The following is a 57,671-nucleotide window of genomic DNA, read 5'->3' as shown; positions in this document are numbered from 1 at the left end:
TCCTGAACCTATCGTCGGTGGCCTGATTGTCGCCGCGATCATCACAATTCTGCACTTTAACAATGTTGCATTGGAATTTACTCTGTCGATGCAAAACACCCTGATGCTGATGTTTTTCAGTACGGTTGGTTTAGCGGCAAGTTATAAGTTATTGCTCAAGGGAGGCAGTAAGGTCTTTATCTTCTTAGGTATCGCTTCTCTCTATATCGTGATCCAAAATGCCGTGGGTGTCAGTTTAGCTACGACGCTGGGATTAGAACCTCTGATGGGGTTAATTGCCGGTTCTATCACCCTGTCTGGTGGTCATGGAACGGGGGCTGCGTGGGCACAAACCTTTTCAGACACCTACGGCATCAACACCCTCGAGTTCGCCATGGCTGCGGCTACATTTGGCCTGGTCATGGGCGGGATAATCGGTGGTCCGGTAGCACAGAGGTTGATCAATAAAAATGATCTGCTCTCTTCATATGGCGTAGGCGGTAATCACCATAAAGATCACCCAGATCTTCTCACCTACGATCAGTTAGAAGAGGACAGGGTGACGGCTAAGAGTATCCTCGAGGTACTCTTCCTGCTGCTTCTGTGTGTAGCGGGTGCTAAATGGATCGGTTCGCTGGTTTCTACTATGGATATTGGCTGGCTGAAAATGCCAGACTTTGTCTATGCACTGTTTTTAGGTGTGGTGATCACCAATATCACTGAGTTATCCCGTGGTTATAAGATAAACAGTGAGAGTGTCGACGTTCTGGGTACGGTATCTTTATCTCTGTTTTTGGCTATGGCACTGATGAACCTGAAACTTTGGGAAATATTCGATCTTGCCGTGCCTTTATTGATAATCCTGTTGGTGCAAACCATCACCTTAGCGTTCTTTGCTTATTTTGTGACGTTCCGACTGATGGGAAGTAACTATGATGCCGCCGTGATGGCTGGTGGTCATTGCGGCTTTGGTATGGGGGCAACACCTACGGCCGTAATGAATATGGGTGCACTCGTTTCGAGAACGGGGCCGTCGCCGCAGGCCTTCATGGTCGTACCAATCGTCGGGGCTTTCTTCATCGATATTGTGAATGCGATTATCCTGCAGGGCTACTTAAGTTTTATCGGATAAGCTTGAACTAAACCAATAGCGCGAGCTCTCCCAAATAAAAGCACTTCTTTTTGAAGTGCTTTTTTGTATCTGTTCTCAATTCCTTGCTCCCCAACTCATTCCCTCTAAGAAGCTGACAAGTCAGACCGCAGGAACAATAACTAACAAATAATTTACAATCGGTGCAATCAAACAGGGTCTAGTATTCGTTATAGATATGAACACTTCATTTTCTATAAGGACAGAACGATATGAACTCTACTAACAAAGCTCTCGGATTAACTGTGGCAGGTATTTTGGCTGCGGGAATATCCATGGGGGCTAACGCGGTTCCAGAACAGCCCACGCAGTGGGAAAAATGTGCAGGTATTGCCAAGGCTGGGGCAAATGATTGTGGTGCACTCGATGGCAGTCATGGCTGCGCCGGACAAGCTAAGTCTGACAACTTACCCAATGAGTGGGTCTATGTGCCTGCCGGAACGTGTGAAAAGATCACTGGCGGCGTCATTAAAGCCGTGAAACCGGCTAAATCCTGATGAAACGGGGGAGTCTGAACGGTGCGGGAATTGGCCTGCGCATCCCCCATGTGCAGCAGATCTTAGCTGCCGATGAATCCGATATTCCATGGTTTGAGGTGTTGGCGGATAACTGGTTAGTTGAAGGAGGGCTGAATAAGCAGATGCTCGAGGCCATTGCCGAACGTTATCCTCTGGTGCTCCACAGCGTAGGCCTTTCCTTAGGTGGTTTGCCTGCCATAGACCTGGACTATCTGGCACAAATCAGAGCGTTAAAGGAATCAACGGGCGCCCTCTGGTATTCGGAGCATGCGAGCTTCTCTGGTAATGCCGGACGTAAGGTCCCCGATCTCTTGCCCTTACCCTACACCGAAGAGGCGGTGAAACACCTGAGCCGACGTATTATTCAGGTGCAGGAGTTTATGGGTGAAAGAATTCTGCTTGAAAACGTGTCTACCTATGTAAGCTGTCAATTTAATGAGCTGACCGAAGGAGAGTTTCTTGCTGCTGTGGCGAAAGAAGCCGATTGCTATCTGCTGTTAGATATCAATAACGCCTATGTCACGGCTAAGAATCTCAATCAGGATATGCAGGCGTTTATGGAAGCTATTCCGGTGGAGCGGGTGAAGCAGATCCACCTCGCGGGTTTCCATGACAAGGGAGACTTTCTGCTCGATGCCCATAACCATCCGGTAGACAAAGATGTATGGCAGGAATTCGAGCATTTTATTGCCAAAAATGGAGCCATACCCAGCATGATCGAGTGGGATAACGACTTACCACCACTGGAGAGGTTGCTCGCCGAACGAAATATCGCAGCGGCGATATTACAGGCCGCCGATGAAAATCGGCACCCGAATGGTAGTCGAACCGATTCTCGCGGGAAAGCTGAGGGAGACAGAGGGGTAGGACAATGCGCTTAGCTCAATGGCAGAACTCATTTATGGAGGCGCTCAGTCCGGAAGGCTGTGATGAAGAGTTCCTTTCACTGGTAAACCCCCGTGAGTCAGCCCGGTTAGAGATATATCGTAATAACACCCTACAGGCCTTAAAGGCGACTTTGATTAAGGCATTTCCTATCTGTGAGCAGATTGTCGGCGAGGGGTGTTTCTCTAAGATGGCTCAGGATTACCTTAACGTTAATCCTATGCAGGAGAGTAATCTTAACCATTATGGTGAAGGTTTTCCCCGGTTTATTGAGGAGATACTTGAAACTAACTTAGCATTTAATGGACTCGAATATCTCCCCGAGCTCGCTCAACTCGAGTGGTTGCTGCTTAAGAGTTATTATGCCGCGGACGGTAGACCCTGCCTCGAATTGGCTGAAATAGCTGGACTTAGCGAACGACAGCAAGAGAATGTCGTTATGATATTGCGTCCCGATATTTTTATACGAAGTTCAGGTTTTCCTCTATATGAGATCTGGCTGAATCATCAAGAGCGCAATGCTCAAGAGCACAGTGACCATGTTGAGATTGATATGCCTCAGGAGCATTATCACTTCTGTATCTATCGTGATCCCTTTAAACCCAGAGTGGAGCGCATATCCCGCCTCGGGTATGAGCTGTTAATGGCGTTCGATGCCGAAGTGACCTTAGGAGTGATGACGGAGGCGTCTTTTGATATGACGGACCTGGCGGAATTCATCGCTAAGGGCTGGATATGTGGATTTCGCCTGCGAGAGCCAAGATAAATGTTGTCTCGCGAGCAGCTTCACGGCCTGTATCGTTACTGTTTCTGTTTAACGACCGAACGCGGAAGTGCGGAAGATCTACTGCAAACGTCGCTGGAGAAGTGGATTCGACGGGGTAAAGAGGTTGAGTATTCCCATGCCTACATAAGGAAGATCATTCGTAATCAATTTGTCGATGATTGCCGTCGCAAACAGAAGGTGGCATTCGAGTCTATCGAAGAGCATGCGCCGATTTTACTCGATGAAACGTCTTTAGAGACATTGCAGATACAGCATCACCTCATTGAACAAGTGCTTAATTTATTGAACTCTGCCGAACGAGAGGTGCTCTACCTGTGGGCCATCGATGGCTTTAGCGCATCAGAAATCAGCGAAGATCTTAATCAGCCCCGAGGGACGATTCTGTCCCGTTTACACCGAATAAAGCAAAAGGTTGCCGATGCGAGCGAAGAGCAGAAGAGGCGTTTGTTCGGGGCTTCATCATGAACAAAAAAACAGATAAGATGGATACCTCATTTAAACAGTCGGCAAAGCAGTTTATCGAGCAGCAGCGTCTCGATGATGAAAAACTGACGAAATTCGAACACTTGCTTGCGGGTCATATGGCAGAGGAGTCACCGGTAGAGTCATCATTCGATAATAGTAAAGGGCAAGTCGAAGATGTCAGCAGCTCGAAGATGCGCCTGAGATCTTATATGGCTCTGGCAGCCAGCCTTATTTTAATTTTGACCTTGAGCCTCAATTTTTACCCAGGGGAACCCGCTATGAGTTGGAAGATTGCCGATGAAGTGGCGATGAACCATATTAATATGAAGCCCCTCGAAATCGATTCTCAGAGAATCGAGCCAATACGTGAGTATTTTACCGAATTGGATTTTTCAGTTGTGAAGTCTAGCCTATTTTCGAAGCAAAATAACCAGTTGCTCGGCGCCAGATACTGCTCAATTCAAGGTGTTAGCGCGGCTCAGATCCGTTATCAATCAGATACCGGAAATAAAGTGACGCTTTATGAGGTGGGTTATGATGCAGAGCTTTACGGGAAATTACCGAATGTAGAGTCCGGAGAGCAGGCTCTGGAGATCTACGTCAAAGGGATAAGGGTATTACTTTGGGTAGAAAAGGGGCTATTGATGGCCGAGGCTCAAAGTATCGATTGAGCCTGGCATATCAGGCTGATGTAGAGCGGACTCCTCATAGCGGGAAAAATTTTGATTCCAGGGCTTGCCAACGGGTTTCATCGGCGCAATGGGGAACATGATGGAGCAGATAATTGAGATCGCCTGTGTGTCTTAACTGGCTCAATACCATCATATGTTGTTGCAAGCCGTTATTCCGCTCTTCCCGGTAACCATAGCCGTCAAGAAAGGCATTAAATATTCCGGGCTCTCCCTGTGCAAACAGTAGGGCAGGAGAGGCAAACTCAAACAGTGGATCGGGGCAGACGAGGGCGTCACCAAAATCAAAAATTCCTACGAGTCGGTAATGGCCCCCTCGGGCCGCTACCAGCAGGTTACCCGGATGTAGATCGGTATGGATCAGGTGCATCTCCTCGCTCTTCAAAAAAGTATCTAGCCTGGAGATATGCTGTTCCAGATAGGAGGTTAAACGCTCAAGCAAGGCGGTGGGAACTTGTTGTTTCTTGCGTTTCGCATAGCAATGCTTTCTCTGTAACCGAACAAATTCCGGCCAATCCAGTTTTATCTCTGGGATCCCGGCTACATCGAGTCGGTGTAGTCGGGCACTGAACTGACCGAGAGCATGGGCTATCTCCAGTTTATTCTCTAAGGCTAGTGTGGCCATTACCGATGACAGCATTACTCCTTCGAGTTTCTCAATGATTAAGTAGTACCAGTTATCGACCTCTCCCGAGTAGAGCAATTTAGGTACGGCGATTCCTAAATCTTGACCATTGAGTAATTTGAGGCTGTGATATTCGCTCTGAAACTGGCTGTGCCAGTTTGGCGCGAGAACCTTAACGATATAAGCTTGCTCTTCACTTTGCTCAGAGTTCAATGTCAGCTCAAACACAGGATTAGTGCCTTCGAAGTTCTGAGACACTTGGGAGACAGTTATGTTGTGCCGGTCGATGATGATATCGAGCAGAGGTTGCCAATCATTGAGTTGCCAGTGATCGCAAATATCACAAGCCTCATCATAACTAGGGTTGAGGGGTAATCTTGTCAATGGCATCGGGCGTATTCCCTTCTCTTCATTTGTCTATGTTGGTTTAGTGTTTGTGAATAAGTCACGATTTAGAGGTCACAATATGTAAATCTAATTGTAACATTTGGTGAGGGGTTTGTGATTTTGTTGGTTTTATGCGAGGTAGTGAATTCATCACAGATAAGAATGGGTTAGTATGCGGCGATAATTTTACTTAATGTGATATGGCTTAATATGAGTTCAATGTTAAAGATATCGTTGGCTGCTGCAGTCTTGTTGACCGTCTCGGGTTGTGCAACTCAGAATGATTGGGGAGCGGTGGGTGGTTCAAAAAGTGATGCCGTTGTGCGGCTAAGCTATGAGCTGGGGGCATTGGATAAGCATACTCCAGACGAGAGCGATGGGCTTAAGTTAGCGAAGCTGCGCTGCGGCTACTGGGGATTTTCCGGGGCTAAGCCGTTCGATGTGGAAACCAAGACCTGTGCCGATGAGCAATGCCGTTCTTACACGATCACCAAAGAGTATCAGTGCGTTGACTAAGAATTTAAGCCGTTGAGATTGAGTGGCGATTAGATAGTGGCTTATCTAATCGCACTGTCTCAAGATTGGTGTCCTATGAGCTTGCGGACTGCTACTTCTCTGCTTCCTGTTTAGCACAAACTGAACAATTAGCCTGTTTCGCTATCTTCATCTCGCGAAACTCCATCGTCATGGCATCGATCATTAAGATGCGACCTATGAGTGGTTTGCCCATATTCGAGATGACCTTAATGGCCTCGGTGGCTTGTAAGCAACCTATCATGCCGACGACCGGTGCCAATATCCCTGACTCGACGCAGGTGAGCATTTGTTCACCAAATAACTTGCTGAAGCAGTGGTAGCAAGGGTGTTCACCTTGATAGTCAAATACTGTGACCGTCCCTTCCATGCGGATGGCGGCGGCGGACACCAGAGGTATCTTATGAGTAAAGCAGCTTTTATTGAGTTGCTCGCGTACAGCCACATTATCTGTGCAGTCCAGCACCAGAGTATGTTTAGCGACTAGCTCATCCAATTCAGGATCGTCGAGCACCGCGTTGATGGTGTCGATCTGAATATGAGGGTTGAGCTGGCTTAGTGTCTCTCTTGCCGATTCGACTTTTGGCTGGCCGACATTCCTGTCCTGATGTAATACCTGACGCTGAAGATTAGAGATCTCAACGGTATCGAAGTCGACGATTGTCATCTGCCCAACACCCGCAACGGCAAGGTATTGAGTGGCTGCACAGCCAAGACCGCCGGCGCCTATAACCAGGACTCTGGCGAGTTTTAACCTCTCCTGTCCGTCGAAATCCATCGCCTTGATGGAGATCTGTCGACTGTATCTGAGCATCTCACTATCGGACAAAATCTCATCGGTATCTTGGGTCGAGCTCATATTGCTTTATTCCTGAACGAATAATGAAAATCGTTGTGTCTGTATCTATTTGCTAAGCACTTATTTTAGCTAAGCACTTATTCTAGCAAAGTACTGAATTAAAAGGTTCAACCGTGACCATGGTGCCATCGGCGGTATCACCCTGTTCCTGACTTAAGATAACGAAACAGTTGGCCAGACTCATAGAGGTGAGCATGCCGGAACCTTGGCTACCGGTAATGCTGACTTCGGCTTCATCGTTCTCGTTCGTACTCAGGATGCCACGCTGATATTCGACGCGACCCGGGAATTTACGCAAATTGCCTTTAAGCTTGGCCTTTAACTGTAATGGTTTCACTTGAGGCAGGCCCTGCATCTTATTTAACAGTGGCCAAACGAGCTTATAGAAGGTCACCATAGAGGAGACCGGATTGCCGGGAAGACCGCAGAAGATAGCCTTGCCCAGGTGGCCGAAGGCGAAAGGCTTTCCTGGTTTGATGGCCAGTTTCCAGAAGGTGACCTCTCCCTCTTCGTCGAGGATTTGTTTAGTGTAGTCGGCATCACCGACAGATACGCCGCCTGAGGTCAGTACCATGTCGGCATTGGCCGAGGCGTTGCGAAAGGCATGACGTATCGCTTCAGGATCGTCTTCAATCACGCCCATGTCGATCCATTCAACATTAGCACGACTCAACAGGCCCTGAATGCTGTAACGATTGGAGTCGTAAATCTGTCCCGGTGCGAGTTCGGTGCCGATGGGGCGTAATTCATCTCCGGTGGAGAAGAAGGCGACCTTTATCTGGCGGGTGACTCGGAGCTGGCTTGCACCAATCGTCGCGAGTACGCCCATCTCGGCTGCGCCTATCTGAGTCCCGGAGACGAGTACCTTACCGCCGGGTTTCACCTCTTCGCCACGGTAGCGTACATTGGCGCCCTTAGCTTTAGGTGCTTCAATGAAGATTGAATTCTCTTTAGCTTCGACCTTCTCCTGCATCTGCACCGTGTCGTATCCATCCGGAACGGGAGCTCCGGTCATGATGCGAATACAGGTGTTGGCCTTCGGTACCCCTTCAAACGGGTGTCCGGCAAAGGATTGCCCTATCAACGTCAGACTTTCATTACCGGCAAGATCGTCGAAACGGAAGGCGTAACCATCCATAGCTGAATTATTAAAAGGAGGAAGATCGATGCTGGAGGCTAAATCTTCAGCCAGAACGCGGCCTAAGGCGTGGGAGAGCTGCACAACTTCAGAATCATCTACAGTGTTTACCTGCTTGAGGAGTAGGGCGATCGCTTCATCTGGATGCATAAGACTTGGTCGAGAACATGGATCTGCTTTACTGGGCATCGGGCTACCTTAAGATACGTGAATACAGGCGAATAGAGTCAAAAGTTGTCGCTCATTATGCCACGGTGAATCAAGAAGGCCATGATCTCAACTGCAGTTTTTAATCGGTATGAATAAGAATTGTATGAAATTGTTTTTTGAGAGGAATACGACTGCATCCATGCCGTCGTATATCAAAAGCATTCAACGCAGCGTAATAGGGCAAAGCCCTTTGCCTTAAACATCCGCCGCACTACGTGAGCTCCTCAGAATTTCCACTTCTGCTTTGCGTTGTCTTAAAAGGGAGCTGCCATCTCTTCATCAATGCGCCTTGAATTGAAAAATCTAAGGGGCTCTGAATTGATGACATATTTAATGCTGTTGGTATTAGCTTAGCCTGCGGTCGAGACCGCCGATCCCGGGAGGGGCTGAAGCTTAACTTGCTGGCCATCGAGTAAGGTTTCGGCACCACGAATAACGACGGTGTCACTCTCGGTCAGGTCGCCATTGACGGCAATCCAGTCCCCCTCACCATCGCCGAGTTCGACCGGGATCTTCACCGCCTTATTGTCAGTGTCTATCTTAAACAAATAGGCTCCCGCCGAACGAAGTACGATAGCATCCCTTGGCACTAAGGTGGTGAGCTGTTTAGGTGCGATAGGCAGAGCCAGAGAGACGAGCTCGCCAACACTGAATGCATCTTGCATTTCAATTGGGAGATCGATGCGAGCCTCGAAGGTTTGTGAGCGAATATCCGATACCGGGATCAGGCTGCGTATATTGGCGTGAAACTCGCCTTCTGTATGATAGATATGGAGCTCATCTCCCACCTTTACCCGTCGACTGTGCTTCAGAGGAGCATGTAGACGTATCTCTAAGTTGTCGGGATCTGTCATCGCAATGATTGCAATCGAGCGGCTAATATCTTCTCCTGCCTGATGTTTGCGTTCGGTGATGATCCCCGAGAAGGGGGCTTTAACTTCGGTGCGGCTAAGATCATCCATGATCATCTTCAGCTTTATCTGTGCCAGTTTAAGGTTAGCTGCTGCCAAATCTCTGTCTGAACGTGACTTGTCCAATTCAGTTTCGGAAGCGCTTTTGCTGGCGATCAATTTTTGCAGGCGTCGGTATTCGCGCTCAAGCCGAGTCAGGCCGACCTGCTCATACTCTATCTGGGCTTCCTGTTGCTCTTTTAGTAGTGATAGTCGAGTCTTTTCCAGTGTCGCGACCACCTCTCCCGCCTTGACTCGGGTCCCCGCCTCCTGAACCCACTCCAGTTTACCCTCTATGCCTGCTGTTAACTCTGAGCTACTACGGGAGTGCACCGAACCTATCACCATAATTTTAGGTGATAGCGCCCGATTCTCTACCGAAACGACACTGACTAAGCTGGGGGGCGTTTCCTCCTTTTTATCACCTTCGGCAGCGATGACTGCGTGGGGGGAGAGCAGTGACAGAGTCAGTGATAATGTGACAATCGTTGGGATAAAAGTAAGCAGTTTCATCACTTGGCTCCGGAGTCGGTTGCAGTAGAGTGAGTTAAAGGGTTGTGAGTGGTTTGAGTGTTGCGTGCAGATAGGTGGGTTAACCTCAATAGACTCGGTATTAATATCAGGGTAAACAGCGCGCTGAATGTCATGCCGCCAACAATGACTGCCGCGAGTCCCCGGTAGATTTCGCTACCGACGCCAGGCACCAGCATGAGTGGCAACATGCCAAAGATAGAGGTGAGTGTACTCATATAGACAGGGCGTGCCCGCGTGGCAACAGCTTGATAGATAGCGTCGTCGATATTGAGTCCATCCCTGGTTCCCTGGCGCGTCTGATCGACTAACAGGATGGCGTTGTTGACTACTAAGCCCAACAAGATGATGAAGCCGATCATCGTCAGTAGATCTAAGCTTTGAAAACTAAACAAGTTTAGTAGTCTAAGGCTAAGTACGCCACCACAGATGGCCAATGGCATAGAGAGCAGTACCAGCAGGCTGTCTTTAGCCGATTTAAACATGGCTGACATCAGCAGGAACAGAATGACGACTGCCAGAAGGAAGTTAGCCCCCATATCTTTTATTGTTTGGTCCAGTTTGTCGGCACTGCCACGGAACTTGAGCGAGCTGTTCGTCGGCAGGCTGGCCTTTAGGCTGGGAACCGCCTTTTCATTGATGATCTCCAATGCTTCATCCAGTGACATATCGGCTGGTGGAAATATCAATAAGCTGACGCTGCGTTTGCCATTAACTCTCTGCAGCTGAGTCGGACCCACTGTACGTTTGATTTTTGCCAGTTCACCTATTGTCTGAATGCCTGCGGCTTGGGTATAGACAGGTGTTGCGGATAGTTGCTCCGGGACTTGCCATTTGGGGCCTTTTAACAGGATATCCATGCGTTCGTTACCATCGAAGTATTCTCCGACAAACAGGCCGGAGGTATAGGCTCGAATGGCATTGGCAATCTGGGTTCGATCCACTCCGGCCTGAGCGAGTCGTCGCTCGTTTGGAATAAGCTGAAGCTCGGGCTGCGCCATGGATAATCCCGGCAGTGGTCGAACGACGGCGCCGGGAAGCGCATCGGTGATAAGCTTCATGCCTTTACCGGCAGACGTCATCAAGGCTTCCATATCGGGTCCTTGCAGATCGATATTGATAGCCCGGCCGCCGTTAAAGCCAAACTGCAGCAGCGAACCTCGGTTGGTAAAAGCTTGGGTATCGGGCAGGCCGATTAATATCTCATCGTTTAGAAGTTTGATCATCTCATCGGCTTGTGAGGGATCTTCAGGATAGATAAATAGCACGTTAAATGCCGAATACATGGAGAAGTTATAGCCCTTGATATAGGGAGACTTCTCCTTATCGTAGTAGGGCTTGAGTCGCTCAATAATCACATCGCCCACCTCTTTCTCTAAGGTTTGTACGTTGGATCCGGGAGGTAGTGAGAAGAAGGCAAATATGCCATCTGAGCGCGCTTGAGGCAGAAAGTCCGGACGTGGCATCAGTGCAAAGGTCATGATGCCACTGCCGATGATCAGTAGGGCACACCAGATTGTGGCCCGCTTCTTATCACCGGTGAGCGTACGAATAAGCCGAGTCAGTTTGGACCATAAGTTCGGTCTGTTCATCTGTGGGGCCGCTTTCCCGGGGAGTTTTAGCCACAATAGACTAAAGACCGGAATTAAGGTGATCGCACTGATAAAGGATGAGACTACGGCAACAGAGAGTGTGAGGGCCAGGTCGGAGAAGAGTTGCCCCTCCACTCCGGGCATAAAGAGTATAGGAACAAAAATGGCGACCGTGGTGGCTGTCGACGCCATGAGTGCACCCTTTACCTGTCCGGTGCCCTCCTCAATTGCCTGTCTGAGCCTGCTGCCTTGCTGCAGAAGTCGTACTATGTTTTCCTGAACGATAATGGCGGCGTCGAGCACCAGGCCGACGGCAAAGGCAAGGCCAGCCAGAGAGATCACATTCAAGGTGCGTCCCATGGCCTCGAGAGAGAAGAAGGCGATGAGTAGTGCGACAGGAATAGTCGAGGCGATCATTAAGGTCGCGCGGAAGCTGCGCAGGAAGGCAAACAGGATCACTAAGGCTAATAGTACCCCTATCGCCAAGTTGCCTTTAACCAATAAGATGGCGCGTTTGATATGTATGGAGGCATCGAAAGAGAGGTCCATGACCAGGCCTGCCTCTTTCAAGGCTCCGGCATTCAGTTCGTCGATAGCGTCGTTCACACCGTTGAGTACGGTAACGGTATTGGCATCGAAGGTACCTTCGATAGTCATATAATAGGCCGGATAGCCATTACGCTTAGTAAAGCCCTGAACCTCGGCGCTTGAAACTGCGACGTCGGCGAGCTCGTTGATGTACACCGGACGCCCATCGTTATAGGTGACGATTAGGTTACCTAAATTCTCCGGCGTGTATTGGCCGATAAACCTCACCATGTATTGGCGACGACCTACGTTTGCCGTACCGCCTGAGATGTCGGCGGCACGTGATAAGGTATTCCGCAGCTGCTCCAGTGTGATACCCAGTGCGGCCGCGCGATAAGGATCAAACAGAATGTGCAGCTCTTTAGGGCGTCGGCTCTGCAGTTGTACGCTCCCGACACCGGTTATCTGCCTGAGTCTGGGCTCTACAATATCGTCGATCAGTTTTTGGTACTTTGCGAAATCGGTATCCGGGTTATCGGGTGCCATACGAATGAGTAATGAGGCCAGATTAGGTGTGCCTCTGCCGCCACCGACATTAATAAAGGGCTCATTGGCATCCAGCGGGCGAGGCGGGGTTTGATTGAGGGCGTTGATCACATTGATCATCGCCTCTTGCATATTGCTTCCCACCTCAAAAGTTAATGAGACCCGACCAAATCCTTGAGAGATATTAGATGTCATCTCTACCACACCGGGAACCTGTCTAAGGACATTCTCCTGAGGTTCTATGATGTTAGATTCCATCTCCTGCGGCGCCGCTGAGCGCCAGTTGTTGAAAACTGAAATTTGTGGACGCTGAATATCGGGCAGTAACTGAATAGGTAACTTGGCGATGGCCAGGGCACCAAAAATGGCGATCAGCAATAAGGTGACTAAGGTGCCTGCGGGATTATGGGTACTTATTCGAGTCAAATTCATTGTCTTTCCTGACACTTAGAGAGTCTGTGGGAATGGCTCTCTTTCTTTGAAGGTCATTTTTCTAATGACAGATAGTAGAAGGTAAGTGTTAACAGGTCTGCATCATTTGGTTAGCAAATGTTACTAAGGTGGTGTTGGGCTAAGTTTTACAATCTTTAATGATAATTATTAGTATTTAAGAAACAGTGGTTTAAGTAAATTTCATTGCATTTTCACTCCAGCTTGATGACAATGACTTAGCCCAAATAGTGATAGGAATTAAAATGCTGGCACAAACAATGATTGATCAATTAAACGCTCAAATTAATGTTGAGTTTTTCTCTTCAAACCTTTACCTGCAGATGAGCGCATGGTGTGAAGACAAAGGTTTCGAAGGTGCGGCTAAGTTTATGCGCGCCCATGCAGACGAAGAGATGCAGCATATGCATCGTCTGTTTACTTATGTTAGTGAAACTGGCGGTATGCCATTGCTTGGTGCAATCGAAGCACCACAGTCAGAGTTTGCTTCTTTGTTGGCGTTATTTGAATACACCTATGAACATGAGCAGATGATCACCAGTAAGATTAATGCACTCGCTCATGCGGCTTTCACTAATCAAGATTACTCTACGTTTAACTTCCTTCAGTGGTATGTCTCTGAGCAGCATGAAGAGGAGAAGTTGTTTAAGTCAATTGTCGATAAGATCCGTTTAGTCGGTGAAGATGGCAAAGCCCTGTTCTTCGTCGATAAAGATCTGGCGCAGATGGCTATCGAAGAGTCTGCCAGTGTTATGACTTCTGCGGGTGAATAATCTCTTGGTTGGCTAGTGTTGCTGGTTTTTTGCCAGTAGTTTTGCCTGATTCAGAGCCGTTCGCATAGTGACTAAGGAGCAGATTTTCTGCTCCTTTTTGATCCCTTAACGCCATTGATATCTCTAGAGCGCCGAGCACCTTTGCAGCTCAACTTCTTGCCCCGATTTCAGGTTATCAGCCAATAACTCGGTCAGCTCATCGATGGGGCGTGGTCTGGAGATCAGGTAACCCTGTCCAAAATTACAACCTAAGTTTTGCAAGAATTCCCACTGCTCCTCGGTTTCTATGCCTTCGGCAACGAGTTTCAACTCTAAGCTCTGCCCCATCATCACAATCGCCTTGATCAGGTTGGCATCCGATTGTCGCTCCAGCATATTATCGACAAAGCTCTTATCGATCTTAATTACCGAGATAGGAAAACGTTTGAGGTAACTCAGTGAGGAGTATCCGGTACCGAAGTCGTCAATATAGATATCGATACCGAGATCACGAATAGCCTCCAGTTTTTGCTGACACTGCTCGGTATCATCCATCAGCATGGACTCGGTGATCTCAATGTGCAGGTATCGAGGTGCTATCTTGTGCTTTTGCAGCATACTGTCCAGCAGAGAATCAAACGAGACCTGATTGGAGTTGATAAGCTGTCTGCCTGAGACATTAATCGCCATGTTGATCATAAAGCCATTAGCATGCCAGTGGCTTAGATCTGTGAGGGCTTGCTGCAATACCCATTCGCCTATGGGTTCGATGAGCCCGGTTTCTTCTGCAACTGGAATAAACTTATCCGGTGAAATGAGTCCATACTTAGGGTCGCGCCAGCGAATAAGTGCCTCGACGCCTATGACAGTTCGACCGTCCATATTGACTATGGGCTGATAGAACAGACAGAACTCTTCCTGTAGTACGGCGCGTCTGAGGCGTTGTTCCAGTTGCACTCGCTCCAACATATTACTGTTCATGTTTGCAGAGAAGTAGCGGTAACTGTTACGGCCATCGCCTTTTGCCTGATACATCGCCGTTTCGGCATTGCGAGTCAGCAGTTCGCCGTCAGCTCCATTTTCAGGAAATAGGCTTACACCTATGCTGGCAGAGATCATCAACTCATTATTACTGAGTCCAAACGGTGAAGATAGGTGGTCAATGACATTTTCGACAAACTGACGTACCTCATTCCTGCGTTTCACATTGGAGAGAATAATGACAAATTCATCACCACTGAGGCGAGCGACAAAATCATGTTTACCTAAGAGCGACTCTAATCTGGCGGCGACCAGACATAGGAGTTCATTGCCAACCGCATGGCCATAGATGTCATTGGTATACTTAAAGCGATCGAGATCAATAAAAAGAATAGCAAGTTGTTGAGACTGCTGTTTTGCAACGGACATCTCTTGTTGTATCTTCAACGAGTATTGGTGGCGGTTGGCCAGATTCGTGAGTGGATCATAGTTTGTCTTATACCAGATATCTTGTTCATATTTTTTACGATTACTGATATCGAGGAAAAGACCGATATGATGGGTGATCTCTCCCGCTTCATCTCTGACGACTGTGATGGCCAGATATTCCGGGTAGACTTGACCATCTTTACGTTTATTCCAGATCTCACCTTCCCATTTATCCAACTCTTTCAGCGACTTCCACATGGAGTCATAGAAATGATGTGGTTGTTGGTTGGAGTTTAATACGGATGGGTTTCTGCCTTTTACATCTTCCAGACTGTAACCGGTTATCTGAGTAAATGCGGGATTAATCAGCTCGATATGGTTATCTTGGTCGGTAACCATGATCCCTTCGGCAGAGTAATCGAATACGGCTGCAGCCAGGCTGAGCTGACGGTTAGCCTTGAGGCGCTCCTTAAGCATAAGGTTAAGTGCCAGAGACATCCGGGCAATTTCATCATTACCTATGACCGGCACAGTAAGCTCCAGATGAGGGTCGTGTGCCATCTTCTGCATATCGTTGGCGATACTTGCAATACTACCGACCAGGTTTCTCACCATGCTACGCCCCAGAAGGAAAAGCAGTAGAATGGTGAGCAGAGCGGTCAGGATCCCTGTCACGAGATAGATGATAGATTGATTTTTTTGTTGGGAACTGAGTTTGGCTACCTCGTCTGTGATCACCGAGCTGACCCGGTGCAGATGATTGATTCGCTCGCTGGCAATTTCCCACCAAACCTCGCTGTCGACGCTGGGGGCTTGATACTGAAGGAGTGATAATGCGTTGAGCATAGGTTCGTCGTCTATACGTATCCGGTTATCTTGCTCCTCTATCGTGAGCTTTTGCTGTTTGAGTATCCGCAGCTGGTCGATATGGATGTCGTAGTTATTAATGGTCTCTGCAATCTGCTTTATCGCACTAAGCTGTTTATCGCTAAGATCTGAGTGCTGTCTGAACCTGGCTAGCTGAAGGTTTATCTGCTTTAGATTATTATTGAAGCTATCGAGATACTCTTGGTCTCCTCTGAGGAGATAGTTCTTGAAGTCATGAATCAATCCACCATAACCCATAGATACACTCATCTCTTGTGCCTGTTCGACAAGCTCTATCTGAGTCTTGACATGCTGGCGCATAAGAAGATAGTCGAGATTAGATTTACTCGTTAATAGGTCCTTGATTAAATTTTTGTTTTCATCGGTGGCTGTCGATAATAGCTGAGAGACTGCGTGATCTAATTCGTGCTCTATCGTATTTATGCCGATATAGGCGCCGGCTTCCATAAGATTTGCCGATAGCAGCCGATTCATGAGCCCACGCTCTTTTCCCGCCAACTCCTGGATCATGAGGACATTGATCAGATCGTTATAGGCTCTTGCCTGCGGGACATCTTCGGTCTGTTGCTGTAATTGGGAGATAAAGATTAATAGCTGATGATTGAACTCTGAGTAGAAGTGAAACGATTCCTTTTCCAGCTTCCTAGTGACATCTTCACGGACTAAGATAATCTCATGACTCATGGTTTTTATTTGATTCAAGCTGTCCCGTAGGGGGGCAATCTGGTTTTGATTGCCTTTTAGCGCCCGGTATAGCTGCTGAATAGCTTGACCTGTCAGCAGTTGAGACAGGTGCTTATCGGTATCGACCCTTTGGGTTGTAAGTCTTTTCCGGTATTTATCACCAGCACTACCTATATAGCCTGCGGAGAGACCGCGCTCTTTTTGTAGTTCGAAAATCAGGTTTTCAACTTCTTGAGTTATCTCAATAGCCAGAGAGTTTTTTTGAGCGGATTGATAGCTGTCTGAAAGGTGCAGCATTCCCATAGAGCCAAATAGTGTGAGTAACAGCATTGGAATTGAAGCAAACAAAATTAACTTTTGTTTCAAGCTAAGCCAATTCATTACTGATGACATTTAAGTGCTCCGTGCCAGTGTTGTTCTACGGCGTTTTCAGGTGTCTATCGCGACCGTAAAATATTGGGTCACGGATAAATATCATAGCTTTATAGATGTGTCACAGTTATTTCATGGAAGTCTAATCTAGGTCACGGTTTATTTTCCTGGCGTCAAAGATTCGACTAAAGCATTATTTTTGTTATATTTATCAATGATAATATATGTGATTGTTTTATAAACAGGACAGTGGGGTGTCAATAACCATAATTTTCATATGGTTATTGACGCTAAACAAAAAGCAGGGGGTTCTGCTTTTTGTTTAGTGACTATTACAGTTTCTGATTAGAGCTAACTGGCTTCGGCCATCAGAGACTTACGGTATTCGACTATATCCTCGATGGTCAGAACGGGAAGATCATGTTTCGCTCCGAAACTGATGATCTCAGCCAGTCTGGCCATGGTGCCATCAGGGTTGGTAATTTCACAAAGTACGCCGGCTGGCTTCAACCCTGCGAGTATCATCAAGTCGATAGTCCCTTCCGTGTGACCTCTGCGAGTCATTACGCCACCGGGTTGAGCACGAAGTGGGTAGACATGTCCGGGACGAGCTAAGTCGTCGGGTTGAGCATCGTCAGCAATTGCGGTTTTGATTGTGGTCACACGATCGGCGGCAGAAACGCCTGTAGTGACTCCCTCTTTTGCCTCAATGCTAACCGTAAAGGCGGTGCCATACTGGCTAGAGTTATTTTCAACCATTGGAGGAAGGGCTAAATGTTTAACCCTTTCATCGGGAAGGCAGAGGCATACTATGCCGCTACCTTCACGAATAAGCAGTGCCATCTGTTCATTGGTTAGTGTTTCGGCTGAATAGATGAGATCGCCTTCATTTTCTCTGTCTTCATCATCGACAACGAGAACGCCGCGACCTTGCTTGAGAGAGATTAGCGCTGTTTCGACACGTTCGATAGCGGTGCCGAAGGGGGAGAGTAATGACTGATTCATGGTTTAAAATCCTTAAAAAACTACATTGGGTTTTCCAGAATCAGGGCGTGCAGAAAATGACACCGACATTGTAGATACAATGAGGGTGTGAAATAAGAGGTGGACACGGTATACACACCGAACGAGAGGCTGAGGTGACCCTTCGAGTCTCTGTCAGATTCAGTGCACTGCCATTCCATCTTACATTCTCTTTCATCCGGACTCAGACTTGCTACTAAAAAAAGTCTTTAAGTAGAAAGCTCATTACCGTCGGCTCTGGAATTACTCGGTTTCCAACGACTACAAAGTCTGATTGAAAACCAAAATCACCAGATCTGCTGACCCCAAACTGACAATCTTCGAAGATAGTTCTTCGAGGATAGTTAAGTCGGTTTGGGCGCTCGCGGGCTTAAGTTTCAGGCTGACCTGAAAGCTATCACCGCCGGTGGGGAGTTTCACCCCGCCCTGAGAATTTACTCGTATATCAGACAAAAGTCCGGATAACGAGCGCAAGCATGGTGCGCCTCTTTTATACAAATGACAAGTGGTAACCAGTCAAGTGTGAGCCATGACCTGTGTTTGGGTAAGATCCTCAGACTCAGGGAGATTTCTTTGCTTTACCTCTGGGGTTATCAACTTTAGACTCGAATCAATGATCTATTTTCAATCCAAGTCATCGTCTAGCAAGGATGTGTAAGGTGCCTATGATTCCTAAGTTCGTTTTGAGTTTATTACTATTAACCCTATTCGTTGGATGTACGTCTATGAAGCCTGTTAACCCGGTTCAGCCCCCGATCGCTGAAAAAATTCCTAATGAGATGAAGTTGCATGGCATCGAGCGCATCGACGATTACTATTGGTTAAGAGATGACGCTCGTAAAAATCCCAAAGTGTTGGCGCACTTAGAGGCTGAAAATCGATATACAAAAGCACAGTTTTCTCCATTTGAAGGTTTTCAACAGACACTGTTCGATGAGCTCATCGGCCGTTTAGATAAAGATGAGTCGAGTGTGCCCTATCTATGGCATTCACATTGGTATTCACGCCGATATAAGCAAGGTTTTGAATACCCTCTGGTGATAAGGCAAGGTGAGCCCGATGGCGATGAAACTCTGTTACTCGATGTGAATCTGCGCGCAGAAGGTCATGAATTCTATGGCCTGGGCGGTGTGTCCGTGAGTCCCGATGAATCGATAATCGCCTTCGGAGAAGATACCTTAAGTCGCCGTATCTATAGGGTCTATTTTAAAGACATTGCCAGCGGGAAGTTGTTAGAGGATGAACTCACGGGAACCGATGGCCGGGTTGTTTGGGCTAATGATAATAAGCACCTGTTCTATATAGCCAAAGATCCTAAGACCTTGTTGGGGTTTCAGGTATTTCGTCATCAACTAGGGACATCACAATCACAGGACGTTCTGGTTTTCGAGGAGAAGGATGATAGCTTTTATATCTCGTTGGGTAAGTCTCTCGATGAGTCCAGAATAACGCTCTTCAATGAGAGTACGACAACGAGTGAGGTGTCAGTTCTCGATGCCGATATGCCATTAGGTGAGTTTAAGCCATTGTTGGCACGAGAGGAGGGGCATGAATACTCTGTCGCTAAGCTTGGTAGCAGTTACTACATTCTCACCAACTGGAAGGCGATTAACTTTCGCTTGATGAAGGTCGACGAAACAAAGTTTAGTGATAAGGCTATGTGGCAGGAGGTCATTGGCGCCAGAGCGGATAGCCGTATTGAAGATTATCTCCTGTTGGAGAAATTCTTAATCGTGCAAACCCGTGAGAAAGGGATAAGCCAACTTCGGGTCTTCCGCCTTACTCATGTTAATAATGGTGATGTTAGCCAAGGCGAGTACGTTGAGAGTGAGCCTTTTGAGATCCCGTTTAATGATCCTGCCTATATCGTGGGCCTGGATGTCAATGCCCGACAAGAGAGTGATAAGTTACGGATCTACTACTCGAGCCCGACGACTCCGGAGTCAATTTATGAGTATGACCTAACCAGTCTGCCGATACGAGTGTTACTCAAGCAAGAGAAGGTACTTGGAGGGTTCGAGAGCGAAGCCTATAAGGCCGAGCGCATATTTATTACGGCCAGAGATGGTGTTCAGGTACCTGTTACCTTAGTTTATCGAAAAGATACATTTAGCAAAGATGGTAGCAATCCACTCTATCAATATGGCTATGGTGCCTATGGCCATACGATAGATCCCGATTTTGACAGTTCGGCTATAAGCCTTCTGGACAGGGGCGTGGTATATGCTATTGCCCATGTCCGTGGAGGCGAGATGTTGGGCAGGCCCTGGTATGACGATGGTCGCATGCTAAATAAGCAACATAGCTTCGATGACTTTATTGACGTGACTAAGGCATTGACGTCTCAAGGGTACGGCGACAGGAAACGTGTTGTCGCGGCAGGTGGCAGTGCGGGTGGCTTGTTAATGGGAGGCGTTATAAATCAAGCACCGGAACTATATTTTGCCGTAGCGGCCCATGTGCCCTTTGTCGATATTGTGACGACTATGCTGGATGAGTCTATACCGTTAACGACTAATGAGTATGATGAATGGGGTAACCCCAATGAGAAGAGGTATTTCGACTATATGCTTAGCTATTCGCCCTATGATCAGATAAAGCGACAAGCTTACCCTCACATGCTCGTTACTACCGGCCTTCATGACTCGCAAGTGCAGTATTTTGAACCCGCTAAATGGGTCGCTAAACTCAGGGATTATAAGACTGACGACAATCAATTGCTCTTCCATATTGATATGGAGGCGGGTCATGGTGGTAAGAGTGGTCGCTATAGGAGATACCAGGATACGGCTCAAGAATACGCTTTTTTCCTGGGTCTACTGGGACTTAACGAGATTAAGACTAAATGAGTGAGCCTTTGTGGTTCCTGTATATGATCCAATGCGCTAACGGTCATCTCTATACCGGGGTGACGCTGAATATTGAGCGGCGGTTTAAGGAGCATCAAAGCGGCGGGCCTAAAGCCGCTAAATTCCTGCGAGGAAAGGGGCCTTTGCTCTTAGTGTATAACGAGGCGGTTGGTACTCAGTCTGAAGCACTGAAACGAGAGATTGCGATTAAGCGTTGGTCCAGAGCTAAAAAGCTTGCCTTGATAGGCTAGGATTATGAAAATCGAGGTGGCTACGGCTCCCCTGAGTGCCCTCTTTATCGGGGTTATACCAATAGGTATAAAGGTGTGGTCACTCAGCGAGAATTTAGCGCTTGTGAGGCAAGGCAACGAGTGAGGAACATAGTTATTCTACGTTTAAGCTCGTTAACGCCGTATCGCAAGTGCTAAAACTCGCCTTTAAGGAGTGTTTTTGGCGGCTTACTTCTGTGTTGAATTAGTTCAAAAGGGATCACGATTCCCTCACTCTTTCGCCTTGAATTATGCAGCCAAAAATAACTCTGAGTTGATCACTTTCTTATACCGATTGGTATTAGACCTTATTTGTTTAAGCCTTAGCTGGAACGGCTTGAATTCTTTTTATTTGATTAAATTAAGTAAGCAATCTTCGCTATATGAAGGAGATTGTTTATTTCTCTCAGTTTTAATACCTAAAAAACACTGAATAGTGTCTTCACACTTCTTTCACCTCCTTCGATGTACTCTTTCTTAACTGTAAGTCTTAACTGTTATTTGAGCTCAAATTGGAGGAATATGATGACTGCTCTGATAGAACAAACAAGAGAACCTATCTCTCATCGAACCGAGCTGCAGGGGGCGGGCTTTCAATGGTTATTGTATGGATTGCTGATCCTTCATTTTGCCACCTTATTGTTTGACCGATACGATGAGTTATCTACTAAGGTCAAGACTAAGACAAGGGCTAAGGTAAAAACAAGACTTAACCAGGACCGCTGAAGTTTATGGTGCGGGGTCTGCCGGTCTGCCACAAGGCGTCGTTATCGCAGCATTGTGTTCATGGGGTGGGCAGGGGCTAATTCGGATAACTAAATAAACACTATCCTACCTAGCCGCCTGCGCCGGGAAGTCTTTTGGTTGCCAAGACAGGGTTAGTGCATACTTACAGGGCCATCTATCTGGTCGAAACTCACATCGCCTGAGCCGGAATCGATAATGTTTAACCCCTGCGTATTGACGACATCGATGCTGCCGGAGCCGTCATCAATGGTTACTTTGCCCTGTACGTTCTTCACAGAGAGGCTACCCGAACCATCATTGATCGTGATATCGCCGTCGACATCTTTTATCTCAATGGAACCTGAGCCATCTTCGAGGTGGATCCCACCATCGACGTTTTTGAGGGTGATACCACCGGAGCCATCTTCTATCTCCAGGTTTTTGCCACCCTCTATAGCGATACTACCCGATCCATCCTGAAGTTTTATATCGGCGTCAACGCCTGAAATATCTATGCTGCCTGAGCCGTCATCGATGTCCATCTTCATCTGTGAGGGGACTTTCAGCACAAGATCTATATAGGGAGAGTTTCCAAAGCTCACATTAGAATCGAAATCGGCAATCAGGTGTGCCTTTGCTCCTTGACGCTCGAGGGAAAGTTCAGCCTCTACGCCATCTCGGGTGTAGATATCGGCCTCGAGTGTGATATGGGTTAAGCCTTTGACTCCCTCTATTTCGAGCGACCCCGCTCCTGTTTCGGCAACCAGCGCATTGAGGCCACTGGCGTCGAGTTGGATGGATTGATGTTGATGTTCAAGCGGGCTCATATCGGCGCCATTAACATTAATGATGCATCCTGAAAGAGATAAACTTAATACGCTAGCTAAGATAGTAGGGCGAATGAGCATCTTATTATTCCTTTTAAAATCAAAATATTCTTGTTTGGTACTTTTCTTCTGTACAGGTGACTAAGCATTGTTTGTGCCAATAATGTATCTTCATGTTTTGTATGTGTTTTGTGAATGTTATTTAAATTGTTGATTTTAAGTGTTAGCTTTTATGCTCAAAAGATAAGGTAGTTGACCTATTGAGTTGGTGAATTTTCTCAACTCGTTAGTAACGAGATACAGAACAATTAAGAGAAGAGAGTCGAGATGGATTACTTAGCCGTAAATAAAGCCGCTTGGGATAAGCGTACAAAAATTCATGTAGGTTCGAAGTTTTATGATATTGAAGGCTTTCTGAAAGGCAAGAGTTCGCTACAAGAGATAGAGCTGTGTGGGTTGAATGTAAAAGGTAAGAGTCTGCTTCACCTTCAATGCCATTTTGGCTTAGATACCTTATCCTGGGCACGAGAGGGCGCCGATGTTACCGGAATCGATCTCTCATCCGCCGCGATAGAGCAAGCACAGGAGCTAGCGAAACAGATTGAGGCCGAGGCTAAGTTTATCTGTACCGATCTGTACAGCACGCCAGAGAGAGTATCCCGTCAATTTGATATCGTGTTTACCTCTTACGGTGCCATCGCCTGGCTGCCAGATCTGGATCGGTGGGCAAAGGTTGTGAGTGACTGTTTAAAGGCGGGTGGACAGTTCTATATGGTAGAGTTTCATCCTTTAGAAGCACTGTTCGATGGCTACAGTTATTTTGCTAAGCAAGAGCCGGATGTAGATGAAGAGGGGACCTACACAGAGAACTGTGATGGCGAGATAAATACTGTGATGAGCTGGCCACATCCCATCTCAGAGGTGTTAAATGCTCTGATTAACGCCGGGCTGGAGCTAAAGGGTTATAACGAATTTGATTTCAGCCCCTATGATGCATTTGCCGGCCTGCAGGAGGAGAGTATCACCAATTCCGCTGGAGAGCTGAGCACAAGGTATTTTCTTGAACATAAGCAGCAGCGTGTGCCACTGACCTATTCGGTGAGTGCGATTAAACCTGGTTGATTCTGTCTGTAGGACAGGTAAATAAAAAGGCCGCGTGGAGAGTGCGGCCTGTGATGGAGATTTTCAAATATCAGCTTAACGAACAACTATTCGTTTATGTTTTTCAATTAGCTCCCTGATGACTCTTTTTGAGTTCAGGGAGCTTAGATATTGATATAACCAATATCAATTTATCGAACAACTATGCGTTTATGGGTCAGTCCCTGATGACAATCAATACAGGTTTCCCCTCTAGCTTCAATTTTTTCATGATTCAGGCGAGCTCGTTGTGGTTGCTTGGCTAAATCAAAGTTTTCACCCTGGTGACAGTGACGACAATTCGCGGAGTCATTCTTCTTGAATGCTTTCCAAACACTCTCAGCCATGGCCGGTCTGTGTTCTTCAAAGTTTTCCTTCGTAATCGTCCCTGCAATCATGTGATAAACATCCTTCAAGGCGATGGTCTTAACGATCATCTTGTCGATGAATGGATGTGGAACATGACAATCTGAGCAAGTGGCCGGAATATTTTCGCCATCACCAAAATGTGATGAGGCTTGATACTCCTGAACTATCGTATCCATTGTGAGGTGGCAACTAAAACAGAACTCATTTTGGTTGGATACCACCATCATTGCTTGAAACGATGTGCCGACCAATACCAGTAGGAACATCCCGATGGGGATCCCCAAAGCTAACGGTCTTTTTAACCAGCTCCACAGTCGTTGCCACCGAGTATTTTCCCCTTTTTTATTCACTTGAGTCTCCTCAGTTTGGGGAGAAAGGGGGCCATTATTACCCCCTTACTCGGTTGCTATTTGCTTTCACTCAGGTAGCGTGCTTTAAACTCTTTTTGCGCGGCTTTACGGGCTTTTTTCACCTCATCGGGCTCATTACCTGTAAACCATGCATGCTCAGGGCGAGATAGAATCTCTTCGAGGAGCTTACGTGCTTTTTCTGCGCCTTGAGTATTGCCACTGTGCTCGGCTTTCTCTACCACTTCCAGGTACTGAGGTACCATCTCGATGTAGAAACGCTCGGCCACTTCAAACATACCATGCCATTGTACATAGTCAGGTGCTTGCATAGCTGCGCCGTGACGTGCACGTCGACCTTCATGGTGCCAGAGGAAGAACCAGGTCCATTCGATCTCTTCATCGAAAGCCGTTTCTGTTAGCATCTTCTCTTTCTTCAACATATCCATCAGAGACTTACCTGGGCCTGCAAACTTATCGTTATACAGATTGACCAGAGAATCGAACTGTTGATAGAAATTATCTGTCACCGACTTAGTGTGACAAGACTGACAAACATCCTGCATGTCGGCACGTCTATCTTGCCAGCTCTTGACCTTGTGGCCTTGTGCGAGAGCTTTAGCATCGATCTTCTCTGAAACAGCCGGTCTTAATGTCCAGCTGATACGGTCGCCCACATCGTGAGTCACTGCTTGCTCACGTGTAGCAGACATATGACAGGTTGCACAGGTTGGCGCCGCGTCATAGTCTTCACCCGCAATCCACTTAGATGAATCGAGATTCATACGGTCGACATTGGCATAGAAGTTAATACCGTGCTTAGATTCGTCATACACCTCTTTTTGCGGATGATCCGGACCTAAGTGACACTTACCACATGCTTCGGGACGACGAGCTTGAACCATAGAGAATTCATGACGTTGGTGACAAGCTGTACATGCACCAATTGATCCGTCCGGGTTGATTCGACCGATACCTGTGTTTGGCCAAGTGGTTGGATCGAGATCGCCATTAGGCAATACTTTGACCTCAGAACCATGACACTGCCAACATCCGTTGACGGCTGCAGGTGACTTACCATTAAAAGTCATTGCACCTTCAACAACTTCAGCAAGGAAGTTATCGAGTGAGCCCATGATCTTACCGGCTTTAGCGTGGTGACTCTTAGTGAACTGCTCTACTTCCTGATTGTGACATTGAGAGCAATCTTTTGGTGAGACGATGACCGAAATCAGACGGCCTTCGTGCGTTATTGCATCTTTATCACCTTTATCCGCGGCGTGACATTCATAACAACCGACGTTAGCGCCGTAATGCTTTGATCTGCCCCATTGGCCATAGATAGAAGGGTTTTTTTCTTTGTGACAGGCGGCGCACTCTGCACTTTCATCACTTAACTGTTTGAAGGGTTTTAATATTAGCGCTTTTGCTTCAGCGTTTGCTGTTGATGTCCACGATAGGCTTATCACCGCGACGAGCGGGAGTAGTATCGATAACCAACGGCGTGTATTGCGAGCATATTCCATTTTATATACCTCTATTGCACGTCCAATTAACTCACTGGTACCATCTAGTTTTTTTGATTATTTTTCTTATGCCATTGCTAACGATTTGCCAATTAATTGAAACTTAATTGAAACTTAATTGTTAATTGCAATGTGGGGTATACGTTAAACCTGTATTGATTTTGCATGTTGATCTAAATCAATGGTTTAGCAAGAAAAGTGAGATCTTGGTCATATGGTGAAAAGTAATCATGACTCCTATCCCGGTTTTTTATTAATTGTGATTTCGGCTGGTTTTGTTGTAAAAGCGTGTCGTTTGATAGGTTTTAACGGGGTTTTGCTTCAACTAATAGGTTTGAAGTGTGGCGTGGCGCGGGAGGCTGTTGTTTGAAACGGCCGCCGCACCACAATCTGTTTACCTTTATAATCAATAACTAATGCATAGGTCTATAATTTACCTTTGTCTCAAGACTGGGTATTTCTCATAGTTATCATCGAAGTAAGGACTTCTTTGATAAAACCAGCGTAAACGCGCCTTGGGGTCGGTGGCGAATGCTTCATCTTTGAGTGCTTCATTAAATGCCTGTTGTAGCTTTGGATTCTCCTGTAGCATCTGCGCCGCTAAAGGCTCAACGGCATAGTTTTCAATGTATTCCGTTCTGGTAAATATTGGATTGAAAAATCCCCATTGCAATAGGGAGTCTGGCGATTGAGGCTCAAGCAATAAAATGGCAAGGTCGCCAAGGGGTTGTCGGGTATCTATCTTGACGGTGCCCACCGGAAGTAAGGTATCGATTGGGTTGAGCACTGCCTGGGCGCTTACACGCTGTCGGCCCTCGTAGTCCTTACCTGAAAAAACCGGCTGACTCAGGTGGTATTGATCGACACTTAATTGAGTCGCGGTTTCTAAACGGGTCATGCGTATACCGTGAATATCAAGCCTTTTGATAACGTCAGCCCATTGTGGTGGTATGTAATAGGCGCTTGGGCGGTGCACCCGAATGTCTGCGACTGAGTTACCCATGACCGGCAGATTGGGGTAGAGTTTAGGCTCACCGGTCCAACGCACGACATCATTACCACTGATAGCACTTTGCTCTAATCGGTAACTTATTCCTTTAAAATCCCAACCCTTCTCCTGTTGCTTCTCCTTCCAGGTAAGGGTGAGCTGTGGTGAGTAGCTGTACTTATCTTGCTGAATGGCAGATCTAAGCTTTGTAGATTGTTCGCTAACCGTTTTGAGCGTTGCCTCCAGCATGACGTAGGTGCCAAGAACGCGCTGCTTGAAGGGTTTCAGGCTGTGATTTTCGATTAAAATGGTCGGCAGGTGGCGGGCATCGCCATAGCCGTTTGAATATCTGGGGCTTGGATTCCACAGCGACATACCTTTGGTTATGTCGGTATTATCGAGGGCAAATATCAACTGCCCCGGAATGTGCCCCTGAGCCGAGAGTTCAGCCTCTATCGCCGGGCGATAGCTCTGCTCAAGCCAGCGGTAACTGGCCGGACTTAGCCCCTGGGGCTGGTTGTAGCCGAAGGTGACATCGTACTGGTAATCTATGCCATCGGTGACATGCACATCGATATAGAGAGCCGGTTGCCACTCATTGATGGCGTGCAGCATATGTTGCATCTCAAGGGCATCGGCCTTGGCATAGTCACGGTTCAGGTTGAGGTTCTTTGATGTGGTGCGCCACCCCATATTCACTGGTCCGCGTTGATTGACCCGGTTATATTGGGTCGAACGTTCATGGGCATCGACACTAAAAATAGGGACAAATAGAAGGTTGGCATTATCGAGTAGGGCACCTTTATCACCGATAACGATATCTCTTAACAGCATCATGCCGGCATCTTTGCCGTCGATCTCTCCGGAGTGTATTCCCGCCTGCACCAGTACGCTGGCCTTCCCATTTTTCTGTAACTCCTCTGGAGAGCCTGCACCTTCACTCGATGCGATAATCATCCAGATGTCACGTCCTTGCGGGCTCTTACCCAGGCTGACCTTTTTCAGTTTATCCGTTTGTTCAATGAGTTTATCGAGCCAGGCGAAGGTTTTATCATAGCTTGGACTCGTCTTAAGGCCGTTTTGTTCGAATGGTGTGGCCCATTCATCATCTGCATCCAGGAGCAGGGCTTCACTCTTGCCATGCCATTCGATGGCTGGTGGCAGTATGGCATCGTTGATATAAGTTGTGGCTATTTGGGGCTCAACCAACTGGGAGGTCACTTCATCGCTAGCGAGTACGCTGGAGCTTGAAAGGCTAATTAAGATGGCGGCTGATAAGTGCTTGAAGCGCATGATAGGTACTCAATATTGGTTTTATTATTAGCCAGATATCTTTCATTAAATGGGTAATGAATACAATAGGCGGTGTCACGTAATGGTTACTCTAACTTGGCCTTATTCGTTAGACTACATCTAACAACTAACGTCGTGGGGCTTCATCCTACACCCGGCTCAAGTGGGCTGAGCTGTCTCGCCTCTTGCGCATAGGTCGAATAGCATAAATCGAAGAGATGACTCTTTTCTTCACCAGCAGGTGTAGACGCGGCTGTGAGCTTCCAAAGCAGGGAAGCTTTGGCTGAGCCTACAGGGATTGTACTAGTGGCGTCTCATAGAAGTGGCTGCACATCAGCTTGCGGCAGGCAATTGATAACAATTCGGCTATGGTCTAATAATTCATTCCAAATGATATTTTAGCCAAATGTTAGTCTACTAAGGGAGCCAAACTTGATGGCTCTGAATCCACCTCCACCTCATCATCGAAAATAGTTTCGATCGAAGCTTCAAAAAGCCTGGCAACTTTAAACGCCAGCGGCAAACTTGGATCATACTTTCCCTTTTCGATAGCATTAATCGTCTGCCGGGAAACGTCGAGCTTTTCGGCGAGATCGGCTTGGGTCCAGTTCCGCTCTGCGCGGAGCACTTTTAATCGATTTTTCATCTGGATCTCAACTGTATCTTAGGCGGCCACTGATGATGCCCGCGATATAGGTTAATGCCATCAGTGCTATCAGGTAGGCGGAGTTCAGCTCCGGAAGAATGCCATTTTTAGCCAAGATTGAATAGCTTGAAAAGCCAATTATGGTTACGCCGACGGATAGGGCTAAGGCATCCAGTTGGATCTTTCTCTCCATCTCATCGAGTTCGGTCAAGTATCGTTTGTAGGCAAACACCATGGCAATGCCTATGACAGTGTGAGTGATGAATGCGAGGCTGATTACCAAGACGGATAAAGAATAGTATTGGGACAGCAGTGAGCCGACCAAGAGTGATAGTGCCCAAAGTACAGCAAGCAAGTTAACTCGGTTGGCATTCTTCAGATCTCTTGCCGGTAGCCCCTTGGAGCAGAGTGCATTGAAAATACTTTTCATAGTTCCTTTCCTTATATTTTAATTTTCATCTGAACTGACGAATAAAAGGTAACGCATGCTTTACCTATGAAGATAATTTAACCAGAAACGTAAGTCAAGCTTGCTTTACTTAATGATTGGTGTGCTTAACTTGCGATCACCGTTAAAGGGCTTTGATAGGCGTTACGGTAGTGCAGTGATGATATAGATGCACTTAGACAAGCGATAAAAGCTTACTGCCAGCGAACTCTATTTTCTCCCATCTGTCTTCCTGATGGTTACCACTAGGCGTTAAACAGAAAACCGAAAGCAATAAAAAATCCCAGTCTGGAGTACCAGACTGGGATTTTATGTTTTAACATTTAATCTAAATGATATGGCTCATTTAGGCTAAGCATTAGGTCCGGCGTTCTTAATCGAATCCGGTACCTGGTATTTAGCAAAGTTCTCAGTGAAGCTCTCGGCTAGTTGTTGTGCATACTCTGCATACTTAGCCTTGTCTTCCCAGGTATTCACCGGGTTAAGCAGCTTGGTCTCAACGCCCGGAATGGCGAGGGGGACATTCAGATTCAGCTTAGCCAGATGTTCAGTCTCGACCCCCTTTAGATCATCATTAACAATCGCATCTACGATCGCTCGGGTCGTTGGTATATCGAAACGCTTGCCGATACCGTGAGGACCGCCAGTCCAACCGGTATTAACCAGATAAACTTGGCTACCGAACGATTCGATACGCTTCATCAACAGCTCGGCGTAAACACCTGCCGGACGAGGGAAAAAAGGTGCACCGAAGCAAGTAGAGAAGGTTGATTGTATCGCGGAGCTGGAGCCCATCTCAGTCGAGCCGACCTTCGCCGTATAACCCGATAGGAAGTGGTAGGCCGCCTGCTCTTTAGTGAGTATGGATACCGGCGGTAAGACACCCGAAACATCACAGGTCAGGAAGACCACGGCATGGGGCTCTGCGCCAAGGTTTTCCTCTTTACGCAGCTCGATATGCTCTAGCGGGTAAGCGGCGCGACTGTTCTCTGTCAGGGTTGAGTCGGTGTAGTCCGGAACTCGGTTCTCATCCATGGTGACGTTTTCGAGTACGGTTCCGAAGCGGATCGCATTCCAGATAACGGGCTCATTTTTCTGACTCAAATCGATACACTTTGCGTAACAGCCACCTTCGATGTTGAAAACGCCGCCGGGTGCCCAACCGTGCTCGTCGTCGCCGATTAGAAAGCGCTTAGGATCGGCCGACAGTGTGGTCTTGCCTGTGCCCGACAGACCGAAGAAGAGTGTTGTATCGCCTTTGATTCCAACGTTAGCCGAGCAGTGCATAGGGAGCACACCCTTTGCCGGAAGAAGGAAGTTTTGTACCGAGAACATAGATTTTTTCATCTCACCGGCGTATTTAAGGCCGGCAAGGAGTACTTTGCGCTCGGCAAAGTTGATGATCACGGTCGCATCGGAGTGAGTGCCGTCTCTTTCTGGTATGCATTCAAAACCCGGCGCGTTCATGATCTGCCAGATAGGCTTATCGGCAGCGTTAAATTGCTCAGGAACGATAAAGAGGTTACGAGCAAACAGCTGATGCCAAGCCGTTTCGGTGGTGACTCGTACCGGTTGATAATGTTCAGGATCTGCACCGACTTCCAGGTCAGAGACAAATAGCTCTTTGTCGCCCAGGTAGGACTCGACTCTGTTCCATAGCGCGGTAAATACGGTTTGTTCGAAAGGCTTGTTGACTGTTCCCCAATCGATATCTGCTTCCGAGCCAGGCTCTTTAACGATAAAACGATCGTTAGGCGAGCGCCCGGTACGTTCACCGGTTTTTGCGACTAGTGCACCATTTGCAGTCAGTTCACCTTCTCCTCTGGATAGAGCAAGTTCAATGAGTTGTGCCGTTGAGGGGTTACGGTGAGTACTGTGTGTTCCATCCGCCATCTGTAGGGTCTCCATGTTTAAGGTCGGAATTATTTGTCAGTCTTTGCTGACTTGTATTTATTATTTGAAAAATGGGCGTCTTGATGCGCTGAAATGTGATTGTAACTGAAGCAGATATGAATGTGTGAGGAAGATCGTGTTTTTGACTAAAAAAAGAGGGCGCTCACGGGCGCCCTCTTTTCATTCATTGTGGTCACTGAGCCGTTACTGTTTGGTCTCTGGTGCCTGTGTGTTGCTAAAAATAGCTTCAACATCAATTGAATCAAAATCATAGGTGGTATTGCAGTATTCACAACCCATCTCAATCTTACCCTGTTCGGCAATGATCGTATCAATTTCAGCTTTTGAAACGGTGCGAATTGCCGAGGCACTACGCTCTCTGGAACAGGTACATGAGAAAGTCACTTCGATAGGGTCAAACAGGCGAACCTCTTCCTGATGATAGAGTCGATGTAATACCTCCTCGGCTTCCAGTTCGAAAAGCTCTTCGGCTTTAACCGTTGCGGTGAGTTGCTCTAAGTGTTCAAACTCTGCATTGTGATCGCCTTCGCTCGGTAGGACCTGAAGCAACATACCGGCAGCTTGTTTACCGTTGGCAAACAGAGATATTTTAGTGGGTAACTGTTCAGACTGAGTAAAATATTCCTCAAGGCATGCGGCAAGAGAATCTTTGTCTAGCGCTACAACCCCTTGATAGCGTTCTCCTTTCGCTGGGGTTAAGGTGATGACCATATGCCCTTTGCCGAACAGTTGCTGCAGGGTCGCACCATCGCTTAGTTCGCCATCCCAGCGAGCAACGCCTCTGAGTTGTTGAAGGTTGTTGCCATTGATTACAGCAAGTGAGATAGGGCCATCTCCTTGAAGTTGAACACTGATATCACCGCTGAACTTCAGCGTAGCGGTTAGCAGTGATGTGGCTGCCATCAACTCACCCAAGAGTTCCTGAATTTGTGTAGGGTAAGTATGAGCCGAGAGGATCTCTTGATAACTCTGCTCAAGCTGTACCAATTCGCCTCGGACGTCAGCATTTTCAAATAGGTAGCGGTGTAAATTATCTTTACTCATTTCAGTTTCAATCTCACAATGTCATTCGGTATAAAACTATTCAGCTAACTGAGCAGTTCAGATAGTGCTTAATATATGGTCTTTAATCGTTACTTCAATGCCGAACTTGATATTAGCTCTCTTTAAAGCGTATCAATTGCCGGCGTTGCTTTTTATCTGGTTTATGATCCGGAGCCGGATTGTTCAAGACATTTAATCGTCTCGCCTCAGCATAGGTTTCTCTTTTAGCTAAGCTTTCGGGGGTTTCCTGGTACAAAGTTTGAGCGAATGTTGCTTTTTGACGCTGATCTGACAGTTTTTTAATGATGATCTCTTTTTCGTCATAACCCTGTCTTAATTTTATTACAGCATCTAATTCTGCAAGTTTACTGGATTTTGCTCGCTGACCGTTGTAGTGAACTTTACCACCATTAATCATCTCTTTTGCGATGGCACGGGTCTTATAGAAGCGTGCAGCCCAAAGCCATTTATCCAGACGGATGGCTTTTGGTTGTTCGGACGGCTTGTTCATCGAGTCTCCATAGTAAAATTAATGATGGGCAACTTCACATGCTGGGTAATAAAATCGCTTTTTAGTGTTCCAATCACCTAATATAGCGACCAGCTTCACACCCTTTTCAGGCGCGTAAAGTTAGCATATTTGGGCGATTTTCGCCAATTAAGCAGGTGTTATGGGCTTGTTGCTATTAGCCGTGTAGGTTAGCATGAGTCACGACATCCTAAATTATCTTAAGCAGAACAGAGACCTGTATAGAGGGTCCACTCAATATGGATTTATTAGATAAAGTTATTAATAAGGCTGCGGGAATACCGCATAAGCCTTTGAGTTTGGCGGCTTTTTGGGTCGGTTTGTTAGTGATCCTTTACCTCTTAGCTCAGATCACCTGGAAGTTAGTTCCAGCCTCTGATTCATCACCAAATTGGCTGCCTACCCCCGTAACCAGCAGTTCGGGTAGTCGTGTCAGTATTTCCGATTTGAAAGAGCTATCTCTGTTCGGCAAGGCCGATTCAGGCTCAAACCAGCCTAAAATTGCACCAGTTGAAGAAAAGATCACTGATGCACCTAAGACCTCACTTTCGATTCAGTTGACCGGCGTTGTGGCCTCCACATCACAACAGCATGGTTTAGCAGTTATTGCCTCAAGTGGCAGTCAGAACACCTATAGTTTAGGTGATAAAATTAAAGGCACTTCGGCCTCGCTAAAAGAGGTCTATGCGGATCGTATTATTATCACTAACAGTGGTCGTTATGAGACCTTGATGTTAGATGGTCTAAAATATGAGACTGGGGGTAAGGCGAACCAGCAGTTACAGCGCGCCAAGTCGTCGGTTGGTAAGGTCGACAAGAGAAGAGACCGCCAGGTTGCCAAAGAGCTGGTGAGCTCCAGAGACGAACTGTTGGCCGATCCGAGTAAATTAACCGACTATCTGGCCATTTCACCGGTAAAAAGTGGCGGAGAGCTTCAGGGTTACCGTTTAAATCCGGGTAAAGACAGAGAGCTATTTAAGAGGGCCGGTTTTAAGGCTAACGATTTAGCAAAATCAATTAACGGCTACGATTTGACTCAGATGAGTCAGGCATTAGAAGTCATGGCACAACTACCTGAATTAACCGAGATCTCATTGATGATCGAACGGGAAGGGCAGCTGGTTGAGATCCTGTTCAGTCTGCCGCAATAAAAAAGGTTTTAGGGGAAGTACACAAATGAATAATAAGAAATTTCGCCACAAGCTTATCGCCGGCATGGTGATGGGGGCCTCACTTTTAGCTCCTCAAATCGCTTGGTCTGAGCAGTATGCGGCAAATTTTAAAGGGACAGATATTCAAGAGTTTATCAACATCGTTGGTAAAAACCTGAATAGAACCATCATCGTAGACCCAACGGTTCGTGGCAAAATAAATGTCCGAAGCTATGACCTGCTTGACGATGAGCAGTATTATCAATTCTTCCTCAATGTGCTCCAGGTTTATGGCTATGCGGTCGTAGAGATGGACAACAACATCATCAAGGTGATCAAGGATAAGGATGCCAAGACGGCATCGATCAGGGTTGCCGATGATGATAGACCCGGTTTAGGCGATGAGATGGTGACACGTATTGTTGCCCTCTATAACACAGAAGCCAAACAGTTGGCTCCACTGCTACGCCAACTCAATGACAATGCCGGTGGCGGTAATGTCGTTAACTATGACCCATCGAATGTGTTGATGATCTCCGGCCGTGCAGCCGTGGTAAACAAATTAGTTGAGATCGTTCGCCGCGTCGATAAGCAGGGCGATACAGAGGTTCAGGTGGTCTCCCTTGAGTTTGCATCGGCGGGTGAAATCGTTCGAATTATCGATACCCTCTATCGCTCGACTGCCAATAAGTCTCAGTTGCCGGGTCAGGCACCAAAAGTGGTGGCCGATGAGCGCATGAATGCTGTTTTAGTCAGTGGTGATGAGAAGAGCCGTCAGCGTGTGGTGTCACTGATTAAGAAGCTGGATGCCGAGCAAGCCAGTATGGGTAACACTAAGGTTCGTTACCTGCGTTATGCCAATGCGGAAGATCTGGTCGAGGTGTTGACCGGGTTTGCCCAGAAGTTGGTCGATGATAAAGATGGTGGCGCGCAGCAAGGTGGCAGTAAACGTCGTAATGAAATTAACATTATGGCCCATGCCGACACCAACGCCTTGGTCATCAGCGCCGAGCCGGATCAGATGCGCACCATCGAGAGTGTTATCAATCAGCTCGATATTCGCCGTGCTCAGGTATTGGTGGAGGCGATTATCGTTGAGGTCGGCGAAGGGGATGATGTTGGCTTCGGCGTACAGTGGGCCACAGCTGCCGGCGGTGGTACTCAGTTTAATAATTTAGGCCCTACAATTGGTGAAATTGGCGCCGGTGTCTGGCAGGCTCAGGAAAAAGAGGCTTCTCAAACCTGTACCGGATCGGGTGATAACAAGACCTGTACCGATAACCCCGCGACTCAAGGTGATATCACCTTGTTGGCTCAAGCCTTAGGCAAGGTTAACGGTATGGCATGGGGTGTTGCCATGGGCGACTTCGGGGCACTTATTCAGGCCGTTTCCAGCGATACGAAATCGAATGTGCTCGCGACTCCCTCTATCACCACACTGGATAACCAGGAAGCGTCGTTTATCGTCGGTGATGAGGTACCAATTTTGACCGGCTCGACTTCGAGTTCGAGTAATACCAACCCATTCCAAACGGTGGAACGTAAAGAGGTCGGGGTTAAGCTTAAAGTTGTGCCTCAGATCAACGAAGGTACCTCGGTTAAGTTAACCATCGAGCAGGAAGTCTCTGGCATTAACGGTAAAACCGGTGTCGATGTAACCTTCGCGACCCGTCGTCTGACAACCACTGTAATGGCCGATTCGGGTCAGATTGTGGTCTTGGGGGGCTTGATCAAAGAAGAGGTGCAGGAGAGTGTACAGAAAGTCCCCTTCCTCGGCGATCTTCCTATTATCGGTCATCTGTTCAAGTCTTCATCAAGCGGTACGAGAAAAACTAATTTGATGGTGTTTATCAAGCCAACCATTATTCGTGACGGCATTACCATGGAAGGCATCGCAGGGCGTAAGTACAACTACTTCCGAGCTCTGCAGCTTGAGCAGCAGGATCGCGGTATTAACTTAATGCCAGACAGCGAAGTGCCTATACTCGAAGAGTGGAACCAATCCGATTACCTTCCACCCGAAGTTAACGAGATCCTTGAGCGTTATAAAGAGGGCAAAGGTCTAGCTACTAAGATGCGTGAAACGGATCCGGCCTTGAAGACGATATCTGAGAGTAAAGAAAAAGATCAACAAGAGAGCGAAGAAAGCTCAAGCGAAAATAACACTTCAGCCACCACCGAAGATAAAGATGATGAGTGAGACTCAAGCCTCTCACAATGATGAGCTGGCGCAAGTGACCGATGAGCTTGGGCTGGCAGTCGAAAGTGAAACCGATGAGGTGTTTCACTCCACGAGTAAGGAGCGTTTACCTTTTGCCTTTGCACATCGCTTCGAAGTGGTACTGGATAGTGTAAATGAGCCGGGTCTTACCCTGTTTCATACCGCTTCCACGCCAGTCGAAGCTTTACTCGAGGCTCGCCGCTATACAGGTAAGGAGCTGCCTCTGGTTCAGCTTGCGCCGGACGAGTTCGAGGCAAGGCTAACACAGGCTTATCAGGCGAACTCTTCAGAGGCTCAGCAGCTGATGGAAGATATCGGCAATGAGATGGATCTGTTTACCCTGGCCGAGGAGTTGCCGCAGACCGAAGATCTGCTTGAAGGCGATGACGATGCGCCGATCATTAAATTGATCAACGCCCTGTTATCGGAAGCGATTAAGGAAGAGGCGTCCGATATTCATATCGAGACCTACGAGAAACAGCTTGTTGTGCGTTTCCGGGTCGATGGTGTACTCAAAGAGGTGCTCAAGCCGAACCGTAAACTCTCGTCACTCTTGGTTTCACGTATCAAGGTGATGGCACGTCTGGATATCGCCGAGAAACGTGTGCCTCAAGATGGCCGCATCTCGCTACGTATTGCCGGTCGTGCGGTCGATGTTCGTGTATCGACGATGCCGTCGAGTCATGGCGAGCGTGTGGTTTTGCGTCTGCTCGATAAAAATGCGGGTAACTTAGATCTTATCCAACTGGGCATGACCGAAGCGGTACGCATTCAGTTCGATGAACTGATCCGTAAACCTCACGGTATTATCCTGGTCACCGGACCTACGGGTTCGGGTAAGAGTACGACCCTCTATGCCGGATTAACCGAACTCAACACCAAAGATACCAATATTCTTACCGTCGAAGACCCCATCGAGTATGAGCTTGAAGGGATCGGTCAGACTCAGGTGAACACTAAGGTCGATATGACTTTTGCCAGAGGTCTGCGTGCGATTCTGCGACAAGATCCCGATGTCGTGATGATTGGTGAGATCCGTGATTTAGAGACGGCTCAAATTGCGGTTCAGGCTTCATTGACGGGCCATATGGTACTGTCGACCTTGCATACCAACACAGCCTCAGGTTCGATTACCCGATTACAGGATATGGGTGTCGAACCTTTCCTCGTCTCATCGAGTTTATTGGGCGTGTTGGCTCAACGATTGATCCGAACCCTGTGCTCCGAGTGTAAGTCTGAACACGCACCGGCTCTGAGTGAACGTGCGTTACTGGGCATGAAAGACGATGATACACGAGTGATCTATCGCGCTCAGGGATGCAAGGCATGTGGCCATAATGGCTATCGTGGACGTACAGGTATTCATGAGTTACTCGTGGTCGATGACGATGTTCGTGAACTCATTCATACCGGTCGCGGAGAATTGGCGATTGAGAAACATATTCGACAATCGACGCCGAGTATTCGTCATGATGGTATGAGTAAGGTACTTGCTGGGATCACAACCCTGGAAGAAGTGTTGCGTGTAACCCGCGAGGAATAATCGATGCCAGCATTTGAATACAAGGCGTTAGATTCAAAAGGTAAGCAACAAAAAGGTGTGATGGAAGCCGATACGGCGCGTCATGCTCGAGGTCAGCTTCGCGAACAACGTTTGATGCCGCTCGAGATCACCCCGGTTGTTGAAAAAGAATCCAAAGCGAAATCGACCGGTAAGAGTCTCTTTCAACGAGGGATCTCAGTTGCGGAACTCGCGTTAATCACCCGTCAGGTGGCAACCTTGGTTGCGGCGGGTTTACCCGTCGAAGAGGCATTGAAGGCGGTAGGACAGCAGTGCGAGAAAGATCGTTTAGCCAGCATGATTATGGCGGTCAGATCCCGTGTCGTCGAAGGTTATAGCCTGGCAGATTCCATGGCAGAGTTTCCCCATATTTTCGATGATCTCTATCGCGCCATGGTGGCATCGGGTGAAAAATCCGGTCACCTCGAAGTCGTGCTTAACCGTCTTGCCGATTACACCGAGAGAAGACATCAGTTGAAGAGTAAGATGACGCAGGCGATGATCTACCCTGTGGTGCTTACTGTCGTGGCAATCAGTGTTATCGCGATATTGCTAGCCGCTGTTGTACCTGAGGTGGTGGGTCAGTTTGAGCATATGGGACAGGAGTTGCCCTGGACAACCTTGCTGTTGATCGCTTCATCTGATTTTGTCAGAGATTACGGCTTGCTGGTTTTAGGTGTCATTGTCATAGGCTTTGTGCTGTTGAAGCGGCTCTTAACGAAAGCCGAATATCGAATGAAGTATGACAGCTTACTACTCGTGTTTCCGGTCATAGGCCGTGTCAGCAAAGGGCTTAATACTGCCAGATTTGCACGAACCTTAAGTATTCTGACCGCCAGTGCGGTGCCACTGCTGGATGCAATGCGTATTGCCAGCGAAGTGCTTATTAATGTAAGAGTACGAGCTGCGGTTGAAGATGCTACCGCCAGAGTTCGGGAAGGTACCAGTTTAGGTGCAGCACTGACTAATACGAAACTTTTCCCTCCTATGATGCTCTATATGATCACATCGGGTGAAAAGAGTGGTCAACTTGAGCAGATGCTGGAGCGAGCCGCCGATAACCAAGACCGAGAGTTCGAGTCCAATGTGAATATTGCGCTGGGTGTATTTGAACCTCTGCTCGTGGTGAGTATGGCTGCTGTGGTGCTGTTTATCGTGTTGGCTATTCTGCAACCGATCTTAGAGCTGAATAATATGATCAGTGGCTAAATACCGGTCATCAAAAAATGTCGTTAAATGAATTGAACTGTGAACCTGACTTTAAGGCAGAATAGCAGTAAGTAAATAACTGTTTTACCTATTTCTCTGCGTCGAGCGATTGTGATGTGGAGCGGTTTCAATAAGAGGACGTTGTTAATGCAAGCAAGAAACAAACAGAAAGGTTTTACCTTACTCGAAGTGATGGTTGTTATCGTGATCTTAGGTATCTTAGCCTCTATGGTTGTGCCTAACTTGATGGGTAATAAAGATAAGGCCGATCTGCAGAAAGCCGTTTCGGATATCGTTGCGTTAGAAAATTCTTTGGATATGTATAAGCTGGATAACAGCATCTACCCAACGACAGAGCAGGGGTTAGAAGCATTAGTTCAGAAGCCTACTATCTCTCCGGAGCCACGTAATTACCGTGCCGATGGTTATGTGAAGCGTTTACCACAGGATCCATGGAGAAATAATTACCTGCTACTTAGCCCGGGTGAGAATGGCAAGCTAGATGTGTTCAGCGCCGGCCCCGATGGTCAGCCAGGTACCGAAGATGATATCGGTAACTGGAACCTGCAAGATTACCAGTAAACTTAATATTCGTTGATTAAAGAAAACTGATGAAGTCGCAAAAAGGTTTTACCTTAATGGAAGTTTTGCTGGTCGTCCTCTTGATGGGGCTGGCCGCTTCTGCTGTGACTATGAGTATGAGTGGTGCCGATAAGCAAAGAGAGTTGGAGAGATCGGCTTTGCAGTTTATGGCTGCGACTGAGATGGTGCTCGATGAGACCGTACTCAGTGGGCATTTCATCGGCATAGTGATTGATGATGAAAGCTATAAATATGTCTTTTACGACGAAGGTAAATGGAAGCCCCTGGCTCAAGATAGAATCTTATCCGAAAGGCAGATGGAGTATGGCGTTAAGCTGGACCTTATTCTGGATGGCTTACCTTTGGTTCAAGACGATGAAGAGAAAGACACCTGGTTCGAGGAGCCGCTGATTGAAAAGTCTGAAGAGGATATGAAGAAGTTTCCTGAGCCTCAGGTGTTGCTTTTCCCCAGCGGAGAGATGAGTACCTTCGAGCTTATTTTCTCGAGCAAAGATGAATCCGGCAGAGAGATCGAGGCCCTGGTTGTGGGCGATTCCCTTGGTCGATTAACTTTGGGGAGAGACGATGGATTCGATGACTAACATATTCGTTAAAAAGCCCTATTTTTCTGAGGCGGTATCCTATTTTAGCATTAAGGTTCTGATAACAAAGGTTGGAGCTGTTTGTGAATCATAGCGTTAAGGGCATGACCTTACTCGAAGTTATCGTTGCTTTAGCCGTATTTGCCATTGCTGCGGTGTCGATCACTAAGAGCCTGGGAGATCAAATTGCCAACATGCCAATCTTAGAGGAGCGGACCTATGCGCAATGGGTCGCCGACAATGAGATGGTCGAGGCGAGACTGGAGCCGAAGTTTCCTGATATCGGTAAGAAAGAGGGGGAAACTGAACTGGCTGGTCGAGATTGGTATTGGCGTAAAGAGGTGGTAAAAACCACGGATGATAAATTCAGAATGATCCGCATCAGCGTCAGTGATGATGAGCGATATCAACGTATTCTTGCCCAGGTAAGTAGTTATGTACTCAATCAAGACTAGAGTTATCGCAGGTTTTACCTTGCTTGAGATGTTAGTCGCCATCGCTATTTTTGCCATGTTGGGGCTCGCGGCTAACTCTGTCCTGCACACGGTGATTCAAAATGATGCCGCGACAAAAGAGTTTTCCGGCAAGCTGAAGTCGATGCAACAGGGCTTCGGGGCGCTCGAGCGTGATTTAGGGCAGATGGTGGCACGCACGCCTCGCCTGCTCGAGGGGGGTCGCGGCACAACCGTATTTCAAACCGGTGAAGATATTCTGGATTCAGAATCTGAGGCGCTGGTTTTCTTTCGTCTGGGCTGGCTAAACCCCGATGGCTTATTGCCAAGAGGCAGCATTCAATCTGTGGCCTATGTGGTGCAGGATAACAACCTTGAGCGCTGGTATTATCCCTATCCAGAGCCAGAGTTCGGCAGTGAGCCGATCAAAACAATCGTCATTAAAGATGTGATCTCGGTGGAATACTCCTTCTTTATGGAAGATAAGTGGGAGAGAAAAGTCGATGCGACTAAGCTGCCGAAGGCGATTGCGATGGAAATCGAATTAGAAGGTTATGGTAAAATCCAGCGTAAATTTTTGCTGTCAACAGGTGCTCCCGTCGGCTCGGGAAGTAATAACAATGGTGGCAACAATAACGGTGGTAATAACTCCGGCAATAATAATGGCAACAACTCTGGTAATAATAACGGCAACAACTCCGGAAATGGCAGCGGTGATGACAGGGATGAAGGCTAGTGGTTAAGAAGCTTCCCGGTAAGCAGCGAGGTGTTGCACTCATCGTTGTACTATTGATTGTGGCTATGGTGGCGATAATCGCGACCAATATTAATAGTCGTAATCAGCTTTCGGTCCGGCGGACATTGAATTTAACTCAATACGACCAGGCATTTTGGTACGCGATTTCGGCCGAAGAGTTAACCAAGAAAGTATTGAAGCAAGATCTCGATGATGCCGATGGTACGGTTCACCTGCAGCAGTATTGGGCACAGGCCGATGTGGTTTTTCCCGCCGAGCACGGTGAGATTGGTGGAACGATCAGTGATATGCGTTCCTGTTTTAACCTCAATGCCTTGTCTATCGAGAGTAAAGAGGTTGAGAATGGGCAGCCTAAACTTCCCCTGCCTGCGGTGCAGTATAAAGGGCTGTTGGTTGCACTGGGTATGGATGAGTTTTCGGCGGAGCGGCTGACTCACACCCTGAAAGATTATATCGATGAAGACAGCACGGCGAGTCCATTTGGTGCCGAAGATGCGGATTATGAATCGAGGAATGTGCCCTATAGGGCGGCGAACACTCTGATGAGTCACCGTAGTGAGTTAAGAGCTGTCATGGGGTATACGCAAGATATCTATCTTAAATTGTTGCCCTATATTTGTGTCATCCCCGGTGATGACCGCCAGCTGCTCAATGTGAATACCTTGAAGGTCGAGCAGGCTGCCTTAATGGCCGGCATGTTTGATAATAAAATTTCCGTAGGCGAGGCCGAGAGTATCATCAATCAACGACCCGGCGATGGTTTCGAGAAGATAGAGGACTTTTGGTCAAACTCATCTTTGGCCAGCCTGCAATCGGAAGCTGACTTGAAAACAACATTTGTCGTCGACAGTAACTACTTCCTATTAGAGGCTGGGGCCAAGGTCGATAACGCTACGTTTCGCTTGGATAGTGTGCTGAAACGAGGCAGTGACAATAAGATGGATATTCTGACACGACAGTATGGCGGTCAGAAATAAAATTAATATTACCCGACGTCGGGTGGTAAAAGAATAAAATGAGATAACCTCATCGGGTGATTTGATGAGGTTTGTGGAGAGTGAATGTGAGTGAGAGACTATTTATCCGCTTAGGAACAACCTCAGAGCAGCCCTGCTCTTGGCTGGTTTGGTCTGAGCAGGAACAAGAGATCATCGCCTCTGGTGAGGTAAAGGATGCAGCTGCTCTGTCGAGTCTGACTGAGCGCGCCGGTAATCGCCCTGTGGATGTATTAGTTCCCTCCTCTTCGATCACCCTGACTAAGGTCGATCTCCCGGAAAAAGGACAACGCCAGGCAATACAGGCTCTCCCCTTTATGCTCGAAGAGAGCTTGGCAGAGAATGTTGAACAACTTCATTTTGTGCCGGGTCCACGCAGTGGCGAGTCTTTGAGTGTCGCCGTGGTTGCCCATGAACAGATGCAAAACTGGCTTAATTGGCTCAGTGAAGCAGGTTTAAAGGCCAAACGCATCGTTCCCGACTGCTTAGCTCTACCGCTGGAGCAGTGTCAGTGGGCAGCAATGAAATTCAACCGTGAGTATCTGTTGAGAACCGGTGAAGGTGCGGGTGTCAGCCTGAGTGAAGAGTGGATGAACAGTGTGCTACCTAAACTACTGCCGGTTGAGTCTGAAACGCCTGTGACGGTTGCTGCCTATAGTGAGTTATCAATGACTGGCGCAGATATACAGGAACAGGCGCTTGAGTTACCTATGTTAGTGCTAGCTAAGGGAGTCTTAACCGCACCTCTGAATCTGTTATCCGGTGCTTATACGCCTAAGCGAGACTATGGTAAAAATCTCATGTTATGGCGTAATGTCGCGATCGTCGCCGTGGCTGCTCTCCTGTTGGCTTTAGTCAATAAAGGGCTCAACATCTATCAACTCGATGCTGAGCAGGCTCGTTTGCAGGCTGAAAGTGAGGCTATTTATAAGCGAGTGGTTCCGGGAAGCTCACGCATCGTAAACCTGAGGTCTCAGATGGATAGAGAGCTACGCAGCATGCAAGGCCAGGGCGGCGGGAGTGAATTTTTCTCTATGCTTGAAGGATTAGAAGAGGCCTTTACCCAGGTTGCAGATTTGAAGCCGACAACCTTACGCTTCGATAGCGCACGTAACGAGCTCAGAATGCAGGTTACTGCTAAGAGTTATGCACAGATTGAACAGTTTAAGACGATTGTGTCGCGCTCCTATCAGCTCGATTCGGGGGCTATGAACAGTGGCGAAGACGCCGTAACCAGTACGCTAACGCTGAGGAGTAAGTAAGATGGAGAACCTTAAAGCGTGGTGGAACGGCCTAATCTTGCGAGAGCAGCAACTGGTCGGAACTTGTGCTGTCGTGCTGGTTATCGGCATATTTTATTGGGGGATCTGGACTCCGATATCGAATGCAGAAATTGATGCCGAGCGTCGATTGCAGGCACAAGAGAGCACATTGAATTTTGTTAAGCAAACCGCAAATAAAATCGCGGGTTTGAAGCAAAGCGGTACTCAATCAAAGTTTAACGGTAGTTTAAGTGCCGCCGTTAACCTGAGTGCGGGAGCCTTTGGATTAGAGATAACGCGTATGCAGCCTCAGGGTAACAAGATCCAGCTATGGATGGACGATGTCCCGTTCGATGCGTTGCTTGGATATTTGAATGAATTGGTTCAGGAGAAAGGGTTATCGTTAGATAGCATAGATCTTGCTGAATCGGATGTGCCTGGATTAGTCCGTGTTCGTCGTATTCAGCTATCACAATGATGCCAGGCGTAAACTGTTTTGATTAACCATATGGCTTAGGGTTTGGCATAGAAAGTGACTGTTTTTATAAAGGTAATGTAGTGAATTTAGCAAAGAAAGTTATTATTGGTGTGTTGATCTATTTGGTTTTTTTGATCGCATTATTACCGGCAAGTGTCGTCGTCAGGCTAGCACCATTACCTAATACGATAAGTTTGAGTGGAGTTTCCGGTTCGATATGGTCGGGAAGTGTTGAGACGGTTACGATTCAAAAGAGACAGCTGGAGCAGGTGCAGTGGGAGCTGAGTCCCTGGGCTCTGTTTCTCGGCAAAGCTAAGTTAGATCTTGTGATTGGTAACCGTGCTAGCGCGGTTAACGGCAAAGGTCAGGTGACACTTTCTATGAGCGGCATCAAGGCGCAAGGATTACGATTTGAAGCCCCGGGAAGTTTCCTGATCGGCAATACCAGGTTACCGTTTCGCACTAAAATTGGTGGTGATATCAGCCTGTTCATCGAGGAGCTAGCTCAAGGTCAGCCTTGGTGTGAGCAGTTAACCGGTAAAGTCTTCCTTAACAGTGCCAAGGTGAAAAATCAGTTCGGTGATTATCCCTTGGGTGATATCGAACTGGGCTTAAGCTGTGTCGATGGTAATGTTAATGTGAACTCCGATGAAACGATGAACCAGCTCGGCTTAAGCGGCACCGTGTTAGTGAAGGGAGAGAAGATGGTAAAGGTTTCGGCTAAGATCAAAGAGACACCATCTCAACCTGAAGATCTGAAGAAAGCACTTAGCTTCTTAGGTAAGAAAGATAGCCAAGGGTATTATCCGATTAGTTATCAAGGACGAATCCCTTTGTAGACTGAGGACTTTCTCTTTATTGGCAGTTTCAAAAAGGCACTAAACAGTGCCTTTTTTGTGTCTGGCCAATAAATGTTCCCTACATTTATTGGCATTCCCACCATCCCTGGCAGTCAGAACACTTATGTAGGTTAAGGATGCTCCCTGCATCAATATGGCATTTCCTACATCTGACCCATAGGGATATGGGAAATGTCTTTGAAGCGAATGGAGCGCTTTAGACCCTGTCGGTCATGGTATAAAACCTTCGTTGTGTCTGGGAATTGTCTTTCAATCGGCTAAAAGGTCATCCAATAGCAGGTGATAATCCCCAATCGATGGGAAATCGCTAAAAACTTTATCTGGTTTTTGGCTATCAGGGTTGGTGATGCCAAGCTGATATCCCACCCCGGCCTCTTTCGCTGCTTTTAGAATGGCTTCGCTGTCATCCACAAACAGGCAGCGGCTTGGGTCTAAGTTGAACTGTTGAAACAGATGCAGCCAAAACTTTGGGTGCTCCTTGGGGTAACCTGTCTCATGGCTTGATATCATCTTATCTAAGCCCTTGCTCAGATCGGTATGTTCCAGCTTTAGTGAAAGGCTGTGTGGGTGAGCATTGGTCACCAAAATGCGTGACTTACCTTGTACACCTAAGGCCGTTAAGAAAGGCATGCTGTCTTGTCTGAGCTGGATCCTATTGACCAAGGTTTTATGTAACTCCTTGATGTCTATCTGTAACTCCCGTTGCCAATAGTCCAGACAATACCAATCTAAAGTACCGAATACTTTCTGGTATGCGGTTTCAACCAGGTGCTGAGCGGCTTGGCTATCGAGCCCTTTCTGGCGGCTTAGCTCTTTAGGGACCAGACTTAACCAAAAGTGATTATCGAAATGAAGGTCCAGCAGTGTGCCGTCCATATCGAGTAATACTGTATCTATCTTATTCCATGGAAACATATGATCTGTTCAAATTCTGGTTGTAGATTAAAAACATAATAGTAAGATTGTATGGTTAAGCCAATACCCATTTTATTCAGGAACTTTCATGAAGGACAAGAAACCGGAAATTTTAGGCGCTGAGATCGTTGCCCAAAGCCGCCTGTTTAAAATCGAGCAGGTACACCTGAAGTTTTCGAATCAGGTCGAGCGTCAATATGAAAGGATGAAGGGTAATAACCGTGGTGCTGTCATGGTGGTCCCTGTGCTCAACAGTGAGACTCTGCTTCTTGGCAGAGAGTACGCCGCCGGAACTCACTCCTATGAACTCGGTTTTCCTAAGGGGCTAATCGATCCCGGAGAGGAGGCGCATGAAGCGGCTAACAGAGAGTTGCAGGAGGAGATTGGGTATGGTGCCGCTAAGCTTACACATCTTATGGAACTCAGCTTAGCTCCCGGATATTTTGCCAGTAAGATGCAAATTTTTATTGCAGAGGAGTTATTCGAAAGCCAACTCGAGGGGGATGAACCTGAGCCTATCGAGCTGATCCATTGGCCCCTCGACAGATGGCAGTCTCTTTTGGATCTGGAAGACTTTTCTGAATCAAGAAGCGTGAGCGCCTTGTTTTTAGCTCAGAAATATCTAAAACTGTAATTGTTTGAAATTTTAATTTAATAAAGTTTTACTTGTTGTGGGCTGTTGGAGCGGTTATGAAGCCAGAAGATTACATAGAGCAAGTTATTGATATCGCAGTTAAGGCTGGTTCGGAGATTCGAAATATCTATCTGAATGGCACATTTGATAAAGAGATTAAGTCGGATAATACTCCGGTCACTTCTGCTGATATCGCAGCACATAATATTATTAGTTTGGCGCTTAAGGCATTAACGCCAGATATTCCGGTTTTGTCCGAGGAGGATGCCGAAATTCCTTTCTCACAGAGAGAGCATTGGAGCCGTTATTGGCTCGTCGACCCTCTCGATGGTACCGGGGAGTTTATTGCCGGGAGTGGGGATTTTTCGGTCATTATCGCTCTGGTTGAACATAACCGTCCCATCATGGGAGTGGTTTATGTCCCTATGACAGAAGTTTGCTATTACGCGATTGCCGGGCTCGGTGCCTACAAGCGAGATGATAAGTCGGAAGTGAGGATCACCAGTCGTCAACTTCCCGATAGTAATGAACCACCATTGAAGCTCGCGGTGAGCCGCCGTCAGGACCCTCAGTCAGTATTGAAACTCTTTAATCAGCCAAAACATTGTGAATTAATTGTTCTCGGTGGCGCAGCCTTGAAGAGCTGTCTTATTGCCGAAGGTAAAGCCGATTGTTATGTGCGTATTGGCCCTACGGGTGAGTGGGATACCGGTGCTGCACAGATTATTATCGAGGAAGCTGGCGGTCAGATAATGGATCTTGAGCTTCAGCCACTGAGTTATAATGAGCGCGAAAGCCTGGAAAACCCCAACTTTATTGTTGTTGGCTCACCTCACCTTGCGTGGGATAGAATTTTATTAAATGAGTAACGCGATACAGATACGCCTTGCCGATAAGAGTGACCTTCAAGGTGTGAATGTGCTCGAACAGGCTTGTTTCCCCGGCCACAGTTACCCGGACTTTTTCTTTCGTCAGGCATTGGATTGTTGGCCCGAGGGCTTCCTGTTGGCCTGCGATGATGGGACTCCACTGGGGTATCTACTCGCCTCTGCGGGAGCAGAGCCGCATCTTCGTTGGATCTTATCTGTCGCTGTCAGTGAAACGCAGCGGGGGCGTGGGATTGGACGCAAGCTTTTGACTAAATATCTGAACAGGCTCCCCTCATCGGTCACTCATGTACACTTGACTGTAGCACCTGAAAATAGTGCTAAGGAGTTGTACCTGAAACAGGGCTTCGTTCAGACGGGTTATGAATCGGACTATTTTGGCGATGATGCCCCCAGGTTGTTGCTGACTTATGTTAAGTAGTCTTTTCTATGGCTTCTATTGAGGGGAAAGTATGGTACTGAGCAGGCGCTTTTTTCCCTACTTTGTTACTCAGTGCCTTGGCGCGCTGAACGACAATGTCTATAAAAATGTTTTACTCCTGTTCGTCACTTATTCTCAAGTCGATAGCCTGCCTATAGGGGTCAATCTTTTTGTCAATTTAGCCGCAGGTTTGTTTATATTGCCGTTTTTTCTGTTCTCAGCCCATGCGGGATTGATTGCGGATAATATCGATAAGGCTCTGCTGATCAGGCGCCTTAAACTGTTAGAAGTTATCATCATGCTTTGCGCCGCCGTGGCAATACTCACCCAAAGCTACCTGTCGATGTTGTTACTGCTCTTTTTGACCGGTGTTCAATCCGCCTATTTTGGACCGGTCAAATACTCCCTTCTGCCTCAGGTGCTTAAAGATAAAGAGTTGGTCACGGGCAACGCTTGGGTTGAAATGGGGACCTTTATCTCCATTCTCACGGGAACGATCACCGCAGGTTTCATTGTGGCAAGCGACAACCCTAAGTTTTTCGCGGCCTTGTCGGTTTGTTTTCTGGCCCTGTCAGGCTATCTTTCTAGCCGACTCATTCCGGCGATACCGTTAAAGCGGGAACCTAAGAAGCTGCGTTTTGCTCCTTTCTCTGGCGCTATCAATAGCATCAGAAAAGTGCAACGCACTCCCTCTATATGGATGGCTGTTCTGGCTATCAGTTGGTTCTGGTTTCTTGGGGCGACCTATCTGACACAGTTTCCCAACTTTGCCAAAACACACCTGCACTCCGGCGCTACTGTCGTATCTCTGTTGTTAGCCCTCTTCTCTATCGGAATTGCGGTTGGATCTTTTATGTGTGAGCGGCTCTCATTCAGACAGGTTGAAATGGGACTCTTGCCCTTTGGCTTACTGGGGTTAGCCCTTTTCGGTGTCGACCTTTATTGGGCCATTCCAGGTGGTTCATGGGAGCAAGACCAGATTTATACCGCTCTCTCCTTCCTCTATGAGTCGAAGCATTATCGATTGATGTTTGATCTCTTTATGGTGGGAGTCAGCGGAGGGGTCTTCATTGTCCCCCTATACGCATTCATTCAAGCCAGAACAAAAGAGGGGGAGTGTGCTCAGGCCATAGCGGCGAATAATATTTTAAATGCGCTGTTTATGGTGGTTTCGGCTGCTAGTTCAATGATTATTCTTGGGGTATTGAACTGGAGCATTGCTGAGTTGTTTCTGTTACTCGCTATCACGAATTTAGCCGTCGGGCTCTATCTTTATGCAAAGCAGCCCGAGCTTGGAGCAAGATTTATCGCTTACCTGCACTCTCGGATTTTTCATTCGGTAACTGTGATAGATAGAGACTTGATTCCTAAAACAGAAGCGGCCTTGCTCATAGGTTCTCCCTGTACGGCTAAGGAGTTGTTCTTGCTGCAACACCTGTCTATAAGAACGGTTCGTATTATGGTGAAAGGTACTTTGAGGCAAGACTTATGGTCCGGACTGCTGAGATGGAGTGGGATGGCTGTAGAATTTACCTTACCCAAAAACAAGGGGGCAGATGAAACTTGTAAACATCATTTCAAAGACCGGGAGGAGATGCTAAATCAAATTGAATTTGCACTGTCTGACAACGAGTTAGTGTATCTTTCAAAGGAAGACTATTTACTCTTAGCCGATGAGTTTTGTGCGAGATTGGCCGCCTTCCCTAAGCGCTATATCAGTATTAACAGTTCAGAAGCATCGAAGTCAGGGGACAGAGGGCGAAGTGGGGATACAAGCCTTATCGTTACTTTGGACCGTTAAAGAAAGAGCCTTTAACAAATAGTAAAGGCTCTCTGTTTTCAGCATGGATTAGCCGTATGGATTATCCCTTTGACGAATACTCATCTAACCATTCATGCATGGCTTGATGCGAGCCCTTGAAAATGACTCTGGATTGTTTCTTATCCAGCTGGTATTGGTACATAGGATCGTAATATTTTGTGAGGAGAAGCGATATCCACTCCATATGCGGCTGAGTATCGCCACGCTGGCGTTGTATATTGAGTGCATTAGCTATGATGGATTGAAATTCATCATGAAGCTGACCCCCGAGTCGTTTCTTAATTCCTGTGATGCTTTGGCTCAGGTACTCTGCAAATGCATCGAATCCGGCTTCTTCACCTAAGCGCTCCACATAGCCGGAGTGCATCTTATGGACATATTCGTTCAGTAGTCTGTTTAGCCTGGCTCCCTCTGGCTCCTCAAGTACAAGCATATCGGCGGCTTGCATACCCGAGTAGAACTGCTTTGGTATTGCTGAACGTCCAATCAGGAAGCTTTCATCCTCAACAAGCAGACATTTCTCCGCTCTCTCTTGATGTTTGAGCAGTGAGACGGCCAGGTTATTCTCGAAGTTAATCTGGCTTGGTTGTGGCTCATGATATCGTCCAAAACTTGAACCACGATGATGGGCCAGCCCTTCGAGATCGATAGCCTCAGAGCGTTGAAGCAAAAAGTCAGTTTTACCACTACCCGTTATCCCACTGAGAATATGGATGGGACTCTGTTTTGGCGCCTCATCTATCACTTCGATCAGGTATTGACGCATGGCTTTATAACCACCCTCAACATAGGGAATCTCTATCCCGGCCTCTTTTATCCATTGCTGTGTCAGTTGAGATCTTAGCCCCCCGCGAAAGCAATAAAGATAGGCATTGGGATGCAGGCTAATAAACTCAAGCCATGCCTCGACTCTCTGTTGCTTGATTTGACCATTAACCAGTGAATGGCCGAGGGCAATTGCCGCATCCTGACCTTTATTCTTATAACAAGTCCCCACCTTTTGACGCTCACTATCTTGCATGAGTGGCAAATTAGTACTCGATGGAAACGCCCCCTTATTAAATTCTATAGGAGCTCTGACATCCATCATAGGATGACCACTGAGCATTATCTCTCTGTAGGCACTCTTGGGAACTATGTTTTGGCTCATTAGAGGAGCTCCACTAATGTCAGCTGGTTAAAACTGTTAAGACTCCCGATACAGCTGGATGGGACTTTATGCTTAGTGAGTAGCTCGACAAGTTCGCTTTCGGCTTCGGCGGAGACTGAGATCAGTAAGCCACCACTGGTTTGAGGATCGCAGATAATGGCTTTCTGTTTGTCACTGAGCATTGGTAGATGCTCACTATAGCTGTCGAAGTTTCGATGTGTGCCGCCAGGGATACATCCCATTTCAAGGTACTGTTCAGCTTTAGGCAGTAATGGAAGCGCAGACACTTGAATTTGTGAGTTTAAGCCAGCGCCCTGACACATCTCAATCAGATGTCCCGCGAGTCCGAAACCTGTCACATCGGTCATGGCATTTACGCCGGATATTTTAGCTATGATAGGACCTAAAATATTGAGTTGGCACATAGCGTCGGCGGCAATATTCGTATCTTCCGGGGCTATCTTCTTCTGCTTTTGTGCCGTCGTTAATATGCCAATGCCCAGTGGTTTGGTGATGTAGAGTTTGTCACCGGGTTGAGCCGTATTATTCTGTTTTAGCTCAGACAGGGGAATTTGCCCCGACACTGCGAGTCCGAATATGGGCTCGGGGGAATCGATACTGTGCCCTCCCGCTAACATGATTCCCGCATCGGCGCAGGCTTGACGTCCACCATCAACAACTTGCTGTGCCACCTCGGGTGATAATTTATTGACTGGCCAGCCCAAGATAGCAATTGCCATCATTGGGGTGCCGCCCATGGCGTAGATATCGCTGATAGCATTGGTCGCCGCGATGCGGCCAAAGGTAAAAGGATCATCGACTATCGGCATAAAGAAGTCGGTGGTGCTTATGATTCCGGTCTCATCGTTGAGCTTATAAACGGCTGCGTCATCTCTGGTTTGATTACCAACGAGTATGTTCGGATCTTCGAATACAGGAAGCTGAGAGGCTAAAATGGTACTGAGGACTTTTGGAGATATTTTACAGCCACATCCTGCTCCGTGACTGTATTCGGTAAGCTTTATTTCTGATTCTGACATGAACGCAAAAGTCCGTTGATAAGATTGTTAGGCGGACATCATAGTCCTATAGCCAAATCACTTCAATAAACTGCGCCCTGCAAGTCGACAAGTGACCGCCCGGTCTTAGCTCAGCCTTCTATGGGGGCGAAAACCTCAAGGCTAAACGTTCAAACGGCCACCACCTTCGATGGCCGGACTGTATTGCGCTTATTAATGGACTATTTTATTGGCTGCGCGTAAGTCGACGTCAGCATTTGCCAGTTCTTTTGCTGGGCAAGGAAACGTTGCTTCATCTCCTCAACCTGCAACATCAGTTGCTTGCTGGCCAGTTGTTTGCGCTTCGCTTCCAAAAGCTCTTTCTTCGCCTTGTAATAATCTGCCAGGTGCGACTTTAACAGCTCATATTCAGCCTGAAGCTTTTCTAACGCCTCATCGCAGTTAGTTAGATTTGCAACTCGACGCTGAGTTCGCTTAAGTTGCATCTGTAACATGGCGCTCTCAACTCTCTCTTGAGGTGTGACACGTAGATCTTTTGCTAAACCCAGCCAGTTAAGCAAATTGATAAGCCATTTGGTTGGATCGTATTGCCACCACTTAATGCCATTTCGATAATCATTTTCAAAGATATGATGAAAGTTATGGTAGCCCTCGCCATAGGTGAGAAGGGCAATGATCCCGTTATCTCTGGCGGTATTTTTATCTGTGTAGGGCTGACTTCCCCAGACATGCGCCAGTGAATTAATGAAGAATGTACAGTGATGAACGACAACGAGCCTTAACAAACCCGCCATCAGGAGCATGCCCAGTATGTCACCGTTGAGCCAGCCAAGAAATGCGGGCAGAGCAATATTCATCAGAAGCACTAATGCTAAGTAGTATTTGTGCTGCCACATGACAATCTTGTCATTTTGTAAGTCACGAACATTTTTATAATCGTGATAACGCTGTGCTTGGTACTCTCTTAACATCCAACCTATGTGGCTATACCAAAATCCCATTTTGGCTGAATAGGGATCTTTGTCATTGTTATCGACATGTTTGTGGTGAACACGATGATCGGAAGACCAATGAAGGGCACTATTTTGCAATGCTAATGCCCCCCCCAAGGCAAAGATAAAGCGTACAGATGAACTGGCTTTATACGTTTTGTGTGACCAGAGTCTATGGTATCCGGCGGTAATAGATAGGCCACTGGCAAAAGCAAAACCAATAAAGGCTAGCCATTCAATTAAGCCATAGCCCTGTAGGATCCCATACCAAGGGACAAAGATCGCGGCACCAAGAAATGTGATGGCAAATAGCAGCACATTGGTCCAAATTAACGGTGGTGTATTCATTATTATTTTCCAGTTTAACTTTGAGCGTACATCTGTACGCTAATTTAGCCTTTCAAACTGATTAGGTCAAGTTAGAAGCGGGATCAAGGGGCTGCGTTTTACTATCAAAAAATGTATCATCTCGTGATAACACCTTAGATAGCGGATCCATCATGATGGGTATAAGAGCACAGCAGAAAGAGAAGACACGTCGGGCACTCGTCGATGCGGCGTTTAATCAATTAAATGCTGAGCGTAGTTTCTCTAGTCTGAGTTTGCGTGAAGTTGCGAGAGAAGCCAAAATTGCACCTACCTCGTTTTATCGTCATTTCAAAGATATGAATGAACTTGGACTTACCATGGTCGATGAGGGGGGCTTAACTCTCAGGCAGCTGATGCGTAAAGGGCGACAGCGAGCCGAAGCTGGAGGAAGTGTTATCCGAATATCTGTCGAAACCTTTATGGAGGTATTAGAATCAAACCCCAACGTGTTTCGGATTCTATTACACGAACGTTCGGGGACGTCGGCACCATTTCGTGCAGCGGTGGCTCGTGAAATCGAGCATTTTATCTCTGAGTTGACTCATTATACCGAAGCGACAGCAAAACGAAGCCCGGAATTAGCAAGGGCTCAGGCTGAGGCTCTGGTGACACTGGTTTTTAACGCGGGGGCTGCTGCATTAGATATGAAGCGGGTAGATAGGAAGGTACTTGCAGACCGGTTGGTGATACAGCTACGTATGGTGGCTAAAGGTTCCGAGGTGTTGCAACAAAAGATGGATAATAAGTAGAACCTTCTACGTTAACACTTTAAAATTTACTCTATGATTTAGATATTATTGTAGAGATAAAAAAAGGGCTCATTGGCCCTTTTTTTGTCTGGAACGTTTATGCCTTTGCAAATGGATTAGCGTCTCTCTAAGAAGACTCCCGATTCCATATGATCTGTATATGGGAATTGGTCAAATAGAGCAAAGCGCGTGATCTTATGTGTTTTGCTCAGCTCAGCTAAGTTGTCGATTAAAGTATTCGGGTTACAAGAGATATAAACGATACGATCGTAGCCTTGCACCAGCTTAACGGTATCTGGATCCATACCTGCTCTAGGTGGGTCAACGAAGATGGTATTACAGTTGTAGCTATCTAAATCGATCCCCTCCAGGCGTCTGAAGGTACGCTTCTTTGCCATTGCATCGGTAAAATCTTCTGCCGACATACGGATGATCTGCAGGTTGTCGATCTTATTTATCTTGATATTGTATTGTGCGGACTCAACCGAAGGTTTTGCGAGTTCGGTGGCTAATACGCGATCGAAATTTTGTGCCAGGGCAATTGAAAAATTACCATTACCACAATAAAGCTCCAGTAGATCGCCTTGGCTATTTTTAGTGACATCAATAGCCCACTCCAACATCTTCACCGAGACTTTACCATTAGGTTGGGTAAAGCTATTTTCAATCTGATGATATTGAAGCTGTTCGTTATTGACAGTTAATGACTCGATGACAAAGTCTTTGTCTATGATCAGTTTCTGTTTACGAGCTCGACCAATAATATTGATGTTGAAAGTGGCTGCTAACTTCTCTTTTAAGGCTTTAGCTTCAATCTCCCACTGTGCATCAAGTTGCTTGTGATACAACAAAGACACTAAGATTTCGCCACTAAGCGTTGATAAGAAATCTATCTGGAATAACCTATGTCTCAGAGTTGGATTGGGCCTTAACTCTTCCATAAGGGCTGGCATCACCTTATTGATCAATTCACTAGCAGGGAGAAATTGATCGCAACGGACTTTGCTGTCGAGTGCTTTATCAAACATGTAGTAGTACATGTCCTCACCGTCATGCCATATGCGGAATTCGGCACGCATACGATAATGAGCCGGTTCGGAACTAAAAACTTCTAGCTTTGGCGTATCAAAATCAGTGAATATCTGTTCCAGCTTGATACGTTTTTCTTCGAGTTGCGCATCATAGGTATTAGGATCCATTGCTGCTAAATTCATTTATTGATCACCCTTGGTTTGATTTGGGGCGGAATTATTATACTAGATTGCAAGGATGTCCAGTTTCTGGCTTCCGATTTTAGGGCTGTTGTGTGAAAATTCATGTATGCATACTAAGTGGAGAAGAGATTTGTCAGGACCAATACTTGTTTTTGATTCAGGAATAGGTGGCTTATCTATTTTCGACGAGATTAGGCAAGTACTACCTGATAAACAATATTGCTACCTTTTCGATAATGCCCGCCTGCCATACGGCGAGTTGGACGAGCAGGTATTGATAAGTGGCTGCAAGGCTCTTATCACTTCTATTGTTAAAATGATCGATGCGTCCTTAATTGTGATTGCCTGTAATACGGCGAGCACCTTAGTTTTACCAGCACTGAGAGAAGTGCTGAACATTCCGGTTGTCGGAGTGGTGCCCGCAATAAAACCCGCTGCAGCATTATCACGAAATAAGCATATTGGTGTACTGGCAACTCCGGGAACGATAAGACGACCCTATACTCACGAATTGATAGAACAGTTTGGTGGTGATTGTAAGGTTGAACTATATGGTTCTTCTGAACTGGTTATATTGTCGGAGAGAAAAGCTGCCGGCATCGACATCATACAAGCGGATATCGCTAAAATATTAAACCCTATTAAATGCAGTGGACTCGACACACTTGTTTTAGGCTGCACTCACTTCCCTATGCTCAAAGTCGAGATACAAGACTATCTGGGTGAAAATGTATTATTACTGGATTCTGCCAAGGCGGTGGCGGCAAGGGTAATAAGCCTATGTTTACAATTGGACGAAAAGAACCGTAATCGAAATAATTCTAAGGATGAAGTGAGTGGTTCGGAGTCAAAGGAGATGATAGCGCTGTATACGTCTGAGGAGATAAGCGATGGGCTTAAAAACACATTAGCCAAAATTGGGTTTTCAAATATTGAAAAGGTCCAAACTGGCTAATGCGTTTAGTGAGCATCAAGAATTAAGCTTAAGTGTTAGCTTGACTCTCGCTCTTGTCTGCATCTTGAGATTTTGCTTCTCTTACTTTTAGTGTACGTTCCTGGAAATCGAATTCATTTAATTTAGACATGGCTTTCTTAGCGCCAGCCTCTGACATTTCAATAAATCCAAAACCTTTACGTCGGCCTGTCTTGCGGTCACGAACCAAACGCACAGAATTTACCGGACCGTATTTACCGAACAACTCCTTTACTTCACCTTCATGTACACGATAAGGCAAGTTACCTACGTATAGTGTCATTGTTGGGCCGGTATATTGCTCAACGCTCTCGGCATTGTTAGCGGATGGAGATGATTTACCCTGAAGTGCGAATACAACACTTGCAATAATAGCACCTGTGAAAAAAGCGATTGCGGCATTAAGGCCTGCGAACTGGTTGAACGCGAATGCGCCAACTATGGCGATAATCAAAACGATAAGAAATGGCTTTTGCATATATATGTTCTCTGAAGAATTGATAAATAACTGTTAATAGCAGGTATATGGTAATGAATTATTTAGCATTACACTAGCCCATTGCCGAAAAAATGAACTTAATAGTTAATGCCGCCATTCATTGCTGGATGATTCTCACTCGAAACGTAGTTAAAATAATCAAAAAACAATGGGTCTGCACAAAACTTCGACGCATGAACGTAAAAGTGAAAAAAAGGGGTTGTGCTCTGCTCTGAGTTCCCTATAATGCGCAACCACTGACACGGCACAGCAGGCATACAGCCTACATCTCGTAAGAGAGTGCAGTTGAAGTTGAGTTAACTTTTTAACGAAAGATAACTCAGGCAGAAAGCCTTTAAGGTTTTCATTTGTCATTCTCTTGTATAAGAAAAAGACACTTGAAAAACTTCTTAAAATTAGCGCTTGACGCCAACAACGGGAAGTGTAGAATACGCATCCCTAAGCCAACGACCTAGCGTCTAACGGCAGCATCTGAAAAATTGATGCTACGCTCTTTAACAATTTATCAAGTAATCTGTGTGGACACTCACAGGTGTTGAGTTATTCGAAACTACTTCTCACGAAGTAGTCAAAAATTTTACTCAATGTAACGATGAGTGTTCATAGCAATATGTACAAACGTTTTTAAGATTCTTCCGAGTCTTTTAAACGAAATCAGAATTCATTGAGCCGGTTCTTAGGAACCAACAAAACTTTAATTGAAGAGTTTGATCATGGCTCAGATTGAACGCTGGCGGCAGGCCTAACACATGCAAGTCGAGCGGAAACGGAGATAGCTTGCTATCAGACGTCGAGCGGCGGACGGGTGAGTAATGCCTAGATATCTGCCTAGTCGTGGGGGATAACAGTTGGAAACGACTGCTAATACCGCATACGCCCTACGGGGGAAAGGAGGGGACCTTCGGGCCTTTCGCGATTAGATGAGTCTAGGTGGGATTAGCTAGTAGGTGAGGTAATGGCTCACCTAGGCGACGATCCCTAGCTGTTCTGAGAGGATGATCAGCCACACTGGGACTGAGACACGGCCCAG

At 46.9% G+C, this 57,671-nt stretch carries 52 protein-coding genes, 1 rRNA gene and 1 riboswitch (2 of these 54 running past the window's edge); of the genes, 31 read left to right on the top strand and 22 right to left on the bottom strand.

From position 1 onward, the window contains the following. The 6 genes from gltS to SSED_RS22875 all read left to right on the top strand — a co-directional run. On the top strand, nucleotides 1-1,111 hold the 3' portion of the coding sequence (gene gltS / locus SSED_RS22900) for a sodium/glutamate symporter (protein WP_012144715.1). It extends 113 nt beyond the left edge of the window; 1,111 of the gene's 1,224 nt are visible here — the last part of the coding sequence; the start codon falls outside the window, past its left edge; its stop codon occupies nucleotides 1,109-1,111. Nucleotides 1,112-1,341: 230 nt separating this feature from the next. Next, on the top strand, nucleotides 1,342-1,626 hold the full coding sequence (locus tag SSED_RS22895) for a BufA1 family periplasmic bufferin-type metallophore (protein ID WP_012144714.1): 285 nt from the start codon (nucleotides 1,342-1,344) through the stop codon (nucleotides 1,624-1,626). Next, nucleotides 1,626-2,528 (top strand): MNIO family bufferin maturase, encoded by a 903-nt coding sequence (gene bufB, locus SSED_RS22890; protein WP_012144713.1) that lies wholly within the window; start codon nucleotides 1,626-1,628, stop codon nucleotides 2,526-2,528. The genes SSED_RS22895 and bufB overlap by 1 nt, the downstream gene beginning before the upstream one ends. After that, nucleotides 2,519-3,298, top strand: a complete 780-nt coding sequence (locus tag SSED_RS22885) for an HvfC/BufC N-terminal domain-containing protein (RefSeq protein ID WP_012144712.1) — start codon at nucleotides 2,519-2,521, stop codon at nucleotides 3,296-3,298. Before bufB ends, SSED_RS22885 begins: the two co-directional genes overlap by 10 nt. Beyond that, nucleotides 3,299-3,784, top strand: a complete 486-nt coding sequence (locus tag SSED_RS22880) for an RNA polymerase sigma factor (protein WP_012144711.1) — start codon at nucleotides 3,299-3,301, stop codon at nucleotides 3,782-3,784. After that, nucleotides 3,781-4,455, top strand: coding sequence for a DUF3379 family protein (locus SSED_RS22875; RefSeq protein WP_012144710.1), 675 nt, complete (start codon nucleotides 3,781-3,783; stop codon nucleotides 4,453-4,455). Before SSED_RS22880 ends, SSED_RS22875 begins: the two co-directional genes overlap by 4 nt. A 34-nt stretch (nucleotides 4,456-4,489) precedes the next feature. Here SSED_RS22875 and SSED_RS22870 read toward each other — a convergent pair whose 3' ends face one another. After that, entirely contained in the window at nucleotides 4,490-5,488 is a 999-nt protein-coding gene (locus SSED_RS22870; protein WP_012144709.1) for a phosphotransferase family protein, read from the bottom strand. Between the two features lie 216 nt (nucleotides 5,489-5,704). Between SSED_RS22870 and yecR the strand changes: the two genes are divergently transcribed. Continuing rightward, nucleotides 5,705-6,001, top strand: a complete 297-nt coding sequence (yecR, locus tag SSED_RS22865) for a YecR family lipoprotein (protein ID WP_049772142.1) — start codon at nucleotides 5,705-5,707, stop codon at nucleotides 5,999-6,001. A gap of 91 nt (nucleotides 6,002-6,092) precedes the next feature. Here yecR and moeB read toward each other — a convergent pair whose 3' ends face one another. The 4 genes from moeB to SSED_RS22845 form a co-directional block, all read right to left on the bottom strand. Further along, nucleotides 6,093-6,878: a molybdopterin-synthase adenylyltransferase MoeB gene (moeB, locus tag SSED_RS22860; protein WP_012144707.1), complete on the bottom strand. Its 786-nt coding sequence runs from the start codon at nucleotides 6,876-6,878 to the stop codon at nucleotides 6,093-6,095. Between the two features lie 82 nt (nucleotides 6,879-6,960). Beyond that, complete coding sequence (gene moeA / locus SSED_RS22855) at nucleotides 6,961-8,205, bottom strand: molybdopterin molybdotransferase MoeA (protein ID WP_012144706.1); 1,245 nt, start codon at nucleotides 8,203-8,205, stop codon at nucleotides 6,961-6,963. Nucleotides 8,206-8,576: 371 nt separating this feature from the next. Then, nucleotides 8,577-9,689, bottom strand: a complete 1,113-nt coding sequence (locus SSED_RS22850) for an efflux RND transporter periplasmic adaptor subunit (protein WP_012144705.1) — start codon at nucleotides 9,687-9,689, stop codon at nucleotides 8,577-8,579. Then, on the bottom strand, nucleotides 9,689-12,805 hold the full coding sequence (locus tag SSED_RS22845) for an efflux RND transporter permease subunit (RefSeq protein WP_012144704.1): 3,117 nt from the start codon (nucleotides 12,803-12,805) through the stop codon (nucleotides 9,689-9,691). The genes SSED_RS22850 and SSED_RS22845 overlap by 1 nt, the downstream gene beginning before the upstream one ends. A gap of 263 nt (nucleotides 12,806-13,068) precedes the next feature. Here SSED_RS22845 and ftnA point away from each other — a divergent pair, with 263 nt between their 5' ends. Beyond that, entirely contained in the window at nucleotides 13,069-13,596 is a 528-nt protein-coding gene (gene ftnA, locus SSED_RS22840) for a non-heme ferritin (protein WP_012144703.1), read from the top strand. Between the two features lie 123 nt (nucleotides 13,597-13,719). Here the strand turns inward: ftnA and SSED_RS22835 are convergent, their stop codons facing one another. Then, entirely contained in the window at nucleotides 13,720-16,950 is a 3,231-nt protein-coding gene (locus SSED_RS22835; protein WP_012144702.1) for an EAL domain-containing protein, read from the bottom strand. A 330-nt stretch (nucleotides 16,951-17,280) separates the two neighbouring features. After that, on the bottom strand, nucleotides 17,281-17,934 hold the full coding sequence (gene ribB, locus SSED_RS22830; protein WP_012144701.1) for a 3,4-dihydroxy-2-butanone-4-phosphate synthase: 654 nt from the start codon (nucleotides 17,932-17,934) through the stop codon (nucleotides 17,281-17,283). A gap of 180 nt (nucleotides 17,935-18,114) precedes the next feature. Continuing rightward, nucleotides 18,115-18,390, bottom strand: a riboswitch (FMN riboswitch). 287 nt (nucleotides 18,391-18,677) lie between these two features. On the opposite strand from ribB, the gene SSED_RS22820 reads away from it, so the two are divergent. The 3 genes from SSED_RS22820 (at nucleotide 18,678) to SSED_RS22810 (ending at nucleotide 21,796) form a co-directional block, all read left to right on the top strand. After that, nucleotides 18,678-20,801, top strand: coding sequence for a S9 family peptidase (locus SSED_RS22820; RefSeq protein WP_083758970.1), 2,124 nt, complete (start codon nucleotides 18,678-18,680; stop codon nucleotides 20,799-20,801). Continuing rightward, entirely contained in the window at nucleotides 20,798-21,052 is a 255-nt protein-coding gene (locus SSED_RS22815) for a GIY-YIG nuclease family protein (RefSeq protein WP_012144699.1), read from the top strand. Before SSED_RS22820 ends, SSED_RS22815 begins: the two co-directional genes overlap by 4 nt. 540 nt (nucleotides 21,053-21,592) lie before the next feature. Further along, nucleotides 21,593-21,796, top strand: a complete 204-nt coding sequence (locus SSED_RS22810; protein WP_150104376.1) for a hypothetical protein — start codon at nucleotides 21,593-21,595, stop codon at nucleotides 21,794-21,796. 152 nt (nucleotides 21,797-21,948) lie between these two features. On the opposite strand, the gene SSED_RS22805 is transcribed toward SSED_RS22810, so the two are convergent. Beyond that, entirely contained in the window at nucleotides 21,949-22,704 is a 756-nt protein-coding gene (locus tag SSED_RS22805) for a DUF4097 family beta strand repeat-containing protein (RefSeq protein ID WP_012144698.1), read from the bottom strand. 246 nt (nucleotides 22,705-22,950) lie between these two features. Between SSED_RS22805 and SSED_RS22800 the strand changes: the two genes are divergently transcribed. Continuing rightward, nucleotides 22,951-23,745 (top strand): class I SAM-dependent methyltransferase, encoded by a 795-nt coding sequence (locus SSED_RS22800; RefSeq protein WP_012144697.1) that lies wholly within the window; start codon nucleotides 22,951-22,953, stop codon nucleotides 23,743-23,745. A gap of 170 nt (nucleotides 23,746-23,915) precedes the next feature. On the opposite strand, the gene SSED_RS22795 is transcribed toward SSED_RS22800, so the two are convergent. The 8 genes from SSED_RS22795 to hslR all read right to left on the bottom strand — a co-directional run bounded on the left by SSED_RS22795 (nucleotide 23,916) and on the right by hslR (nucleotide 32,849). After that, nucleotides 23,916-24,482 carry a NapC/NirT family cytochrome c gene (locus SSED_RS22795; protein WP_041421873.1) on the bottom strand — a complete coding sequence of 189 codons (567 nt, stop codon included), beginning with the start codon at nucleotides 24,480-24,482 and terminating at the stop codon, nucleotides 23,916-23,918. Between the two features lie 56 nt (nucleotides 24,483-24,538). Further along, nucleotides 24,539-26,005 (bottom strand): multiheme c-type cytochrome, encoded by a 1,467-nt coding sequence (locus SSED_RS22790; RefSeq protein WP_012144695.1) that lies wholly within the window; start codon nucleotides 26,003-26,005, stop codon nucleotides 24,539-24,541. Between the two features lie 433 nt (nucleotides 26,006-26,438). Further along, a complete protein-coding gene (locus SSED_RS22785; protein ID WP_012144694.1) occupies nucleotides 26,439-28,286 on the bottom strand; it encodes a M14 family metallopeptidase in 1,848 nt (615 codons plus the stop codon). Between the two features lie 409 nt (nucleotides 28,287-28,695). Further along, nucleotides 28,696-28,932, bottom strand: a complete 237-nt coding sequence (locus SSED_RS22780) for a helix-turn-helix transcriptional regulator (protein ID WP_012144693.1) — start codon at nucleotides 28,930-28,932, stop codon at nucleotides 28,696-28,698. A gap of 7 nt (nucleotides 28,933-28,939) precedes the next feature. Then, nucleotides 28,940-29,362 (bottom strand): hypothetical protein, encoded by a 423-nt coding sequence (locus SSED_RS22775; protein ID WP_012144692.1) that lies wholly within the window; start codon nucleotides 29,360-29,362, stop codon nucleotides 28,940-28,942. A gap of 369 nt (nucleotides 29,363-29,731) precedes the next feature. After that, nucleotides 29,732-31,273, bottom strand: coding sequence for a phosphoenolpyruvate carboxykinase (locus SSED_RS22770; RefSeq protein ID WP_012144691.1), 1,542 nt, complete (start codon nucleotides 31,271-31,273; stop codon nucleotides 29,732-29,734). A gap of 204 nt (nucleotides 31,274-31,477) precedes the next feature. Next, nucleotides 31,478-32,338 carry an Hsp33 family molecular chaperone HslO gene (gene hslO, locus SSED_RS22765; RefSeq protein ID WP_012144690.1) on the bottom strand — a complete coding sequence of 287 codons (861 nt, stop codon included), beginning with the start codon at nucleotides 32,336-32,338 and terminating at the stop codon, nucleotides 31,478-31,480. Nucleotides 32,339-32,450: 112 nt separating this feature from the next. After that, a complete protein-coding gene (gene hslR, locus SSED_RS22760; RefSeq protein WP_012144689.1) occupies nucleotides 32,451-32,849 on the bottom strand; it encodes a ribosome-associated heat shock protein Hsp15 in 399 nt (132 codons plus the stop codon). Nucleotides 32,850-33,106: 257 nt separating this feature from the next. Here hslR and gspC point away from each other — a divergent pair, with 257 nt between their 5' ends. The 12 genes from gspC to SSED_RS22700 all read left to right on the top strand — a co-directional run bounded on the left by gspC (nucleotide 33,107) and on the right by SSED_RS22700 (nucleotide 44,976). Further along, nucleotides 33,107-34,018, top strand: a complete 912-nt coding sequence (gene gspC / locus SSED_RS22755; RefSeq protein ID WP_012144688.1) for a type II secretion system protein GspC — start codon at nucleotides 33,107-33,109, stop codon at nucleotides 34,016-34,018. Between the two features lie 25 nt (nucleotides 34,019-34,043). Continuing rightward, complete coding sequence (gene gspD / locus SSED_RS22750; RefSeq protein ID WP_012144687.1) at nucleotides 34,044-36,218, top strand: type II secretion system secretin GspD; 2,175 nt, start codon at nucleotides 34,044-34,046, stop codon at nucleotides 36,216-36,218. Continuing rightward, a complete protein-coding gene (gspE, locus tag SSED_RS22745; RefSeq protein ID WP_041421871.1) occupies nucleotides 36,211-37,782 on the top strand; it encodes a type II secretion system ATPase GspE in 1,572 nt (523 codons plus the stop codon). Before gspD ends, gspE begins: the two co-directional genes overlap by 8 nt. A gap of 3 nt (nucleotides 37,783-37,785) precedes the next feature. Next, nucleotides 37,786-39,009, top strand: coding sequence for a type II secretion system inner membrane protein GspF (gene gspF / locus SSED_RS22740; protein WP_012144685.1), 1,224 nt, complete (start codon nucleotides 37,786-37,788; stop codon nucleotides 39,007-39,009). Between the two features lie 147 nt (nucleotides 39,010-39,156). Continuing rightward, on the top strand, nucleotides 39,157-39,591 hold the full coding sequence (gene gspG / locus SSED_RS22735; RefSeq protein WP_012144684.1) for a type II secretion system major pseudopilin GspG: 435 nt from the start codon (nucleotides 39,157-39,159) through the stop codon (nucleotides 39,589-39,591). 29 nt (nucleotides 39,592-39,620) lie between these two features. Then, complete coding sequence (gene gspH / locus SSED_RS22730; protein WP_012144683.1) at nucleotides 39,621-40,193, top strand: type II secretion system minor pseudopilin GspH; 573 nt, start codon at nucleotides 39,621-39,623, stop codon at nucleotides 40,191-40,193. Between the two features lie 83 nt (nucleotides 40,194-40,276). Then, the gene (gene gspI / locus SSED_RS22725) at nucleotides 40,277-40,648 is read left to right on the top strand and encodes a type II secretion system minor pseudopilin GspI (RefSeq protein ID WP_012144682.1); all 372 of its coding nucleotides are present in this window, start codon (nucleotides 40,277-40,279) and stop codon (nucleotides 40,646-40,648) included. After that, nucleotides 40,629-41,381 carry a type II secretion system minor pseudopilin GspJ gene (gspJ, locus tag SSED_RS22720; protein WP_012144681.1) on the top strand — a complete coding sequence of 251 codons (753 nt, stop codon included), beginning with the start codon at nucleotides 40,629-40,631 and terminating at the stop codon, nucleotides 41,379-41,381. Before gspI ends, gspJ begins: the two co-directional genes overlap by 20 nt. Continuing rightward, a complete protein-coding gene (gene gspK, locus SSED_RS22715) occupies nucleotides 41,381-42,379 on the top strand; it encodes a type II secretion system minor pseudopilin GspK (RefSeq protein ID WP_012144680.1) in 999 nt (332 codons plus the stop codon). Before gspJ ends, gspK begins: the two co-directional genes overlap by 1 nt. An 86-nt stretch (nucleotides 42,380-42,465) precedes the next feature. Beyond that, nucleotides 42,466-43,659, top strand: coding sequence for a type II secretion system protein GspL (gene gspL / locus SSED_RS22710; protein WP_041421870.1), 1,194 nt, complete (start codon nucleotides 42,466-42,468; stop codon nucleotides 43,657-43,659). Nucleotide 43,660: 1 nt separating this feature from the next. Continuing rightward, the gene (locus tag SSED_RS22705; protein ID WP_012144678.1) at nucleotides 43,661-44,137 is read left to right on the top strand and encodes a type II secretion system protein M; all 477 of its coding nucleotides are present in this window, start codon (nucleotides 43,661-43,663) and stop codon (nucleotides 44,135-44,137) included. A gap of 80 nt (nucleotides 44,138-44,217) precedes the next feature. Continuing rightward, nucleotides 44,218-44,976 (top strand): type II secretion system protein N, encoded by a 759-nt coding sequence (locus tag SSED_RS22700; protein ID WP_012144677.1) that lies wholly within the window; start codon nucleotides 44,218-44,220, stop codon nucleotides 44,974-44,976. Between the two features lie 270 nt (nucleotides 44,977-45,246). Here the strand turns inward: SSED_RS22700 and yrfG are convergent, their stop codons facing one another. Next, on the bottom strand, nucleotides 45,247-45,912 hold the full coding sequence (gene yrfG, locus SSED_RS22695; protein ID WP_012144676.1) for a GMP/IMP nucleotidase: 666 nt from the start codon (nucleotides 45,910-45,912) through the stop codon (nucleotides 45,247-45,249). A gap of 88 nt (nucleotides 45,913-46,000) precedes the next feature. Here yrfG and nudE point away from each other — a divergent pair, with 88 nt between their 5' ends. The 4 genes from nudE to SSED_RS22675 are packed head-to-tail and all read left to right on the top strand — an operon-like array spanning nucleotide 46,001 to nucleotide 49,655. Beyond that, entirely contained in the window at nucleotides 46,001-46,546 is a 546-nt protein-coding gene (nudE, locus tag SSED_RS22690) for an ADP compounds hydrolase NudE (RefSeq protein WP_012144675.1), read from the top strand. Nucleotides 46,547-46,602: 56 nt separating this feature from the next. Beyond that, the gene (gene cysQ / locus SSED_RS22685) at nucleotides 46,603-47,415 is read left to right on the top strand and encodes a 3'(2'),5'-bisphosphate nucleotidase CysQ (RefSeq protein WP_012144674.1); all 813 of its coding nucleotides are present in this window, start codon (nucleotides 46,603-46,605) and stop codon (nucleotides 47,413-47,415) included. After that, nucleotides 47,408-47,854: a GNAT family N-acetyltransferase gene (locus SSED_RS22680; RefSeq protein ID WP_012144673.1), complete on the top strand. Its 447-nt coding sequence runs from the start codon at nucleotides 47,408-47,410 to the stop codon at nucleotides 47,852-47,854. Before cysQ ends, SSED_RS22680 begins: the two co-directional genes overlap by 8 nt. Nucleotides 47,855-47,885: 31 nt before the next feature. Next, nucleotides 47,886-49,655 (top strand): MFS transporter, encoded by a 1,770-nt coding sequence (locus SSED_RS22675; RefSeq protein ID WP_012144672.1) that lies wholly within the window; start codon nucleotides 47,886-47,888, stop codon nucleotides 49,653-49,655. A 61-nt stretch (nucleotides 49,656-49,716) separates the two neighbouring features. Here the strand turns inward: SSED_RS22675 and mnmH are convergent, their stop codons facing one another. From mnmH to SSED_RS22660, 3 genes are all read right to left on the bottom strand, one after another. Then, nucleotides 49,717-50,826, bottom strand: coding sequence for a tRNA 2-selenouridine(34) synthase MnmH (mnmH, locus tag SSED_RS22670; RefSeq protein ID WP_012144671.1), 1,110 nt, complete (start codon nucleotides 50,824-50,826; stop codon nucleotides 49,717-49,719). Next, nucleotides 50,826-51,866 (bottom strand): selenide, water dikinase SelD, encoded by a 1,041-nt coding sequence (selD, locus tag SSED_RS22665; protein WP_012144670.1) that lies wholly within the window; start codon nucleotides 51,864-51,866, stop codon nucleotides 50,826-50,828. The genes mnmH and selD overlap by 1 nt, the downstream gene beginning before the upstream one ends. Before the next feature lie 200 nt (nucleotides 51,867-52,066). After that, nucleotides 52,067-53,185 carry a fatty acid desaturase gene (locus SSED_RS22660; protein ID WP_012144669.1) on the bottom strand — a complete coding sequence of 373 codons (1,119 nt, stop codon included), beginning with the start codon at nucleotides 53,183-53,185 and terminating at the stop codon, nucleotides 52,067-52,069. A gap of 155 nt (nucleotides 53,186-53,340) precedes the next feature. On the opposite strand from SSED_RS22660, the gene fabR reads away from it, so the two are divergent. Further along, the gene (fabR, locus tag SSED_RS22655) at nucleotides 53,341-53,955 is read left to right on the top strand and encodes an HTH-type transcriptional repressor FabR (RefSeq protein ID WP_041422396.1); all 615 of its coding nucleotides are present in this window, start codon (nucleotides 53,341-53,343) and stop codon (nucleotides 53,953-53,955) included. 116 nt (nucleotides 53,956-54,071) lie between these two features. Here the strand turns inward: fabR and trmA are convergent, their stop codons facing one another. Beyond that, a complete protein-coding gene (trmA, locus tag SSED_RS22650) occupies nucleotides 54,072-55,169 on the bottom strand; it encodes a tRNA (uridine(54)-C5)-methyltransferase TrmA (RefSeq protein ID WP_012144667.1) in 1,098 nt (365 codons plus the stop codon). Nucleotides 55,170-55,299: 130 nt separating this feature from the next. Between trmA and murI the strand changes: the two genes are divergently transcribed. Then, on the top strand, nucleotides 55,300-56,124 hold the full coding sequence (gene murI / locus SSED_RS22645) for a glutamate racemase (protein WP_041421869.1): 825 nt from the start codon (nucleotides 55,300-55,302) through the stop codon (nucleotides 56,122-56,124). A 28-nt stretch (nucleotides 56,125-56,152) separates the two neighbouring features. Here the strand turns inward: murI and SSED_RS22640 are convergent, their stop codons facing one another. Then, on the bottom strand, nucleotides 56,153-56,620 hold the full coding sequence (locus tag SSED_RS22640) for an RNA recognition motif domain-containing protein (RefSeq protein ID WP_012144665.1): 468 nt from the start codon (nucleotides 56,618-56,620) through the stop codon (nucleotides 56,153-56,155). A gap of 716 nt (nucleotides 56,621-57,336) precedes the next feature. Here SSED_RS22640 and SSED_RS22635 point away from each other — a divergent pair. After that, nucleotides 57,337-57,671, top strand: a 16S ribosomal RNA gene (locus SSED_RS22635) (it continues 1,208 nt past the right edge of the window).

Origin of the sequence: Shewanella sediminis HAW-EB3 (genome assembly GCF_000018025.1) — a bacterium.
GTDB lineage: Bacteria > Pseudomonadota > Gammaproteobacteria > Enterobacterales > Shewanellaceae > Shewanella > Shewanella sediminis.
This window is presented reverse-complemented; position numbering and strand designations above follow the sequence as displayed.

Excerpts from the sequence above, each read along its gene's own strand:
- fabR (WP_041422396.1), top strand. The coding sequence starts at position 53,341 with ATGGGTATAAGAGCACAGCAGAAAGAGAAGACACGTCGGGCACTCGTC.
- gspJ (WP_012144681.1), top strand. The coding sequence starts at position 40,629 with ATGTACTCAATCAAGACTAGAGTTATCGCAGGTTTTACCTTGCTTGAG.
- gspF (WP_012144685.1), top strand. The coding sequence starts at position 37,786 with ATGCCAGCATTTGAATACAAGGCGTTAGATTCAAAAGGTAAGCAACAA.
- SSED_RS22640 (WP_012144665.1), bottom strand. The coding sequence starts at position 56,620 with ATGCAAAAGCCATTTCTTATCGTTTTGATTATCGCCATAGTTGGCGCA.
- SSED_RS22810 (WP_150104376.1), top strand. The coding sequence starts at position 21,593 with ATGATGACTGCTCTGATAGAACAAACAAGAGAACCTATCTCTCATCGA.
- ribB (WP_012144701.1), bottom strand. The coding sequence starts at position 17,934 with ATGAATCAGTCATTACTCTCCCCCTTCGGCACCGCTATCGAACGTGTC.
- SSED_RS22820 (WP_083758970.1), top strand. The coding sequence starts at position 18,678 with ATGAAGCCTGTTAACCCGGTTCAGCCCCCGATCGCTGAAAAAATTCCT.
- SSED_RS22880 (WP_012144711.1), top strand. The coding sequence starts at position 3,299 with ATGTTGTCTCGCGAGCAGCTTCACGGCCTGTATCGTTACTGTTTCTGT.
- bufB (WP_012144713.1), top strand. The coding sequence starts at position 1,626 with ATGAAACGGGGGAGTCTGAACGGTGCGGGAATTGGCCTGCGCATCCCC.
- SSED_RS22885 (WP_012144712.1), top strand. The coding sequence starts at position 2,519 with ATGCGCTTAGCTCAATGGCAGAACTCATTTATGGAGGCGCTCAGTCCG.
- SSED_RS22680 (WP_012144673.1), top strand. The coding sequence starts at position 47,408 with ATGAGTAACGCGATACAGATACGCCTTGCCGATAAGAGTGACCTTCAA.
- moeA (WP_012144706.1), bottom strand. The coding sequence starts at position 8,205 with ATGCCCAGTAAAGCAGATCCATGTTCTCGACCAAGTCTTATGCATCCA.
- SSED_RS22790 (WP_012144695.1), bottom strand. The coding sequence starts at position 26,005 with ATGGAATATGCTCGCAATACACGCCGTTGGTTATCGATACTACTCCCG.
- cysQ (WP_012144674.1), top strand. The coding sequence starts at position 46,603 with ATGAAGCCAGAAGATTACATAGAGCAAGTTATTGATATCGCAGTTAAG.
- gspG (WP_012144684.1), top strand. The coding sequence starts at position 39,157 with ATGCAAGCAAGAAACAAACAGAAAGGTTTTACCTTACTCGAAGTGATG.
- SSED_RS22815 (WP_012144699.1), top strand. The coding sequence starts at position 20,798 with ATGAGTGAGCCTTTGTGGTTCCTGTATATGATCCAATGCGCTAACGGT.
- hslO (WP_012144690.1), bottom strand. The coding sequence starts at position 32,338 with ATGAGTAAAGATAATTTACACCGCTACCTATTTGAAAATGCTGACGTC.
- gspE (WP_041421871.1), top strand. The coding sequence starts at position 36,211 with ATGAGTGAGACTCAAGCCTCTCACAATGATGAGCTGGCGCAAGTGACC.
- nudE (WP_012144675.1), top strand. The coding sequence starts at position 46,001 with ATGAAGGACAAGAAACCGGAAATTTTAGGCGCTGAGATCGTTGCCCAA.
- gspC (WP_012144688.1), top strand. The coding sequence starts at position 33,107 with ATGGATTTATTAGATAAAGTTATTAATAAGGCTGCGGGAATACCGCAT.
- SSED_RS22675 (WP_012144672.1), top strand. The coding sequence starts at position 47,886 with ATGGTACTGAGCAGGCGCTTTTTTCCCTACTTTGTTACTCAGTGCCTT.
- SSED_RS22800 (WP_012144697.1), top strand. The coding sequence starts at position 22,951 with ATGGATTACTTAGCCGTAAATAAAGCCGCTTGGGATAAGCGTACAAAA.
- SSED_RS22850 (WP_012144705.1), bottom strand. The coding sequence starts at position 9,689 with ATGAAACTGCTTACTTTTATCCCAACGATTGTCACATTATCACTGACT.
- SSED_RS22705 (WP_012144678.1), top strand. The coding sequence starts at position 43,661 with ATGGAGAACCTTAAAGCGTGGTGGAACGGCCTAATCTTGCGAGAGCAG.
- gspD (WP_012144687.1), top strand. The coding sequence starts at position 34,044 with ATGAATAATAAGAAATTTCGCCACAAGCTTATCGCCGGCATGGTGATG.
- SSED_RS22875 (WP_012144710.1), top strand. The coding sequence starts at position 3,781 with ATGAACAAAAAAACAGATAAGATGGATACCTCATTTAAACAGTCGGCA.
- hslR (WP_012144689.1), bottom strand. The coding sequence starts at position 32,849 with ATGAACAAGCCGTCCGAACAACCAAAAGCCATCCGTCTGGATAAATGG.
- SSED_RS22870 (WP_012144709.1), bottom strand. The coding sequence starts at position 5,488 with ATGCCATTGACAAGATTACCCCTCAACCCTAGTTATGATGAGGCTTGT.
- SSED_RS22660 (WP_012144669.1), bottom strand. The coding sequence starts at position 53,185 with ATGAATACACCACCGTTAATTTGGACCAATGTGCTGCTATTTGCCATC.
- SSED_RS22805 (WP_012144698.1), bottom strand. The coding sequence starts at position 22,704 with ATGCTCATTCGCCCTACTATCTTAGCTAGCGTATTAAGTTTATCTCTT.
- gspH (WP_012144683.1), top strand. The coding sequence starts at position 39,621 with ATGAAGTCGCAAAAAGGTTTTACCTTAATGGAAGTTTTGCTGGTCGTC.
- SSED_RS22775 (WP_012144692.1), bottom strand. The coding sequence starts at position 29,362 with ATGAAAAGTATTTTCAATGCACTCTGCTCCAAGGGGCTACCGGCAAGA.
- SSED_RS22835 (WP_012144702.1), bottom strand. The coding sequence starts at position 16,950 with ATGTCATCAGTAATGAATTGGCTTAGCTTGAAACAAAAGTTAATTTTG.
- yecR (WP_049772142.1), top strand. The coding sequence starts at position 5,705 with ATGTTAAAGATATCGTTGGCTGCTGCAGTCTTGTTGACCGTCTCGGGT.
- SSED_RS22845 (WP_012144704.1), bottom strand. The coding sequence starts at position 12,805 with ATGAATTTGACTCGAATAAGTACCCATAATCCCGCAGGCACCTTAGTC.
- SSED_RS22785 (WP_012144694.1), bottom strand. The coding sequence starts at position 28,286 with ATGCGCTTCAAGCACTTATCAGCCGCCATCTTAATTAGCCTTTCAAGC.
- SSED_RS22895 (WP_012144714.1), top strand. The coding sequence starts at position 1,342 with ATGAACTCTACTAACAAAGCTCTCGGATTAACTGTGGCAGGTATTTTG.
- yrfG (WP_012144676.1), bottom strand. The coding sequence starts at position 45,912 with ATGTTTCCATGGAATAAGATAGATACAGTATTACTCGATATGGACGGC.
- moeB (WP_012144707.1), bottom strand. The coding sequence starts at position 6,878 with ATGAGCTCGACCCAAGATACCGATGAGATTTTGTCCGATAGTGAGATG.
- trmA (WP_012144667.1), bottom strand. The coding sequence starts at position 55,169 with ATGAATTTAGCAGCAATGGATCCTAATACCTATGATGCGCAACTCGAA.
- SSED_RS22770 (WP_012144691.1), bottom strand. The coding sequence starts at position 31,273 with ATGGCGGATGGAACACACAGTACTCACCGTAACCCCTCAACGGCACAA.
- selD (WP_012144670.1), bottom strand. The coding sequence starts at position 51,866 with ATGTCAGAATCAGAAATAAAGCTTACCGAATACAGTCACGGAGCAGGA.
- SSED_RS22780 (WP_012144693.1), bottom strand. The coding sequence starts at position 28,932 with ATGAAAAATCGATTAAAAGTGCTCCGCGCAGAGCGGAACTGGACCCAA.
- ftnA (WP_012144703.1), top strand. The coding sequence starts at position 13,069 with ATGCTGGCACAAACAATGATTGATCAATTAAACGCTCAAATTAATGTT.
- mnmH (WP_012144671.1), bottom strand. The coding sequence starts at position 50,826 with ATGAGCCAAAACATAGTTCCCAAGAGTGCCTACAGAGAGATAATGCTC.